The sequence below is a fragment of the Metabacillus rhizosphaerae genome (assembly GCF_037201795.1).
In the GTDB taxonomy this organism is placed as follows: domain Bacteria; phylum Bacillota; class Bacilli; order Bacillales; family Bacillaceae; genus Metabacillus; species Metabacillus rhizosphaerae.
Genome location: NZ_CP147403.1, coordinates 5,542,965 through 5,600,635, shown reverse-complemented (window position 1 = coordinate 5,600,635; position 57,671 = coordinate 5,542,965). Strand labels below are relative to the sequence as shown.

Sequence of the window (57,671 nt, the reverse complement as noted above, 5' to 3'; positions counted from 1 at the left end):
TGCTTGCTGCAGTAGATTTTACTGATCAACAAAACTTGCTTATTATTGCTTGTTCACTTTCTTTAGGACTAGGAGCTACAGTTGTGCCAGACTTGTTTGTTGGTTTACCTCAAGCTATTCGTATTATAGTCAGTGATGGAATTATTACAGGTAGTTTAACAGCTATACTATTAAATTTGTTTTTTGTAATTCGCACAAAGAAAAGTACTGCTACATTTGAAGAAAACAGATCTGCTTCGTGACTAGAAGTGATCAGGGGGAAATTTGGTTCCTTCATAGTCCCACCTTAGATTTATCAGAGGGTAGCAAATTGATTTTATAGCTAGAAAAAATTCATGTTAAATATTTTCAAATGTAATTTATAAAGCTCATTAAAAAGGAGTGAAAAATTGAGGTGGTTACGATAAATAAGCTTAATCAAAGTAAAGAAAATGATTTTGTTGAAATTCTTAAAGATATCTTTGAGCACTCTCCTTGGATTCCCAAAAAAGCATTGCGATACAGTCCTTTTTCTTCATTGGAAGATCTTCACGACAAGATGGTACAAATTGTGATTGATGCACCATATGAGGAAAAGCTAGCACTAATAAAAGCCCACCCTAACTTAGGGACACGGATAGAGATGAGTTCATCCTCTGTCAAAGAGCAAATGGGTGCTGGATTAAATCAGCTTTCACCTGAAGAATATGAGAGTTTTTCCATTATAAATAAACAATATATGGAGAAGTTTAGCTTTCCGTTTATCATGGCTGTGAAAGGTCAGACAAAAGGGGATATATATTCAGCTATGAAACTTAGAGTTAATAATGAAAAAGCAGTCGAGTTTGAAAAGGCGCTATCAGAAGTATATAAAATAGCCCTCTTTCGTTTAAAAGAACTTATTAACAAGTAAAAGGAGATGGGTTTATGAAACAAAAACGAGTATTTTCTTATGGGAAAGGTGATGTGTTTGCATATCGAACATTTTTAACTCCATTAACAGGAGTAAGACAAATTCCTGAATCTGCTTTTTGTGGGAGAAGTAATGTTGTATTTGGTGTAAATGTTAAAGTTGAGATTGCTGGGAATCAGTTACTTACTTCTTTTACAGAAGGTGATAATAGCCTTGTGGTTGCAACAGACTCGATGAAAAACTTTATTCAAAGACATTTAGGGAGCTACGAAGGTTCAACAATTGAAGGATTTTTACACTATGTTGGAGAAGAATTCTTAAAAAAATACGACCATATTGATTCCATTAAACTAATTGGTGACGAAGTTCCATTTGAATCGATAAACAGAGTATCATCTAGTGGATTAACAGAAAGCGATCTCGTATTTAAAAACTCTCGAAATGAAAAAGCGCAAGCATCGGTTGAAATAGTCCGCAATGGTACAGACTTTGAAATTGTAAATCAGAGTAGTGGTTTACTAGATCTGCAATTAATCAAAGTGCGTGGGAATTCATTTGTGGGATTTATCCGAGATGAATATACGACACTCCCAGAAGATAGTAATCGACCACTATTTATCTATTTAAATATCGGTTGGAAATATGAGAATGTTGAAGATTCAACAGGGTTAGATCCAGTTGTCTACGTTTCTGCTGAACAGGTCCGTGATATTGCATCATCTGTTTTCCATGATCTTGAAACACCATCCATCCAATATTTAATTTATTTAATTGGTTGTCGGGTGCTAGAGAGATTCCCGCAATTACAGGAAGTGAATTTCCAATCGCAAAATCATACTTGGGATTCAGTTGTAGAAGATATTCCAAACTCTTCTGGAAAAGTATATACAGAGCCTCGTCCACCATTTGGCTTTCAGCGTTTTTCTGTGACGAAGGAAGACTTAAAGAATAAACAAGAAGTCACAACAACAAATAATCTATCGAAGTAAGGATTTGATACTATGGCAGGTCTTACGACACATATTCTTGATTTAACCCACGGTATCCCGGCAGCGAATGTTACCGTACAATTATCGAGGTTTGAAGGCTCATCCACTTTCATTTTAAAAACAACGACAACAAATGAGGATGGTCGATTAAAAGAGCTGCTTCTATTGGAAGATGAGATCGAAGAGGGAGAATACGAACTTTTATTTAGCATTGGTGACTATTTTCGAACTAAAGGTATGGATTTGTTGGAGCCTGCGTTTTTAGATAAGGTGTCAATTCGGTTCGGTATTGCAGATCGTAGTGCGCACTATCATGTTCCATTACTTGTTTCGCCATGGGGGTATCAAGTTTATAGAGGGAGTTAACTAGAATCTCAACTCATTAATTAAATATCTTTTAAGTTTTTGGATGTGTTTACTGAACTTTTTGTCCGAAAGAGGAGGCGAGACTCAAAGAGGGCTACCCATCCTAACGTAACTCTTATATAGTAGCTTACAACTCATTATAGAGACTATATATTGTGTTGGCGCGGTCTGGCCCTTTATGAGTACAGCCTCACTTATTCGATTGTATTTCCTTACTATTGAAATAGCTGGCTGTTCCCTTGAATTAAAGACTTAATTCTAAAAGCTAAGCGCAATCGTAATGTTTCTTCTGGTTCTTTCAAACTTCTGCCAATAATCTCCTCGCATTTTTCTAAACGATATATCACAGTATTACGGTGTACATAAAGCCGTTTTGCAGTTTCGGACATTTGACAATGTGTTTCTAAATAAACAGCCAATGTTTGAAGTAGTACTTGATGATCTCTTTTTGGTTCATTGGCAAATGCTTGGAAAGTATCAGTATAAAACTTTTTTAATTGATCAAAAGGAACCATACGGAGAATTTCTGGAACCTCCTTAGGTTGGTATATGTCAATAAATTGTTTTTTACCTGACATATTTCCGTAGTAAAGGGCGTCAATTGCTTCTTTGTACGAAACGGGTACATGGATGAGTTGTTCGGCGTAATTACTAATACCAAATGAAAGGTCCTCTTGGAAGTGAGAGTGAATTTTCATTTGTATTTTCTTTAAGAGTGAAAGGAACGGTTGAATAATCTCTTTCCATCCGCCTTTCATTTCCAATAGTAAGAGGTATGATTGATCAATTGTGAAAATGTGTATTTTTTGGTGAAATCGTTGAAGTTCTGACTCAATTGTATCATGAATCAGTTCCTCCTCGGTCTGGTATTGCAGCAATGTAAGATTCTTATCTTCATCATCTATTTTACCAACTGCACAAATATATCGCTGTTCGTTTGCTAGTTTAAACTCCTTAGCCCTGCTGATTACCTCTTCAGTGGTGGTAAATGCACCTTTAATAAAGTTAGTGAAAAACTCATTTTGGATTCGTCTTGTATTTTGCTTTAGTGCATTTTCTTTCATTAATTCAAAAGCAATAACATTTGTTGCTTGTTTAATGGTTAAAATCGTTGAGCGATCAGATAATTGTACAGTTCCTAATACACATAGGTAACTATACTGTTTATGTGTATAAACAGGAAAAAGTGTGATTGTCTCTCGAGTTCCGTTTACGAATGAAAAAGCGGTCATCGTTGTTTTAGGGAAATGAAAATAATGACCTGTGGATATTAACGACTCAAGGTTTTCAGAAAAAGGAAGATTGTGAAACTGTTTTCTTCCGGTTAACTGTAATTGATGATTGAGTAGGACAACAGGTAAGTCTATAAGGGAGGATAAACTATCAAGGATTTTATGTATTCCTTGCCCACTCATAATATGATTTGTAAATTGTTGATGTGTTTGCATGGCATGATGCAGTTCATTCGTGCGAATATCAAGGATGTAACTGAGTGACTTATTTACAATATCACCTAGTGAAGTGTGAATAGGTAATTCTAAAAGTGGGAAGTGGAGTTCATTTGCAAGTGAGATAGCCAATTCTGGTATTTCCTGTAAAAAACGCTTTGTTTTAATTCCTAATCCTGAACATCCTTGCTTGTTCATCTCTCTAATAAGCAGTAAAAGTGAATCGAGATCATCCTTGAAATGAAAGGCTGTTGTAACGAGTAATTCATCCTTTTTTAAAAAGTAAATAATATCAGGAGCGTCCATCATATTTACTGTATTTACTTCGCGTTCAACACCATATTTTCCTGCGATTAAAACTGCGCCATTAAACACGGGAAGTTCTAATAATTCACTTAATCTCATGTTTTCTCCTCCTGCTAATCTGGATGTTTACAAGTTACTTATATTAATAATGAAATTTTTTTAGATACTATAAACAATGAATTTAGTAAATGTTCTACATATATGTGAATGATTTTAAAGGATGTTTATTCTAAAATCAATATATATAACTAATCATGTTATTATTTATAACAATTTATGATAGAAAAAATGAATGGACTAGGGGGGGTTAGGTTGGTAATTAACGAGAAGTCACCTGCCTTATTTGAACAAATTGAAGAGATGGTGGAATGGTTAGGTTCATTCGGAAAAAGCAAAAGTAATGGTGTTACAAGACAATTGTATTCAACTGAGTGGCGATGTGCACAAAAAGCACTTGAGAAACGGATGAACAAAATTGGATTGGATGTCTATTTTGATGATGTCGGAAATCTATTTGGTAGATTACCAGGTAGTCGAGAAAATACAACAACTATTTTAACTGGATCTCATATTGATACTGTCATTGATGGTGGGAAGTATGACGGTGCATATGGTGTTATTGCGGGTATGATAGCTTTGCAGTATTTATATGAAACTTATGGGCTTCCTAAAAAGAATATAGAAGTTGTTTCATTATGTGAAGAAGAGGGAAGTCGCTTCCCGATGACATATTGGGGATCTGGTAGTATCACTGGTGTAAGAACTATTGAAGATGTTCAAAATTTAGTGGATTTACAAAATATTTCTTTTATAAAAGCGATGCAGGATTCAGGGTTTGGTCAAGGTAAGTATCGACAACCTAAGCGGAATGACCTTGACTGCTTTATTGAACTACACATAGAGCAAGGTGAGGTATTAGAAAGAGAAGCAATGCCTATTGGAGTTGTAAGTCATATTGTTGGTCAGAAAAGATATGAAATCACAGTTATTGGGGAGAGCAACCATGCGGGTACGACACCGATGGCTTGGCGTAAAGATGCAATGTATGTGGCATCTGGGCTTATACAATTATTAATTCAGAGAGCAAAAGAAACAAATTCAGATTTAGTAGCAACAGTTGGTCAACTGAATTTAGAGCCGAATATAGCAAATGTTATACCAGGAAAGGCAACATTTACGGTAGATATTCGCCATAGTGATGAGGATGTTATTGACCAATTTTCAAAGAATTTGTTTAAGGAGTTCCAGTCTATTGCTGATAGACATACTACTGATTTAAAAATTAAAAATTGGATGGATGAAAAGCCAACTAAAATGTGCGAGAAGTTGATTGAAATTTCTGAGTTGATATTAACGAAAGATCAAATACCATATAAAAAAATGGCGAGCGGGGCAGGACATGATTCACAAATGTTTAGTCCATTTTGTGCAACTTCTTTATTATTTGTACCAAGTCATAAAGGGATAAGTCATTCGCCGCATGAATTTACTAGAACAGAGGATTTAGAAAAAGGAATTCGACTATTAATAAAGCTTTTATATGAATTAGCTTATTAAAGGAGGAGAAGACAATGTTTGCTTTTAATGAAATAAATACCCCATTACGCACCATAATGACTCCTGGACCTGTTGAAGTGGACCCTAGAGTTTTGCGTGCTATGAGTACGCCGGTACTCGGGCAATTTGATCCAGCTTTTACACAGATAATGAATGAAACAATGGAGATGCTTCGTCAAGTGTTCCAAACAAAAAACAGATGGGCATTTCCAATCGATGGAACATCTCGTGCGGGTATTGAAGCTGTGTTGTGCAGCGTTATTGAACAGGGAGATAGAGTGTTAATCCCGATTTATGGTAGATTTGGACATTTGTTAACTGAAATAGCTGAGCGAAGTGGTGCTGATATTCACATTATGGAATGTGAATGGGGAGATGTTTTCGATCAAGAGGAAATTATAAATGAGATAAAAAGGGTGAAACCAAAAGTAGTAGCAATAGTACATGGTGAAACCTCAACTGGTTGTATGCAGCCTTTAGATAAGATTGGGCCTGCCTGCCGAGCGCTTAATGTGTTATGTATCGTTGATGCAGTTGCAACCATCGGCGGAACAGAAGTAAAAGTAGATGAATGGCAGCTTGATGCAGTAATAGGTGGAACTCAAAAGTGTTTGTCTGTTCCTTCAGGTATGGCACCGATTTCGTATAATGATCGTATCGAACAAGTCATCAATGTAAGGAAAAAAGTAGAAAAGGGGATTGCGACAGAGGATGATTTATTAGATGTCAAGCAGCCAATTCGCAGCAACTATTTTGACTTAAGTCAACTGCAAGATTATTGGGGACCTAGAAGATTGAATCATCATACAGAAGCAACTTCAATGCTTTATGCATTACGAGAAGGAACACGAATTGTTTTACAAGAAGGACTAAAAGAACGATTTGAACGACATCTTCTACATGAAAAAGCACTTGTAGAAGGAATTAAAGCAATGGGTTTGAAGTTATTTAATGATGTTCCCTGGAAGCTGCCTATGGTCACATGCATTAACATTCCTGAAGGTATCGATGGTGAGTCAGTAAGAATGATGTTGCTCAGGCAGTTTGGAATTGAGATTGCTAGTTCATTCGGTCCTCTTCAAGGGAAGATTTGGAGGATCGGGACGATGGGATATAGCTGCCGAAAAGAAAATATCTTGTTTGTTCTGGCTGCTCTTGAGGGTGTCCTTATTCGTCACGGTGCTTCAGTCCAGGTAGGGCAAGGATTACAAGCGGCACTTAATGTATATGAGTTACCTCATTTAATAGTGAAGTAGTGTGAAAATGGATGGTTGCAATAAAAATAAATGTCTGAGTCAAGAGATAACTTAGGAAGATGATTTGAAGTGAAAGCCAATTTCTGTTCATGTGGAGGAACGATGATGATTGATAAATGGAATGCATTCGTAGATAAGGATTTGGTCATTGAACAAACAGCGTCTGGAAAGTTAGACGGTTTAACGTTTGCGGTAAAAGATGTATTTGCGATTGAAGATTATACAAGTGGAGCAGGGAATCCTGATTGGCTTCGAACACATGATCCAGCAAAACAACATGCACCGGCTATAAAACGCCTCCTCAATCATGGGGCAAAGCTTAAGGGGACTACACAGACTGATGAACTTATGTACAGCTTGAATGGTGAGAATTTTCATTATGGTACACCTATGAACCCTGAGGCACCTGGTCATATTCCAGGAGGATCTTCTAGTGGATCGGCCGTTGCCGTTTCTTCTGGGCTCGTAGACTTTTCTCTAGGCACAGATACAGGCGGATCTGTTCGTATCCCTTCATCCTATTGTGGGATCTATGGCTTTCGGCCTACTTACGGTACAGTCCCAATTGAAGGCGTTATTCCTTTAGCGAAAAGCTTTGATACTGTTGGCTGGATGGCTAGGCAACCAAAGTTGTTACTTGATGTCGGTCATATTCTTATAGAGGGTCAAAGTGGGAAGGGGAATTTTAATAAGATTTTCTTAGGGAAAGATGCTTGGGAGTTGTTGGATAAAGAAAACAAAGAGACAATATTAGCTTATATTTCTTCAGTTGAAGAGAGAATGGAAGACGGTGAGTGGATACATATATCAGAAGAGGGTTTAGCAGAATGGGCGAATACGTTTCGTATCATTCAAGGAATTGAGATATGGGAAGAACATGGTGAATGGATTCGTAAGGAGAATCCAAAATTTGGCCCTGGTATTGCAGAAAGATTCCACTGGACAAGTACATTGAAAAAGAGTGAGAACAAATCCCGATATGATTTAAGAGAAAAAATTCGCGAATCGTTATCAAACCTTTTAGGAGAAGAAGGGTTATTAGTCATTCCAACTGCTCCTGGAGCAGCGCCATTGGTTCATTTACATGGAGAAAAAGCAGAGCAATATCGAGCAAAAACCATGCAGCTATCATGTATTGCTGGCTTGGCTGGCTTACCACAGGTTACGCTTCCTCTAACAAAAGTGAATGGGCTGCCGATAGGATTATCTTTTATCGCTAATCACAATCAAGACTTGAAATTATTGAGCTTTGTGAATGAATTTTTTTAGTAAATGAATGTCTGAAAATTCATAAAGAACGCATAGTCTTATTCTACCTACCTTTTACTTCTAGTTAATCTGTTAATCAAGCTCTTAATTACTTGTGAAAAGGCATAAAGTGATATAACGATTAAAATAAGGAGAATTGATATGAAACTAGCAACTGTGTATGCAGAAGGAGAAGAGGTCGCTGCAATTATTTCTGGTGATAAAGTTCTAACAATTAAAACGATAAATGAGATAGCCGGAAAAAGCTGGAGTACAGACCTTTTTAGTATTTTACAAAAGGGGGAATTAGCTGAAATTACTATTTGGTATAAAGAAGAGGGAGGGAATAAATTGGATCAATTCCCTCATTTTTTAGAAGAAATTAAATATGCACCACTCTACCGAAATCCGAGGAAAATCTGGGGAGTCGGTATGAACTATATGGAAAAAGCAATAGAATTGTCAGGGAAGCCGCCGGAAGAAGAACCAGTCATTTTTATGAAGCCAGACACTAGCTTAATTGGTTCAGAGGAATCCATTATGCTACCTTCTCAGTCTAGTGAAGTTACAGCTGAAGCGGAGCTTGCAATCATTATTGGAGAAACCTGCAAAGATGTAAATGTTAAGGATGCCTCTAGAGTTGTCGCTGGCTTTACTACTACTTTAGATATGACTGCAAAGGATATTCATGCTAAAAACCCCCGTTATATGCAGCGATCAAAAAGCTTTGATACGTTTTTCAGCTTTGGTCCATATTTTATAACTGTTGATGAATTTTCTCATATAAAGGATCTTTCTGTAGAAACTGTTTTAAATGGAGAAGTACATCACCGTAATGTCGTTGCGAATATGATGTATCAACCTTGGTGGATTATATCCTTCTTTTCTCATATTATGACTTTACATCCAGGGGATATTATTATGACTGGCACTCCTGGATCTGTAGTGATTCGTGACGGGGATGTGGTTGAATGTCATATTCAAGGATTTAAACCGTTACGAAACCCAGTATCGGGAGTTTCTTAGATAATACATTTATTAATCATAGGAGAGTGAGTATGGAACATTTAGATATCCTGATTAAGAATGGAAAAGCTGTTCTTCCTACAGGTGTAACAGAAACTGATATTGGAATAAAAGATGGAAAAATTGCAATTGTGAAAAAGGGAATAATGAATAAAGCAGCTATAGAATGGGATGCTGAAAATCAATATATTTTTCCGGGAATGATTGATGTACATGTCCACTTTAGTGAACCAGGGAGAGAACACTGGGAAGGGTTCCATACAGGTTCGATGATGATGGTAGCAGGAGGATGCACGACTTATTTTGATATGCCGTTAAATGGAATTCCTTCAACCGTAAATCTAGAGGCATTATCTACAAAAGCGGAGATTGGGAATGAAAAATCCTTTATTGACTTTAGCTTATGGGGCGGTCTTGTTCCGGGAAATGAAAAGGATTTAGAAGCTCTTGCTGAAGCTGGTGTGATAGGCTTTAAGGCGTTTCTTTCTTCAACAGGAAATAAAGAGTTTGAGGCAGTTGATGATCTAACTTTATTGAATGGTATGAAAATCATCGCAAAACTGGGTAAGGTGTTAGCTCTTCATTCAGAAAGTGCTACAATTACGAACTGGTTAAAAGAAGAGAAAGAAAAAGAAGGGAAATTCAGTGCAGATGATTATCTAGAGTCACGTCCGATAATTGCTGAAGTCGAAGCCGTAGAACGTGCCATTTACTATTCAGAACTAACTGGCTGTCCTTTACATTTTGTACACATAAGCTCTGCTAAAGCAATTGAAGTGATTGAGCATGCAAAACAAAAAGGAATGAATATAACGGTTGAGACTTGCCCTCATTATTTATTATATAACCATGAACATTTAAGAGAATTAGGTACGATCGCTAAATGTGCTCCACCTTTACGTGAAAAAGAAGAGCAACAAAATTTAATTTCTCTTTTACTTGAAAATAAATTTGATATGATCTCATCAGATCATTCCCCATGTCCTTATGAATTAAAAGATCCTAATGTTTATAATCTGTTTCAAGCGTGGGGTGGAATAAGTGGCGGACAGTTTACGTTGTTGTCAATGATTGAGCTTGCCTTAAAGTATAAAATACCATTTGAAACAGTAGCAAAATGGACAGCATCAGCATCAGCAGAAAGATTCGGACTTGCGGATCGAAAGGGAAAAATAGCTATAGGCGCAGACGCTGATTTAGCAATTATCACATTAAATGAATCACATACAGTTACGGAAGAAAACTTTTATGCAAAGCATAAACAAAGCTTGTATATAGGACATACTTTCCCATGCCGAATCGAGGGAACTCTTAATAGAGGCAACTTGGTATTTAAAGAGGGAGTAATAGTGGCCCCGATTCCTAATGGCCGTTGGGTAAAGCCATGTGAAAATGCATCAATTAAATCAGTCTAGGCTCTATTGATAGCGAAAAAACCTTTCTTCGAACAGAGAAAGGTTTTTTACTTTTGTAAATTTATTTTCACTAATAAATTTAACTATTTCACATTTTAATAATTTAAAGGAATAAACACCTGAATCTCGAATATAAAAAATGAATAGGCAGTAAAAAAGAGATGGGAGAGTAAAAAATGGAATACAGAGTATTAGGAAAAAGCGGTTTGTTAGTGTCAGAGTTATGTTTAGGGGCAATGACCTTTGGGAAGGAAGTAAATGAAGCAGATTCCACTAAAATGATTCATCGCTTTCTAGACCAGGGCGGGAATTTTATTGATACAGCAGATGTTTATGTAGGTGGGGAATCTGAGCGTATTGTTGGTAAGGCAATTAAAGATCGACGTTCAGAAGTTGTATTAGCAACAAAGGTAAGAATGCGTGTAGGTCCACATCCAAATGATTTTGGTTATTCGCGTCGTCGTATTTTAGAGGGAGTTGACCAGAGTCTAAAGCGTTTAAATACAGATTATATTGATCTATATCAGCTTCATGTTTGGGATAATATTACTCCTATTGAAGAGACAATAAGAACGTTAGATGACCTCGTTAGCTCTGGAAAAGTAAGATACATAGGCTGTTCAAACTTTTTAGCTTGGCAAATGATGAAGGCTTTATCTTATAGTGATTTTCATAACCTTGTCCGATTTATTTCGATTCAGCCGCAATATAGTCTATTAAACCGTGAAATGGATAGAGAAGTACTTCCACTTTGTAAAGAAGAAAACGTTGGTGTGATTCCTTGGGCACCAATTGGTGGAGGCTTTTTAACAGGAAAATATAGTAAAGGTGATGTACCGAAAAGTGGCAGGCTTTCAAATGGTGTTGGGGAATCAAGTTGGGAATATAGATCCAATGAAAAGAACTTTAAAATATTACAAGCTGTACAAGAAGTGACACATGAAATTGATAAGACGCCTGCTCAAGTAGCATTGAACTGGTTATTAAACAAAGAGGAAATTACATCACCTATATTTGGGGCAAGCAGTTTAGAACAATTTGAAGAAAATATGGGAAGTGTAGGTTGGAAGTTAAGTGAAGAACATTGGGATAACCTTGACAAAGTTAGTAAGCTACCTAGTGAATACCCGACAAGATTTCTTGAAAAGTTTCGTAGGTAGTCAGAACTTTACTATTCATAAAATTAGAAAAAAACCGACTCGGATCTATTAATAGATCCGAGTCGGTTTTTTTGTCTATTAAAAGATATAGTGATTTAATACTTGCAGTTTTCTAGCAAGCCCTAGTAAAGGAATGGTGAAGTAAATCTAACATGCTAGATTTTAATCACTAATTTGATGGAATGAAATTATTTCATTTCGAAACAAATAATTTAAATTTAACTACGAAACGAATGGAAAATATTCAAAAGTATTTCGGAATGTCAAAAAACCATGTAAGAATATGTGACAATAACTCCCTTCTCTGAAAAAAATGTTGCTATAATGATCACAATATTCAGATAATAGAAGGGAGTTTTATTAATGAGAAAAACACATCCTGCTTTTGTCATTTTTCTGTTCTTTTTAGGTTGGGTCTTTATGTATGCAGATCGGAATATACTTTCTCCAGTTATGGGGAGCATTGGTGAAGAGTGGGGGTTAGACAATGCTCAGCTAGGTTTAATGTCAACAGTGTTTTTCGCTGCTTATGCTTTTATGCAGATACCAACTGGGTTTTTAGCAGATAAGTTTGGAAGAGTAAAAGTTTTAGTTGTTGGATATCTTTTATTTGGAATTGCAACATATATGAGTGGATTAGCTGCAAGCTTTGGTCTTTTCTTATTGATGCGAGCAATGACTGGTCTTGGTGAAGGTACATATTATGGTTCACAATATGGAATTTCTTCGAGCATCACTCCTAAAAAATATAGAGGGCTAGTCTCGGCTCTTATTAATAGTGGAATGGCGTTCGGTATTTCTCTTGGTTTTATCTCATCTAGTTATTTTACTTACACATTAAATAAAGGATGGCAATTTCCATTTTACGTTTTTGCAGTACCAACTATCATTGTCGCGATTTTAATTGGAATCTTTGTCCAAGATAATCGGGATAAAGAGCCGAAACAAGGAAAGGAAATACAGGAAAAGGGCAGCATCAAACAGCTATTTACCAAGAATCATATTTTAGTTTATATATTAATCTTTTGTTCATTATATGGATTTTTTGGAATGCTGACATGGCTTCCTTACTACTTGCAAACGGCGCGTGGAGTTGAAGCTTCGCAAACTGGAGTCATTGCATCATTAGTACCATGGGCATCCATACCAGGAGCAATTATCTTTGGGTTCTTGTCAGACAAAATAAAAAGCAAAAAGCCACTAATTATCGTATTAGCATTTGCTGGAGCGTTGTGTCAATTTGCCATTCCATATATAGAAAACTATTCTTTACTTCTTGTAGGATTATGCCTTTATGGATTACTGGGGAAATTAGCACTTGATCCAGTATTAATATCATATATGGCTGATATTACACCATCTTCAATGTATTCAAGAGTATATGGTTTTTTTAACTTTAGTGGTATGCTTTCTTCCATTTTTGCACCGTATATTACAGGATATTTTGCTGATCAAACTGGAAGTCTAGAATTCGGTTTTTACCTTTCTGGAGGACTTTTGATCATTGGGGCAATTATGTTTATCTTTACTGACAATAAAGTAAAGGCAACAACCAATTTTAAAACAAACGTAATAAAAAGTAACTTAGTTACGGAGGAGAAAATAGGATGAATAAAGCAATTGTAGGGAGTAAGACAATGGTGGTGAGTCCTCATTATTTAGCATCACAAGCTGGAAATACAATTCTTCAAAAAGGAGGGAATGCCTTTGATGCTGCAGTAGCCGTTAGTGCATGTCTTGCTGTGGTTTATCCACATATGACAGGTCTTGGAGGTGACTCCTTTTGGCTTACTTATAGTGTCAATGATCAAAAGGTGCGTGCTTATAATGGAAGTGGTCGTTCGGGATCAAAAGTAACGCGTGACGTATATAAAGGAAAGAGTTCTATTCCAAATAGAGGGATAGAAAGTATCATAACTGTACCCGGAATGGTAGACAGCTGGGATGCTGTCCTGAAAGAGTATGGAAGATTATCATTAGGGGAAGTACTTGAACCAGCTATAGAGTATGCATTGTCAGGGTTTCCTTTTTCAATGGATCAGCATGAAAATACAGTGAAAAATATAGATATACTGCAAAAAGATATAGATTCAGCTGCAATATTCTTACCCAATGAAACAGTACCTAATATAAATGAAAAATTTGTCCAAAAAGATTTAGGCAACACTTTGAAATGTCTTTCAGTAAATGGAAGAGATAGTTTTTATAAAGGTAAGTTGGGAAAGCGAATTATTTCAAGTTTAAAAGAAAAAGGTGGATTGCTCACCGAGGAGGATTTTGCTGAACATCAGGGTGTATGGATTGAACCGATTTCAACGACATATCGAGGTTATCATATGTATCAGGTTCCACCTAATTCTCAAGGCTTCGTGGGATTAATGGCTCTTAATATATTAGAAAACTTTGATCTTGCATCTTTACAAGAAGGTTCTTATGAATATTATCATTTATTAGTAGAATCATTAAAAAGAAGCTTTCAAGATCGAAATCAATTTTTAACTGATCCGGAGTTCCACTCGATTCCATTACATAAATTACTAAGTAAAGCCTATGCTCAAGAAATGGCTAATTCAATTAAATTTGATAAGGCAAAGGATATTCAGACTCAATCTGTAGGAAGTGATACTGCGCATGCAGCTGTAGTTGATGATGAAGGCAACTCGGTTTCCTTTATTCAAAGTTTATACTTTGAATTTGGATCAGGAGTTGTAGCAGGTGATACAGGGATCATTATGCAAAATAGAGGATCATTCTTTTCTCTTGATTCATCACGAGCTAATTGTCTTGAACCTAAAAAGAGAACCTTTCATACACTAATGCCAGCTATGGCTTTTAAAGATGGACGACCTCGGATTCTTTATGGCACACAGGGTGGTGAAGGGCAACCGCAAACACAAACGGTAATGATTACAAGGATGATTGACTATGGTATGAATCCTCAGCAAGCGATCAGTGAGCCTAGATTCGTCTGGGGAAGAACTTGGGGTGAAGAAACACAAGAACTTAAAATTGAAGGGCGAGTTAGCCTAGAGGTAATCGAGCAACTAATGAAATCTGGACATGGTGTAAATAGAGTAAATGATCTAGATGGTATTATGGGACATGCAAATGCAATTTTAATAGACGATCAGGGCTTTTTACACGGTGGTGTTGATCCCAGAAGTGATGGTGCAGCTGTTGGAAGGTAAAACTATCTGAAGGATATTTTTACACATGATATTTTTGGAAGGCTTTCATCATTTACCTGTTAATATTATACTCATACTATAAATTCTTAAAGGATGGGTCTAATTTGAAAATAGATAATATTGACAGGAAAATACTTGAGCTACTTACTGCTAATGGAAGAATGTCTTACTCTGATATAGGGAAAGAGCTAGATTTATCCAGAGTATCTGTTCGTGAACGTGTTAATCAATTAATAAAAAATGATGTTATTGAGAAGTTTAGTGTTGTTATTAATTCAGAGAAAATGGGGAAGAATGTTTCAGCCTTCTTTGAAGTTGATTGTGAGCCTTCATTCTTAGTAGAAGTTGCCCAAAAGCTTGCTGATAATCCTTGTGTATCAAGTTGTTATCAAATGACAGGCCCGAGCACATTACATATGCATGTTTTAGTTGATGACTTTATTGCATTAGAAAAGTTTATAAATAATGAGTTGTATTCACTTGAAGGAATCACAAGGGTAGAAAGTCATATATTGCTTCGCCGCTTCAAAAGCAGAAGTGGAATGAAATTATAGACATATAGTACTCTCAAGTTACATGACTTATGTAAAGGTTGACTTAAAGCTAAATTCCATTATTTTTCCTGTTTTATATAGGAGAAAGAGAGGGGGGCTTTTGAGTCAATCTTATTTTTTGGCTGTTTTCAGAGAACTTTCGTCTTTACTTCTTATCCAAAAGAGTTCTGTAAAAGCAATAATCTTGTAGAAACAGCCTATTTGTTTATTTCCAAATGAGATTTATTATATTTTTTCTATTTAGTATCTAGAAAATCAATTGTATTTACTATATAATCATAAATAATTAGTTTCGCCTTACTTTGTTAGTTGTTTTTATGAATATTATTAACAATCGGAAATATAATGATCTTAGATGTGAATTTAAAACTAAGTTGAAAAAGAATTAGGGGAATAATAAGTATGTTTTAATCTTACTAGTTATTTACCTGAATTATAGAAAAGAAAAGCAAAGGGGGATAATATGAAGCATCTACAGTTATTTTTAGCCTTTTTTCGTGTAGGAATTTTAGGGTATGGTGGAGGACCATCCTCTATTCCACTTGTACATAAAGAAGTAGTGGATAAATATAAATGGATGAGTGATGATGAGTTTGCAGACGTACTAGCCTTAGGTAATACATTACCAGGTCCAATTGCAACAAAGATGGCTGGTTATATTGGCTACAGAGTAGCGGGAATTGTAGGACTAATTAATGCGACTCTTGCGACTATCGTACCTACAATTATTTTAATGATTTTCTTGTTGACAACAATCTCTTCAGTAAAAGACTATCCTTGGGTTCAGGGAATGACAGCAGCAGTAGTACCGGTAGTAGGCGTCATGTTGGCTACATTAACATGGGACTTTTTTAAAAAATCTCAGAAATCCTTAGGATGGTTAAAGTCTTCTATACTCATTATTTTTAGTTTCTTCTTAATGGAGATCTTTGGATTACATCCAGCCATTTTAATTGGTGGGCTTTTACTCGCAGCTATCATAAAGAAGGATAAAGATCCTAAAAAAGAACGTAAGATTGAAAGGGGTAATGCTTCGTGATTTATTGGGAAATCTTTCTCGCCTTTTTTATCCCTGGAATTCTTGGATATGGTGGTGGACCAGCTTCAATACCATTAGTTGAAAATGAGGTTGTCGATCACTATGGATGGATGAATCTTAATGAGTTTAGTGAAGTGCTTGCCTTAGGAAATGCCCTTCCAGGCCCAATTGCAACAAAGATGGCAGGGTATATTGGCTATCAACAAGGTGGTATCCTTGGAGGAATAGTAGGGATTTTTGCAACTGTAGCTCCGTCACTTATCTTAATGATTTTACTTTTAGGCTTCTTATATAAATTTAAAGATTCACCAAAGGTTAAAAGAATGACCACTTTTATTAGACCGACCATTGCTGTCTTACTTGGGGTCATGGCCTTTAGTTTCTTTTCTACTTCTTACATGGATTCGGGTTTATGGCAATCACTCTTTTTAATTATTATCAGTTTTTTATTATTAGAGAAATGGAAGGTACACCCAGCTCTTGTCATTGTTGGGGCGATGGGGTATGGAGCCATTTTTATTACGTGAAATGAATTCATCATATTAAAAATATATATAGAAAAAATCTAACAAACTCTTAATTAAAAGTCTTTGTTAGATTTTTTTTGTTAAACCTTATTATAACAAAAACATCGCCACTATCGTTGTCACTACCAAACCAATTGAAACAGGTAGAAGATTTTTCCTTGCTAATTCGAATGGGTCGACACCACAAATCGCAGCTGCAGGGATCAATGCCCAAGGAACTAATGTACCTCCACCAACCCAAATAGCGGTAACTTGACCTAACGCTGTGAGGGTAGCGGCACTTACACCGATCGCTGTTGAAAACAATTGTGCAATAGAGCCGGCAAGAGAAATGCCTGAGAAGCCTGAGCCATCGAGTCCTGTTAAAATTCCTACACCTGTTAATGTAACTGCTCCAACCTCTGGAGTTAATGGGACTACATTTGCGAGAGCAACACCTAGATCATTCACAATCCCTTGAGAATTTTGCGGTAAATATTCGCCGATTATTGAGTAAAACCCTGCGTCCCCTAGATAGAAAAACGCGGCAATTGGAATGACTGGCCCAAATACTCTAAAGCCAAATTGAAATCCTTGGATTAGGTAGTTAGTAGATTCTTCAAGCCCTCGCTTTTTGTGTGCTAAACATGTAGTGATTATTAAAATGATTAGTGCAGTTCCTCCAATTAATGCTGTTGCATCCCCACCTTGTAAATTAAGCGTGAACATTATTACCACATCTAATAGAAAAATAAGTGGAATCAACAAAGCGAGGATTTTCTTTGATGTTGTAGATAATAGCTGAAGAGCAGATTCTTGTGTTTGGTAAGTTGGTGAGACACTTGAAAATGGTTTATTAAGCTTAATATCTTTCATTAATATAAAATAAGCAGATATTGTCGTTACAATTCCCATTGTAAGCACAAGGGGAATACTCGCATTAAGAACATCTCCAACTGGAATTCCAGCAGCATCAGCAGTAAGTTTTGGTGCAGCTTGAATAATGAAATCACCTGAAAGAGCGATCCCATGTCCAAACAAGTTCATCGAAATTGCAACACCTAATGCTGGGAGACCAGCTCTAACCGCAACTGGTAATAATACTGCACCAATTAAAGCAACAGCTGGTGATGGCCAAAAGAAAGATGAGATGATCATCATTAACAGTCCTATGGTCCAAAATGCAGTGGTTGGATTTTTAATTACTTTGGAGAAAGGTGCGATCATCACCTCATTAATTCCTGAAATCGTTAATATTTTACTCATTGCGACAATAATTGAAATAACGAGAATGGTTGGTAATAGTTCTGTTATTGCAAAGATAAAGCTATTAAATAAACTGCTAATAGAATCATTTAAAGAAAACGTTGATACTGCCGCAAGTAAAAGAATCCCAACAATACATACAATGGTTGTATCTCGACGAAAGAGCATAAAACCTATGATCGCAATGATAAAAGCTACATAAATCCAATGTATGAGTGTAATATCTACCTCCATTTGTATCACTCCTCAGCAAACGCCTATTGTAGATTTTTAATACTGTATGAATGAGTGAAATAGGATGTGATGTGTTTAGATAAATAATTTTCACTCCTGCATATGGTGAGATTTTGTGGAATTTTAGGGTAATGTTATGTAGAAACAAGTTGTCATTTCCAAGGAAATATTGTCAGATGTGCACAAGATGTCTAATATTAGTAATGTTAATAAAAGGCTGTTTTCGCAAACTTTGTTGCTTTTAAAATAGTATTGGATTGGTTGATTGGCACTCCAGGATGCTCGCTTTCCGTGGGGCGGGCGATGAGCCTCCTCAGCGCGAAGCGCCTGCGGGGTCTCATCTGTCCCGCTACTCCCACAGGAGTCTCGCATATCCGTTCCAATCAACCTAATCAGTTTTGTTCAAAAACAACAATCTTTTAGAAAAGAGCCTAATAAAAGGAACTTTCATGAAAATCTAAGAATCATGCTAAAAATGAAAAAACCTCCGCAAATTATTTGCAGAGGGAATGATAATGATTAGTCAATTTCAACTGAAGTGTACTTTGTGACATAGTGTGGATGTGAAAATGGTTGAGGGATTCCAACACTACTTTTTATACTACCAGTATCAAAGGATTTAGATTTCTGCCAAGCAGTGAAGTAATGTTCGTTTTCCCATAATGTTAAAATGATATAGGTGTCACCTTTAGAAGGACGTAGCACTCTAATAGCGGAGAAGCCAGGTTCTTTTTCGATCAGGCGTGCTCGATCACTAAATCGCTTTTCAAATAGTGGTCTTCCTTCATATGAAACAGGGATATTGTTAAGTGCAGCATATTTTCCATTTGATAGTTTTCCGGTTGAATCTAATACATCATAAGTTTTTGGTTCCTTAAAGATAGACTTTTGCTCAGTTTCGTGAAATAAGACTCCAGTATCAGTGTTTGCCATAAGTCGCAGGTTTTTGTCGATATGTGCTTTAGCAAGTTTAGCTAAATAATCAACAGTCCCATAGGTTATGTAAAGCTTCATCACTCATCACCTCATCATTAAATATGCTTATTGACCCCTTCAGTATACCAACTACTGTTCAACCTTTCCCGATTTTAGTGTTTTTCACACATATACCTGGCTATTATTAACAATACTAAAAGATATAAAGGGGTGATCTGTATGAAAAAGAAACTTTTATTATCTGGACTAACTTTATTACTAACAGTAATCTGCGCTTTCTTAGGTTATTTATTTATTATTTTCATGGGGAATTACGTGCTGGATGAAGAAAAATTAGTGATGGATACAGCTTCAAAACTAACTGACATAGAGGGTAATGAGATTACAAAGCTTTACATAGAGAATCGTGAACTTGTTGATATTTCTGAGATTCCAGACTATGTGCAGCAGGCGTTTATTTCTGTTGAGGACCAACGCTTCTATGAGCATTATGGAATTGATGTTCAAGCCATCGGAAGAGCCCTTTATAAGGATATCCTTGCAGGGGGGAAGGTTGAAGGTGGTAGCACAATTACTCAGCAATTAGCTAAAAATATCTTTTTGACAAATGACAAAACGCTTTTACGTAAAACGAAAGAAGCGATTATCGCGATTAATTTGGAGAAAAGGTATAGTAAATCAAAGTTATTAGAAATGTATTTGAATCAAGTTTACTTTGGACATGGGGCATATGGAATTAAGTCTGCAGCTAAATTGTACTTTAATAAGGATGTGTCAGAGCTAACACTTGAGGAAGGAGCTTTATTAGCAGGTATACCTAAGGCACCTTCAAACTACTCACCAATTGCCAATGTAGATAAAAGTAAGGACCGTAGGAATGTCATTTTAAGTTTAATGGGTGATCAAAAATATATAACATATGAAGAAGTAGTAAGAACACAAGGGAAAACGGTGAAATTGCAAGTAAACAAGAAACAGGAAAGCCCATGGTTAACAACCTATATTGATATGGTTTTTGATGAGGCAAAAGAAAAGTATGCTCTATCTAATGAAGAATTATTAAGGGGAGGATACACCATTACAGTACCTCTTCAAGTAAATATTCAAAAGTCTGCATATGAATTGTTTCAAAAGAAGGAATACTTTCCTGGTACAGATGCTTTTGCACAAGGTGCGTTTATTCTTCTTGATAATAAAACGGGGGGAGTAATAGCTGCAATCGGTGGGCGTGATTATGTTCCAAAAGGATTGAATCGACTAAATGTGACAAGGCAGCCAGGTTCTACATTTAAACCAATTGCTGTTTATGCACCTTCGATCGAAACAAAATTATTTCATCCTTATTCTATGCTTAAGGATGAAAGGCTTAAGTATGGGGATTACGAACCGGAAAATTATGATAATCAGTATGCTGGAAAGGTATCGATGTTTGATGCAATTGTCTCCTCTAAAAATGCAGCTGCTGTATGGACTTTATCTGAATTAGGAATTGGAAAAAGTAAGGAGTATTTAAAAGAGGTTGGGATATCGATTAAAGACGAAGGATTAGCAATTGCGCTAGGTGGGTTATCTGAAGGTGTAACACCAATTCAAATGGCAAATGCTTATCGAACGTTTACATCAAGTGGGAACTTCAGTGAGCATCACATTATTCAAAAAATAACGAATAGAGAAGGAAAGATAATCGCTGAAAACCTTCTGTACTCCCCACAAGTGTACTCCCCACAAACTGCATGGGATATGACAAGAATGCTTCAGCATGTTGTAAGTGATGGTACAGCAAAAAATGGTGTATTTCAAGGTGAAATAGCAGGGAAAACAGGGACAACCTCATATTCTGCAATAGAAGGAGCAGCAAAGGATGCATGGTTTGTTGGGTTTACTGAAAATGTAGTTGGGGCACTCTGGATGGGATACGATAAAACAGATCAAAACCATTATCTGAAAAATGGAAGTTCATATGCTACTAAGTTGTTTAAAGATATCTTAACTGAGGCAAAGTGGGATCAAAACGTAGCATTTAAAGTCCCAGAGGGTGTAAATGACTTAGATAGTCCAATCCGTATTAAAGATATAGAACAGGTTGATGCAAGGTATACGTTTAAGCCACTTGGATTAATTACGTTAACATTAGAATGGGAAGCACAGCGAGATGAACGGGTTGAATATCGAATCTATGAACAAACAGAAAAAGAGCAAAAGCTTGTTGGAAAGGTTACGGGTGAAGGAGTTTTTGAAATTCCTTATGTCAATGTGTTTTCAAACAGTACGTATAAGGTTGCACCATATAATGTCCAAACACATGAAGAAGGGGAGCCTAAACAATTCATTAAACCTAGTTTGTTTACTTCTAATTAATGAGATAAAGTAGGTATTCTTCTGAAGGGGCCATTATCCCTGATATAAGATTTGTTAAGGAAAAAGTTATTTCGACTATTTTTCGACATTTGCTCATCTAAGCTATACAACATTACTTGAAAACGTTATAGTTGAAAGTGTTGAGGAATTAATATAGAATTAGTATTACATTATAATTAGTATTATTTGATAAAGGGGCTTTTCTCCTTTTTTTAAACTATCAAAATTTATATCTTATGGTTGATAGTATAAGTAAAACTAAGGCTTTCGCCATTAGGACTTGGCGATAAGCCAAGTTTTTCTAATAGAAAGGTGGACTTTTTGGATGGCTGAAAAGAAAATCAATGATACGTTTTTAAAAGCGTGTCGTGGGGAAAAAACGGACTATGTTCCGGTTTGGTATATGAGACAAGCAGGGAGATCACAGCCTGAATATCGTGCGATAAAGGAAAAATACAGCCTCTTTGAAATTACACATCAGCCTGAGCTATGTGCGTATGTAACGAGGTTGCCTGTAGAACAGTATGATGTCGATGCTGCGATTCTTTACAAAGATATTATGACTCCACTTCCAGCGATTGGTGTAAATGTAGAAATTAAATCTGGGATCGGACCAGTCATTGATGACCCAATTCGTTCATTAAGTGATGTTGAAAAGTTAGGAGAAATTGATCCTGAGAGCGATGTTCCATATGTACTAGATACGATCAAGCTCTTAACGAAGGAACAGCTTCAAGTACCTTTGATTGGATTTACTGGTGCACCTTTTACAATAGCTAGCTATATGATTGAAGGTGGTCCTTCAAAAAATTACAACAAAACAAAAGCATTTATGTATGCAGAGCCAAAAGCTTGGTTTGCGTTAATGGATAAGCTAGCTGAAATGAGCATTACATATGTAAAAGCACAAATCAATGCAGGAGCAAAAGCAATTCAAATTTTTGATTCATGGGTTGGTGCACTTAATGTAGCAGATTACCGCTATTATATTAAGCCAACGATGGAACGAATTTTTAGTGAGTTAAAAAATGAAAACGTACCGTTAATTATGTTCGGAGTAGGTGCAAGTCATTTAGCAAAAGAATGGCATGATTTACCTTTAGATGTTGTTGGACTTGATTGGAGACTTCCTATCCAAGAAGCACGTACGATGGGTCTAACGAAAACTCTTCAAGGTAATCTTGATCCTGCTATTTTACTTTCTCCATGGGAAGTCATTGAAGAAAGAGCGAAAGAGATTTTAGATCAAGGAATGCAGCAGGATGGATACATCTTTAATCTTGGACATGGTGTTTTTCCACAAGTGAATCCTGAAAATCTTAAGAAATTAACAACTTTTATTCATGACTATTCTAAGAAAGCAAAAGTAAGCATTTAATATTTTTTGTGAAATTAATAACTTAATGATATGAGGAATAAGAAACAAACTAGAGGTGAATCATTTTGAGTAAGAAAAAAATGGGACTATTAGTTATGGCATATGGAACGCCTTATAAAGAGGAAGACATTGAACGTTATTATACACATATACGACATGGTCGCAAACCTGCGCCTGAAATGCTTCAGGACTTAAAAGATCGTTATGAGGCAATAGGTGGAATTTCCCCGCTAGCAAAAATCACAGTTGAACAAGGAGAAAAGCTAGAGCAGCACTTAAACAACATCCAGGATGAGACTGAATTTAAGCTCTATATTGGCTTAAAACATATCGAACCGTTTATCGAAGACGCTGTAAAGCAAATGCATGAAGATGGGATCACTGAAGCAGTGAGCATCGTCTTGGCTCCACATTTTTCAACCTTTAGTGTTAAATCATATAATGGGCGTGCGAAAGAAGAAGCAGATAAGCTGGGTATAACAATTACTTCTGTTGAGAGCTGGTATACAGAGCCGAAATTTATTACCTATTGGGCAGACAGGGTAAAAGAAACATACGAAAGCATGAAGCCTTCTGAAAGAGAAACAGCTGTACTTGTTGTTTCAGCGCATAGTCTTCCAGAAAAAATCATTGCTCATGGTGATCCATATCCACAGCAATTACAAGAAACAGCAGACTTAATCGCAGAAGCGGCAGGAGTAAAAGATTATGTCATTGGCTGGCAAAGTGCTGGTAATACACCAGAGCCATGGTTAGGACCGGACGTTCAAGATTTAACAAGAGATTTATATAAAGATGGTCACAAAACATTTGTGTATATTCCAGTTGGTTTTGTTGCAGATCATCTTGAAGTATTATTTGACAATGATTATGAATGTAAGGTTGTAACAGATGAACTAGGAGCGAGTTATTATCGCCCGGAAATGCCAAATGCAAGACATGAATTTATTTCTTGTCTTGGAACTGTTGTTTTGAAACAGTTGAAGCAGAGTACTATTGTTTAAATAAAACGAATGCCTTGCTAAGTTAGGTTCGTAAATATTTTAAAAGAAAGAGGCTGGGACAAAAGTATTTCAGCCAAAGAAAAACCCGAACTATCATGCGAAATTCTAATTTAGAGTTTCGTAATAGTTTGGGTTTTTTATTTATATCGCTTAATTAAATTAAAAGTTATTCGGCTTTAAGAATGGTCAATTTAGTTATGTCCCAGCCTCTTTCTGTTTATAATTATTTATAGGTGCTGGAGATTATTATATTACAACGGTGAGATTGCTTTATAACATGAACTTTAAGTTAACAGTTTATATCTCAATATATTACCTACATACCCAAAATATATAAAGGGGGCATTCTTTGTAGAAGGGTATAATAAAGTGGCAGAAGTTGACACTAAAATAAATGCTTAATTAATCGAATGTATAAAAGTTTAAAATGCCAATTATTTTTGTTTTATGTACATGAAAAACTAGGAGACAAAAAGACAAAAGAAGAAGAGGAGATACGATGACAAAAGAAATAATTGATACGGGATGGAACTTAGAGAATAGTTATGCTCGTCTTCCGAAACTATTTTTCACTAGCCATAACCCAACCCCTGTGCAGTCACCGAAGTTGATCATTCTTAATGATCAGTTGGCAACATCTCTGGGGTTGAACGTGCAGGCGTTGCGAAGTGAGAATGAAGTAGCGGTGCTTGGTGGAAACCGAATACTAGAAGGTACTTCACCACTTGCTCAAGCTTACGCGGGGCATCAATTCGGGCATTTTAATATGTTGGGAGACGGCCGGGCTCTGCTGCTTGGCGAACAAATCACTCCGCTAGGTGAGCGTGTTGATATTCAACTCAAGGGTTCAGGTAGAACGCCCTATTCCCGCGGGGGTGATGGTCGAGCGACGCTTGGACCAATGCTACGAGAATACATTATCAGCGAAGCAATGCATGCACTCGGTATTCCTACCACCCGTAGTCTAGCAGTGGTAACAACAGGTGATAGAGTAATCCGTGAAAGGGAACTCCCTGGGGCAATTCTGACCCGTGTAGCTTCTAGTCATCTGCGCGTTGGTACTTTTCAATATATTGCACAATGGGGTACAGTCGAGGATCTCCAGATCATGGCTGACTATACACTAAAGCGCCATTTTCCAGATGTTGAAGCTGGTGAGAGTCGATACCTTACGCTGCTTCAAGAAGTAATCAAGCGTCAGGCTGAGTTGATTGCCAAGTGGCAACTAGTTGGCTTTATTCACGGAGTGATGAACACGGACAACATGACTATTAGTGGAGAAACCATTGATTATGGTCCATGCGCTTTCATGGATGCCTATGATCCGGAAACGGTATTCAGTTCCATTGATACTCAAGGTCGTTATGCTTATGGCAATCAGCCTTATATTGCCGGATGGAATCTCGCACGATTTGCTGAAACCTTATTGCCGTTGCTGCATGACGATCAGGAGCAGGCAGTCAAAATAGCCCAGGATGCGATTTCAAATTTTACTAAGTTATATCAAACTTATTGGCTCACTGGAATGAGAGCAAAATTAGGAATATTCAACGAGGATGGGCAGGATGAATCACTTATTGAAGATCTTCTAAGTTTGATGCAGAAATATCGTGCGGACTATACGAATACTTTCCGCGCATTAACTTTTGATCGTCATGAGGAAACAGACATGTTTGGGAGCCAAGAATTTGCTAGGTGGCATGAGCAGTGGCAGGCGCGACTAAGTAGGCAGCAGGAATCGAAGGACTCACAGCAGCAGTTGATGCAAAACAGCAATCCGGCACTAATTCCTCGGAATCACCGAGTAGAAGCTGCACTAGAGGCAGCAGAGAATAAAGGGGACTACAGCGTTATGGAGAAGCTACTTGATGTTCTATCAAGTCCCTATGCGCACTCCCCCGAACAGGCTGAGTACTCCACACTGCCTGCGCAAACAACCACTCCTTACCGAACCTTTTGTGGTACATAATATAAGGGGAGTAGGGATGGCACTTTCTGTTTTTTAATTAGGCTCTTTTCTAAAAGATTGTTGTTTTTTAACAAAACTGATTAGGTTGATTGGTGCGGAAGGTGCGAGACTCCTGTGGGAGTAGCGGGACAGATGAGACCCCGCAGGCGCTTCGCGCTGAGGAGGCTCATCGCCCGCCCCACGGAAAGCGAGCATCCTGTAGCGCCAATCAACCAACCCAATACTATTTTAAAAGCAACAAAGTTTGCGAAAACAGCCTTTAATTATATTAACAGTTAGAAAATGCTACCCATTGGTAGCATTATTTTAATTCGAAGATATTTCCATCAGCAAACTAATTAGCTACAAGCTCTTGAATAACTGTCTCCAACTTAAAAATAAGACTATTGTTAAATTGGAGACAGTTATTGTAAATAAGGTAATATCATGATATATTACTTTTATAAAAAATGACTAAAATGTTCATTTGGTCATTTTGTCTATAGGAGTGAATCATTTGAGTATAAATCGTAAGCAACTTATTCTTGATGCTGCAACTAAATCGTTTACACAATTTGGTTACAAAGCAACAACAATGGATCATGTCTCGAGGCTAGCTAATGTAGGAAAAGGAACTATTTATACTTTTTATAAAAACAAGGAAGAATTATTTTCTGAAATTATTGAAGGACTACTCTTTGATATGAAAGAAGTTGCAGAGAGTGCATTTGATCCACAGTTCCCTTTTTTAGAAAATGTACACCGAGCGTTATATAGTATCTTGGATTTTCGGAAAACGCACCAATTAACAATTAAAATTTTTCAAGAAAGCAATGAGCTAGGAACACCAACGGTTAATGAGGGTGTCCAAAAGGTGGAAGAGATGGTTTTAAACTATATTAAGCAAAAAATTATCGTTGCTATTGAAAATAAGGATATCAAATCATGTGATCCAGAGCTAACAGCATTTATTTTATTAAAGCTTTATGTATCACTTATATTTGATTGGGAAAAACAGCATGAACCACTAGAAAAAGAAAAAATTGCTCAAGTTTTTGAACAGTATTTACTTAAAGGATTGTCGATCTGATAATCCTATATTTTTTGATACTGAATGACTAAATGAATGATTTGGTCATTTTGTAATATAGGAGGTTGTATAAATGTCATTAATTAAACAAGAGTGGAATGCGCTCTTTAAAAATAAAAAGGTTCTTATTGCGGTAATAGGGGTACTATTTATCCCATTAATGTACAGTGGCGGATATCTTAGTGCTTTCTGGGATCCCTATGGAAAGCTTGATCAACTCCCTGTTGCTGTTGTAAATAATGATAAGGGAACAACATATGAAGGGGAAGAGCTTGATGTAGGAGATGAACTTGTAGAGAACTTAAAGGAAAGTGCGAAGTTTGGATGGCGTTTTGTTGATAAGGAGGAAGCGGAAAAGGGTCTTAAAAACCATGATTATTACATGATGATTGAAATACCTGAAAACTTCTCTAGCAATGCGACAACATTACAAGATGAAAATCCACAGCATCTAGAGCTCTCTTTTAAAACGAATAAAGGCTATAACTTTATTTCAGGGCAAATTGGTGAAAGTGCTATTGCAAAAATAAAAGAAGAGGTTGCCACTGCAATAACAAAAACCTATGCTGAAACAATTTTTGACAACATTGAGTTAATGGCAGACGGAATTGGTGAGGCAAGTGATGGTGCCAATCAAATTAACGAAGGTGTCGGAGAGCTAAAAGAAGGCTCCAGCACGCTTGATGAAAGCCTTAATGAATTAGTGACAAAATCTGTTACTTTTAAGGAAGGGCTACAGGAAGCATCAAATGGTTCTTCGAAGCTAGCAAATGGTGTAAGTAGCTTAGATAATGGATTGAGTGGGATGAAACAAGGCCAAGAGAAGTTATATAACGGATCTGTTAAAGCAGAAGCTGGGACATCACAATTAGTAACAGGGTTAAATGATTCTCTATCAGGAATGAAGGAATTACAAGTTGCTCTACCAAACTTAACAAATGGTACGGAAATACTAAAAAGTAGTGCACCTAAACTAGCTGAAGGCACAAAACAGCTGGCAGATGGAAGCAATTCTGCAAGTGTGGGTGCTGCTGCTTTGTCAGAAAATTTATCTCTAGTGACAAATGAAGTAAATGATATGCTCAAAGAATTACAGGGAATGCCCCTCCCAGAAGAAAAGCAACAAGAATTAGTTAAGTTAGCAGAAGCTCTCAATGCTTTAGATCAAGGTGGGAAAGAACTATCTGCAAGCCTAAGTGAATTATCTGCAGGAGCTAATGATCTCAACAAGAATGTGGCTCAGTTACCAACTAGTACTGCAAAGCTTTATGAAGGTACTGCTTCTGTACAGGATGCAATAAATCAATTAACTGAGGGTCAAGAAAAGCTATATAATGGTGCAGTTCAGGTTCAGGAGGGGCAATCACAAATCACAGATGGTCTTAGTGTGTTCGGTGATAAAATTGCTGAAGCAAAAGCAGGAACAACTCAGCTGAAAAATGGTGGGTTAGCGCTAGAAAATGGCATTAGTCAGTTAGCTGATGGTTCTGTTGCCTTAGAAGACGGGTCTGTGAAACTAGCAGATGGTGCTGATCAAATTGATAAAGGCTTAACAGAGCTTTCAGACGGAACAAGTGAGCTTTCAACGAAGCTAGGAGAAGCATCTGAAGATACAAAGGATGCTAAAGGATCTGACGAAATATATGATATGGTCGCTGATCCAGTTAAGTTAAATACAGAAGAATTAACAGAGGTACCCAACTATGGAACTGGTCTTGCACCGTATTTCTTATCGTTAGCATTATTTGTTAGATCACTGCTTTTGACAGTTGTCTTTCCACTACGAAAACCATCAGATGTACCTAAATCAGGATTTTCTTGGTTTATAAGCAAATTTAGTATTTTATTTAGTGTGGCAGTGATCCAAGCAATACTTGCCGATCTTATTCTTTTATACGGATTAGGTATTGAGGTGCAAAGTGTTGGATTATTTATTCTCTTTAGTATGTTGACAAGTTTAACGTTTATCTCAATCGTTCAATTATTGGTAACATCAATGGCTGATCCAGGACGATTTATTGCAATTATTGTGTTAATTCTTCAATTAACAACAAGCGCAGGGACATTTCCTTTAGAGTTACTTCCAAATGTATTTCAGGAAATAAATCATTGGTTACCAATGACGTATTCAGTAGCTGGGTTTAAAGCAATTATTTCTAGTGGTGATTTTGCTTTTATGTGGTCACAGGCTCTTGTTTTAGTCGGATTCTTATTATGTACAATGATAGGAACAATCATTTACTTTACTTTGAAACTTAAAAGAACTGATACAAAACTAACAGCAGAAACTAGATAAACAATACAAGTAGAGGTGGTGAATAATAATGATCATCACCTCTTTTTTAGGATAGAATTAATAGACTATTAGTAGTAAGTTTAAATTGTCATTAAAAAAGGATTGAAAAATAAATGATATTTTCATATACTTTAATATGAAAACGTTTTCAGGTGTCGAACAAGGTGGGCAATATAGAGCCATGGGGAGGGAGAAATTTGTCTACCATAGAAGATGTCGCGAAACTAGCAGGGTTATCAAGGACGACTGTGTCAAGAGTCTTAAATGATCATCCCTATGTTTCAGTTGAGAAAAAGAGGCTTGTTCAGCAGGCGATGGAACATTTGGGGTATGTACCAAACTCTGCTGCAAGAAGCTTAAGGAATCAAAAAACAGGCATTATCGCTGTCTTAATTCCGAAAATATCTACACCGTTTTTCAGTCAACTTCTCGAAAGACTAGAAATGGCTGCTTCTGCAAAAAGCTATCAACTAATCATTTGTCAAACACAATTCTCAAAACAAAAGGAACGAAACTATTTAAATCTCCTTAAAACAAAGCAAGTTGATGGTGTTATCATGACTTCATTTGAAAATGACTGGTCAATTATTGAGTCTTATTTAAATTATGGTCCAATCTTGCTTTGCAATGAGATTGTAGAGAATGCTGAAATTCCAACGGTGTATATGAATCAAGCAAATTGTGGCTATATCGTGGCCAAGCATTTGCTTGAAAGGGGTCATAGACATATTGCTTATTGTTCAAATGGAATTGTAAGTGAAGGAATGAAGGCAAGGGAGCAAGGATTTAAACGCGCGTTAGAAGAGGCAAGTTGCTTCTTTGAAGAGAAATTCTACTTTGAAAATGTTTCTAGTGTTGAGGACGGTAAACGAATTTTTAGAAAGATAGCAAACATGAAGATTATTCCAACAGCAATCTTTACCGGAGGCGATCATGTTGCGGCAGGAATTATTTCTGAAGCTAAAAAACAAGGATGGAGCATTCCAAAGGAACTAGCTGTTGTTGGTTTTGATGACATGGAAATTACAGAGCTTTTGGATCCGATGATTACTACAGTTATACAGCCTGTTGAAGAAATGGCATTAAAATCGATGGAGGTAATTTATGAGAAAATACATAAAAAACAATACCGTTCCTTCGAAAAGTATGAGTTTTTTTCTAAGTTAGCTGTACGTGACTCAACAAGGATGAAAAGAAAGCTAGTTGCGACATTTTAAAAAGAGGTTGACTCAAAAGGGTCTGACCCATCCAAACGTAACTTGTATATAGTAACTTTCAACAAATTGAAAGGCTATATACTATGTTGGAGGGATCAGACCCTTTGTTTTTGAGGCAATCTTTTTTCGTGTGTGCTAACTTTTTTTCTAAATTGTATTAGTACAGATCATCTTTTTAAAGATCTGTTACATGTAGACATTCATTACATGTGTTACCATAGCATTCGTGCTGTTCTTCAATTTCATTTCCACACTCTTTGCATTGTTTTTTCGGTAAGTTTCTGAAAAATTCAGTTAATTTCATGATCATTTGGAATCCCCTCCGTTGTCATTTGTTACCCTTATTGTATTATAACAGCACTAGTTCGTCAATAACTGTTTTGTAACAATTTTTCGAGGAGAAAGGAACTTTTTCGTGTTTAAAAAAGGTATTTTGCACTTTATACAATGTGGAACAATTTTCTGCAATAGCTTGATAATATAAACAGCCAGAAAGAACATTACAATAGTTATTTCTAAGGTCGTTCAAGTGAATTCGTCATAGTCGTTTAGTATAATGGGGATATTGAGGGAAATAGGGAATTTGAAAGGAAGATGAGCACATGAATCTTAAGGTTATAGGCTACTGGGGTGGGTTTCCAGGAGTAAATGAAGCAACCTCAGGATATTTAGTTGAATCAAACGGCTTTCGATTATTAGTTGACTGTGGAAGTGCAGTTTTGTCAAAGCTTCAGGAGACAATTGCAATAGATGATTTAGATGCGGTTATTCTATCTCATTATCACCATGATCATGTTGCAGATATTGGACCATTACAATATGCAAGCTATGTTTCATCATTCATTAAGGGATTCCAAAAAAACATACCAATTTATGCTCATACATTAGAGCGGGAGGAATTTGAGAAGCTTACCTATAAGAATGCAACAACGGGAAAAGAATATGACCCTAATCAGTCATTAACAATTGGGCCATTTACGATAACCTTTTTACGTACAATCCATCCGGCTCCTTGTTTTGCGATGAGGATTACCGATCAGCAATCAACGATTGTGTATACGGCTGATTCAAGCTTTCAAGAAACGTTTATTCCATTTACTAAGGGTGCAGATTTACTGATTGCAGAATCGAGCTTTTATGGAAATCAAGATGGAACAAATGCCGGCCATATGAATAGTAAAGAGGCAGCAACTATTGCAAAAGGTGCTGGAGTAAAGCAATTACTATTAACTCATTTACCTCATTTCGGTGAACACGATCAATTAGTAAAAGAAGCAAAAGAACTGTACACTGGACAGGTTGTACTCGCAAGCTCAGGGTATGAGTGGAGTATAAAGTAATGGAGGAATTTACATGCTTTTTATTGATAATAACGGCATAACAGATCCTAGAATAAATTTAGCAATTGAGGAATATGCGGTTAAATATTTAAATCCAAATGAAACCTATTTATTGTTCTACATAAATGAACCATCCATTATCATTGGAAAAAATCAAAATACGATTGAAGAAATTAATACTACTTACGTTGAAGAACAAAAGATCCATGTTGTAAGAAGGCTTTCAGGTGGTGGTGCTGTATACCATGATAAAGGCAACTTGAATTTTAGTTTTATCACGAAAGATGATGGTGAAAGCTTTCATAACTTCAAAAAATTTACTGAACCAGTGGTCCTGGCACTTGAAAAGCTTGGTGTGAAAGCTGAAATGAGCGGAAGAAACGATATTATTGCAGGGGACGGTCGCAAGATTTCTGGAAATGCGCAATTTTCCACTAGGGGACGAATGTTTTCTCATGGGACGCTATTATTTGATTCAGAAATAGATAGTGTCGTTTCCGCATTGAAAGTAAAGAAAGACAAAATTGAGTCTAAAGGTATTAAATCAATAAGAAGTCGTGTTGCAAATATAGTTGAGTATTTAGATGAGAAAATTACAATTGAACAATTTAGAAAGCTATTACTTCTTAATATATTTGAAGGTGTTGATCAGATACCAACATATGTTTTAACAGAGGAAGATTGGAAGAAAATCAATGAAATTTCTAAAGAACGCTACCAAAACTGGGATTGGAACTATGGGAAATCTCCAAAGTTTAACTATCAACATTCACACCGCTTCCCTGTTGGACAAATTGATGTTCGACTAGAAGTTCAAAAGGGCATAATCGAAAACTGTAAGATTTATGGTGACTTTTTTGGAGTTGGTGATGTGGATGAGGTTGAAAAAACGTTGATGGGGACTCGATACGAAAAGGCAGACCTCGAAAAAGCATTAGATGATTTAGATGTACAGAAATACTTTGGAAATATCGAAAAAGCAGATTTTATAAATCTTATTTATTAAGGTCAGGGCCTACTTTATATAAAGGCTCTGTTAAACTTGGCTGTTGATTATCACTGCAAAAGATGCATTAATTAAGGTATAATATATCCTAGTGAAAAGTAATCTTTAATCTTAGATTCAAAGTAGAAAGAGAGTGTTCATTATGGGCCGTAAGTGGAATAATATTAAGGAAAAAAAAGCGTCAAAAGATGCAAATACAAGTCGTATCTATGCAAAGTTTGGACGAGAAATATATGTAGCTGCGAAACAAGGTGAACCAGATCCGGAATCGAATCAGGCATTGAAAATCGTTCTTGAGCGTGCAAAAACGTATAGTGTACCGAAAACAATTATTGACCGTGCAATTGAAAAGGCAAAAGGCGGATCGGAGGAAAGCTTTGATGAGTTACGTTATGAAGGCTTCGGTCCTAGTGGTTCAATGATTATCGTGGATGCACTAACTAATAACGTGAACCGAACTGCATCAGATGTGCGTGCTGCATTTGGTAAAAATGGTGGAAACATGGGTGTAAGTGGTTCTGTAGCATATATGTTTGATGCTACTGCAGTAATTGGAATTGAAGGGAAAACTGAGGATGAAGTGCTAGAACTATTAATGGAAGCAGATGTTACAGTTTGTGATATTTTAGAAGAAGATGAACAAGTTATCGTCTACGCTGAACCCGACCAGTTCCGTGCGGTGCAAGAAGCATTCAAAAATGTTGGCATTACTGAATTTACAGTAGCTGAATTAACAATGCTTGCACAAAATGACGTATCACTTCCAGAAGATGCTCAAGCACAATTTGAAAAATTAGTAGACGTATTAGAGGATTTAGAAGATGTTCAGCAAGTGTACCACAATGTGGATTTAGGTGAATAAACAAAAGGGTCAGCACTCTCCTTCGTATTGTTTTTCTTAATCAACGGGGTGCTGACCCTTTGCTTTACTATATAACTATGAAAGAAATACTTAACTGACCTTATAGGTGGAATCCTTCTCATAGATTGTATAATCTTTGAACATTCAATATAATAAAGAAAGGATCTTTTTAATAGAAAAATGAATGGCTATTCATTCATTTTAACTAAGGGGTGGGAGAATGAATTTATCTTCACGGCTATCACAAACTGTAAAAGATTTTGGTGACAAACCAGCGTTTATTTTTGAAGGAAAAGAAATGTCCTATCTGCAACTTGAAGAAGCAATAAATCAATTTGCAAGCAGCTTACATGACTTAGGAGTTAAAAAAGGGGATCATGTAACTGTAATATTAGGCAACACTCCGTATTATGTAATCTCTTTGTATGGGGCATTAAGAGCTGGAGCAACAGTCATTCCAATAAACCCAATCTACACAATGGATGAGATTGCTTATATTATTAATAATGGTGATGTGAAAACCGTTGTAACCTTAGATCTTCTTATCCCATTATTTGATAAGCTTGATGCTCAGCTTACAAAGGTTGAGCAGATTATTATTTGTGAAACACCTTCTAGCGAAAGCGAAGGGAAAGTGGATATTACAAAGCTATCAATTTACAGAAAAGTGAAACCGTTTGCAACCATGCTTTCAAGAGGATCTGTTTCTTTTATAGAACCTGAGCTTGATGAAGAAGATATTGCAGTTATTCTCTATACTTCAGGGACAACAGGAAAACCAAAGGGGGCAATGCTGACACATAAAAATTTATATAGTAATGCAATTGATACAGCTAATTATTTAAAAATTTCAAAGGAAGATATAGTTGTCACAACATTACCTATGTTCCATGTTTTCTGCTTAACTGTTTCACTAAATGCACCATTAATGAATGGGGCTACTTTGCTAATTGTCCCAAGATTTAGCCCTGATGCGATTTTTAAATTAACTAAAACACATGGTGCAACAGTGTTTGCTGGTGTTCCAACCATGTATAACTTCTTGCTTCAGCATGAAGATGCAAATCCAGCTGATTTAAGTACACTAAGGCTATGTATTTCTGGTGGAGCTTCTATGCCAATCGCTTTACTTAAGGGCTTTGAACAAAAATTCAAAGTTGTTGTCTCTGAGGGCTATGGATTATCTGAAGCGTCACCTGTCACCTGCTTTAATCCACTAGATCGCCCAAGAAAGCCAGGTTCTATCGGAACAGACATTATGAATGTAAAAAATAAAGTAGTAAATGAACTGGGTGAAGAGTTACCTCCGAACCAAGTTGGTGAATTAATTGTAAAAGGTCCAAATGTAATGAAGGGCTATTATAAAATGCCAGAGGAAACAGCTCATACGATACGTGATGGCTGGCTTTTTACTGGTGATCTTGCGAGAAAAGATGAGGATGGTTATTTTTATATTGTTGACCGCAAGAAGGATATGATTCTTGTAGGTGGTTACAATGTTTATCCACGTGAAGTGGAAGAGGTTCTTTACGATCATGAAGCTGTTGTTGAGGTCGCTGTATTAGGAGTTCCAGACCCGAATTTTGGTGAGGCTGTAAAGTGCTTTGTGGTGATAAGTAATGCTGAAGTGACAGAAAAGATGCTACTTGACTATTGTAAAAAGCATTTAGCGAAGTATAAAGTCCCAAGTTCAATTGAGTTTTTGGAAGAGCTTCCTAAAAATACTACAGGGAAAATTTTACGAAGAGCGCTTAAAGATCAAGTTTTACAGAAATAGTATTTTGATAGAATTATTGCATGGATTAAAAACTAGTAATTAATGAAAATTAATATTTTTAAAAAACACAGATACCCTTATTGTATCTGTGTTTTTTCGCTATTTAGAAGAAAGGAAAATTTGAATTTGCAGAAAAATCAGTATTAAAATATTCAAAAAATATTGAACTATTTTCTTGTTCCTGTATAATTTAATCAATAAAAGCATAAAAGCATAACCGTGAAAAAGTTATTAAAAGGGGGATTAAGTAATGAAAAAGGGTTGGAAATTAGGAGTTGGCATGATGTTAGCTAGTTTTCTAGCAATTTCAGGCTGTGGTAGTAATGAAAATACATCAGATGGTACTGAGGGTTCTAGTTCAGAGGGTGAGAAAACATATACAATCGGAGTAAACCAGATTGTTGAGCATCAATCACTTGATTCTGCATTAGAAGGCTTCAAAGCTGCGTTAGAAGAAAAGGGCATAGATGTAGAATATGATGTTCAAATTGCACAAGGTGATCAAAATAATAGTCAAACAATCGCAAATAATTTTGCTGGAGATAATGTAGATTTAATCTTTGCTAATTCAACGCCAAGTGCCCAAAGTGCATTAAATGCAACTACTGAGATTCCAATTGTCTTTACATCTGTTACAGATCCAATTGGAGCAAGCTTAGTGAAAAGCTTTGATGAGCCTGGCGCAAATATTACTGGTACGACTGATACACATCCGGATGCAATTCCTAATACAGTTAAATTTATAGACGAAAATGTTGAAGGAAATAAAGTAGGGATGATTTATAACTCTGGTGAGCAAAACTCAGTTGCACAAATTGATCTTGTTAAAAAGGCAATGGAAGGAACAGAACTAGAAGTTGTTGAAGCATCTGTTTCAACATCAGCTGAAGTTAAACAAGCAACAGAATCATTAGTTGGTAAAGTTGATTCTTTATATGTAATTACAGATAATACAGTTGTTTCTGCACTTGAAAGTGTTATTGGAGTCGCAAGTGATTCTGATATTCCGTTATTTGTTGGAGAATTAGATTCTGTTAAACGAGGTGGCTTTGCTGCTTACGGTTTTGATTACTATGATATTGGTTTTGAAGCAGGAGAAATGGCTGCTAGCATTTTAACTGGTGAGAAAAAGGCAAGTGAAATTCCAGTTCAATACCCACAAAAGCTTAAATTGCAAATTAATGCAAAAGCAGCTGAAGCCATGGGAATTGAGATTAAGGAAGAATGGAAAGAAGCAGCAGAAATTCTTGAATAAAGGTGAGAAGCTATGTTTACAGCCCTATTTGGATCAGTAGAGTCAGGTTTAATTTATGCGATTATGGCTCTTGGAGTATATTTATCATTTAGAATATTAGACTTCCCAGATTTAACAGTTGACGGTAGCTTTGTAACAGGTGCAGCAGTAAGTGCTGTACTGATTGTTAACGGGGTTAATCCTTTTGTAGCCACATTAATTGCATTACTCGTAGGTTTTTTGGCTGGCTGTATGACAGGGCTACTGCATACAAAAGGAAATATTAACCCACTTTTATCAGGGATCTTAATGATGATTGCCTTGTATTCGATCAATCTTAGAATTATGGGGAAATCAAATGTACCACTATTGCAAGAAGAAACAGTATTTTCTCAGCTTTTAGAGGGCTGGAATAAGCTTGGTATCGATGCTGCCCTCCAACAGATGTTCATTTCAATAGGTCTTGAAGGATTTGTTCCTAAAACATGGTCTGTTGTGATAACTATGTTGATCCTGATTTTCGTTATGAAATATCTATTAGACTATTTCCTAAAAACAGAACTTGGTCTTGCGATTAGAGCTGTTGGGGACAATCAAAATATGATCACAAGCTTTTCAGCGAATACGGATATGCTGAAAATTGTTGGTCTAGGTCTTTCAAACGCACTTGTTGCATTTTCTGGTGCATTTATTGCTCAGTACAATGGATTTAGTGATGTTGGTATGGGGATTGGGATGATTGTAATTGGTTTGGCCTCAGTTATAATCGGTGAAGCATTGGTTGGTACAAAAACGATTGTACGTGCGACGATAGCTGTTATTATCGGAGCAGTTATTTACCGTTTAATCGTGGCAATGGCGTTGCGAATTAACTTTTTTGAAACCGGTGATATGAAGCTAATTACAGCATGTATTGTAATGGGTGCTCTCGTCATTCCACAACTGATTGATAAGCAAAAGGATAAACGTAAAAAAAGCTTACGCAGAAAGAGGGGTGTAGGCATTGCTACAACTAAAGCAAATTTATAAGGTGTTTAATGAAGGCTCTGTTGATGAGAAAGTGGCATTAGGTCATTTGTCATTATCATTAAATGAAGGTGATTTTGTTACAGTTATAGGAAGTAATGGTGCGGGAAAATCAACTTTACTCAATGTTATTGCTGGACGAATAACCCCAGATGATGGAGATGTCCTCATCAAGGATAAGTCAATGATTGATGTTCGTGAGTATAAACGTTCAAGATACATCGGCCGTGTTTTTCAAGATCCAATGGCTGGTACGGCACCTACACTTACAATTGAAGAGAATCTAGCGATTGCTTATTCTCGTGTACACAAACGTACATTAAGGCCTGGTGTTTCATCCAAGCGACGTGTGTTTTTTAAGGAACAGTTAGAACTACTTGGTTTAGGTCTTGAAAATCGATTATCAGCAAAGGTTGGTTTACTGTCTGGTGGGGAGCGGCAAGCTCTTTCATTATTAATGGCGACCTTCACCAAGCCTGATATTTTGCTGTTAGATGAACATACAGCAGCACTTGATCCATCACGAGCTGAGTTGATTACAAACCTAACGAAAAAGCTTGTTGATAATGGAAATCTAACGACATTAATGATTACCCATAATATGCAGCAAGCAGTTGATCTTGGAAATCGACTAATCATGATGGATAAAGGAAATATTGTTTTTGAAGCAGAGGGGAAAGAAAAGCAGGGATTAACAGTTAAATCTCTGTTAGAAGAATTCTCTAAAATTAAGACTGATAGCTCTTTATCTGATAAGGCGTTACTCATATAAAAAAGCCTGCCCCAACATCAGCATCAAAGTGATTGGGGGCAGGCTTTTTTTTCGTTTAGAAAATTAATAAAATTCTAGTACTAAGGATAAGCGCTTTGACATCTAGCTCCAGCGCCCAGCGACTAATGAACTTCACACTCCTTATACGCTAAGTCAACATCGAACGCTCGTGCTCTTCGTGTTTCCTTTGCCACACATTAACGGGCAGTCAATGAAAATAACTGCCCGTAAAGGTCCGATAAGTCTCACTATCCATCAGATAACCCACTGATGGAAGTCTCGCTTTATCTCATACGGAGTGCTCTTTTTTCTATGTCGCTAAACGGGCGCTTGCGCTTTTGTACCTTACCTAAATAAACTAACATCCTTCACACCCAACAAAGCTTCCTCATCAGCGATTATCGTTGCATTTGGATGTTGTTTTAATATAGAGGCTGGAAAGCTTTCAGTTACGTCTCCATTTAGAAGCTTAACCATGGCATCTTGTTTCGCTTTACCGGATGCTAAAAGCAAGATCTCTTTACTTTTATAGATTGATTGAATTCCCATCGTAATAGCTTGTGTTGGAACTTCTTCTATACTTGTAAAGTAACGAGCATTTGCTTCTCTTGTTGATTGAGTTAAGCCCACAACATGTGTTTTTGATTGAAAGGAGGTTCCAGGCTCATTAAATCCTATATGCCCGTTACTACCAATTCCTAATAGCTGTAAATCAATACCGCCATGTTGATGGATCTTGTTTTCATATTCTTCACATTCAGACTGTAAATTAGTGTTCATTCCACTTGGGATATTTATTTGCTGAAGAGAGATATTGATATGCTTAAACAGATTTTCATACATATAGCGATAATAGCTATTTGGATCATCCTTCGATAAACCAATATATTCATCTAAATTAAAGCTAGTGACCTGTGCGTATGAAGTACCGTTTTTCTTATAATCTTCAATTAAGTGTTGATAAACTCCTTGTGGTGTACCTCCAGTCGCTAGACCTAATGTTAATTTGGAAGTATTTTTTAACATATTAATGATATATTGTGCAGCTGCAAGACTCATTTCTTGATAATTTTTAACTTCAATTATTTTCATTAGTGTCAACTCCAGTGTAAAAGATAGGGGACAGTCCCCGGTTAAGGTAAAGTGAAAACATCACATTTGCTTTGAATAGGCGATTTTCCCTTTACACATAGTCATAAAAACATCCATTTGATCATCAAGGACAACGATATCCGCATCTTTACCAATCGATATGCTTCCTTTTCGGTCAAAGACCTTTAAATGCTTTGCAGGATTTTCAGACGCCATTTTAATGGCGCTTTTAATATCACAGCCTGCATATTCCTGTATGTTTTTAAAGGCATCTTTCATTTTCAATACACTGCCGGCTAGAGTGTTTTCATCTAGTAATGCATGGTCATCCTTCACTGTTACCATTTGACCACCTAAATCATATACCCCATTTTTAAGCCATTTTGCTCTCATAGAGTCTGTAATCAAAATCATTCGTTCGTCGGTAATTTGATTAAAGGCAAGGTCAACGATTTCAGGACGAACATGAATCCCATCAACAATTATTTCAACCATTAATTCATTTCTTAAAAATGCAGCACCTACTATTCCAGGATCTCGATGGTGAAGACCTGTCATTTGGTTGAAAAGATGGGTAACATGATTAAGTCCATTTTCGATCGCCTCTAAAACTTGATCATATGTTGCTTGAGAATGTGCGATAGAGCCAATAATTCCTTGATTCTTTAAATGTTGGAGCACCTCACCACCTCCTGGAAGTTCAGGAGCAAGCGTAACAAGCTTAATATGGTTATTAGACAATTCTTTCCATAATTTAAAGGTTTCTAAATTAGGATCTAAAATATGGTGTATTGGTTGTGCACCAGCTTTATCCTTATGAATAAAAGGTCCTTCCAAGTGAATACCTAAAATTTCTGCATTACCTTCTGATTGAAAAGAGTCGATATATTCTCCAGCATTCCTTAGAGCATTCGCAATGGCACTAGGATCTTCAGTCATTGTCGTCGCTAAAAAGCTTGTAGTGCCTTCCCTTGGAAGAGTGGATGACATTATATCAAGAGCCTCTTGCGTAGCATCCATTGTATCAGCACCATTTGCTCCATGAATATGAATATCGATCATTCCGGGTATAATACTAAAACCATCAGGTATGTTAATTATTTGATAATCTGATGAATCTGAAAGATCATTCGTAGGTCCAATTTCTGTAATTCTTCCATCATCTATTTTAATATAGCTATTTTTAATTACTTGATTTTCTGCATAAGTTGTTCCATGTTGAAGCATTACCTTTTTCGAAGATGAATTCATAGCCATGTACTCCTTCTTTTTCTTCTAATTTGATAATTAAAGAATAGCATCAAAATATATAGTTGTCTATACCAATTCAGGAAGTGATACGCAATTTTCATAGAAATAGGACTAAAATCTTATATAAAACAAGAAAATTGGTATAGACATCTATATTATTAAATGTTACTATGATTGTGTTAAACGCTTCCAACTATGAAGGGAGAGATAAGAACACATATTTATTAACAAAGAGTTTAGAGTGATAAATGCTTCATATAGCAGTATTTCCTGCACCAACATTTTTACTACGTTTTAAAATATAAAAAAATTCGATTTATATTTAGTCTCATCTAGATTATGCATAATTGATTGGAGGAAAGGGAAATGATGAAATATTTACAAAAAATTGGTCGCTCATTGATGTTACCAGTAGCAGTATTACCAGCTGCGGCAATTTTGATGGGGATTGGTTATTGGATTGATCCAGCAGGTTGGGGCGCAGGTAGTCCTTTAGCAGCATTCTTAATTAAAGCTGGTTCCTCAGTAATTGACAATATGGCAATCTTATTTGCAGTAGGTGTTGCATTAGGGATGTCTAAGGATAAAGATGGATCAGCAGCATTAAGTGGGTTGGTTGCATTTCTAGTTGTTACAACGCTACTCTCAACAGACTCTGTAGCGATGCTGCAAGGTATTGATGCTGAAAATGTAAATCCTGCTTTTATAAAAATAGAAAATCAGTTTATTGGAATACTATCTGGGATCATCGCTTCTATTATGTACAATCGCTTTAGTCATGTACAATTACCAGCTGCATTGTCCTTCTTTAGTGGTAAACGCCTAGTTCCAATTATGACAGCTATAGCAATGTTACTCGTTTCCGCAGTATTGTTCTTTGCATGGCCAGTGATTTTTACAGGATTAGTTACATTTGGTACATGGATTAGTCAATTGGAGTTTATAGGTGCTGGGTTATATGGATTCTTTAATAGACTATTAATACCAACAGGTTTACATCATGCCCTAAATTCAGTGTTCTGGTTTGATGTTGCAGGAATTAATGACATTGGTAACTTCTGGGCTGGGACTGGAACAAAGGGAATAACAGGAATGTATCAAGCGGGATTCTTCCCTGTGATGATGTTTGGATTGCCTGCAGCAGCCCTAGCTATGTATCATACTGCAAAAACAACTAGAAAAAAACAAGCTGCGTCCTTATTATTAGCTGCTGGTTTTGCTTCATTCTTTACAGGTGTTACTGAACCATTGGAATTTTCCTTCATGTTTCTAGCACCAGCTCTTTATGTAGTTCACGCGGCATTAACAGGTATTTCTTTAGCGGTTGCAGCATTTTTTCATTGGACTGCAGGTTTCAGCTTCAGTGCTGGTCTAGTTGACTTTATTTTAAGTTCAAAACTTCCATTGGCGAACCAACCATTTATGCTATTGCTTCAAGGATTAATTTTTGCAGTAATTTATTATGTATTATTCCGCTTCTTAATTACGAAGTTTAACTTAGCAACTCCTGGTAGAGAGGCAGATACTGATGAAGATCTTGAGGAAGGCGAATCTACAGGCTCAGTAACAACAGAGAATAAATTTGCTGTAATGGCTGAAAAGATTTATGATGGCTTAGGCGGAGATGCAAATGTGACGTCTGTTGACAATTGCGTTACACGCTTAAGAATTGAAGTAAAAGACATGGATGTAGTTGATCAGAATAAGATTAAATCTACAGGTATTCCTGGTATCAACATTGTTGGACCACAAAGCATTCAAGTTATTGTAGGAACACAGGTTCAATTTGTAGCAGATGAAATGGAAAAAATCCGTAAAAGTTAATAGATAAAAAAACATAAAAACTACCTGGTAAGTATATAAATACAGGTAGTTTTTTGTTTACGTTCTAGGAGATAATATTGTATAAAAGTAGGACTATTACTATAATGGCATTAGCGAATATTAGCGAAATTGAAAGGAGATCTATATGTGATTGACAAAAATTCTCCTCTTCCTTTGTACTATCAGTTAGAAGAGCATATAAAACAAACAATTGAATCTGAGGAATTGATGCCCGGTGATTCGTTGCCCTCAGAACGAGAACTTTCGGAAAGCTATCAAATAAGCCGGATGACAGTCCGACAAGCGATTACAAACTTGGTAAATAAGGGATACCTCTTTAGAGAAAAAGGGAAAGGAACCTTTGTTTCAAATCAAAAATTTGAACAAAATTTACAAGGACTAACAAGTTTTACTGAAGATATGAAAGCTCGTAAATTAGTGCCAGGAAATAAATTATTACATTTTGAAATTTTCCCCGCTGATCAAGATATAAAAGAACGCCTTGATCTCGGAGAAGAAGAGCTTATTTATAAAATAAAGAGACTACGTTTAGCCAATGAAGAACCGATTGCTTTAGAGACGAGTTATCTACCAGTTAAATTGATTCCTGGATTAACTCCAGAGATTTTAGAGGAGTCATTATATACGTATATTGAGGATGAACTACATTTAAACATCGGTCATGCAACTCAAACAGTTGAAGCTGCGCTTGTTAATGATGAGGACATTAAACATCTAAAGATTAAAAAGGGTGTTCCAGTTTTACTCATTCAAAGAGAGACATTTTTAGAAAATGGCACACCACTTGAGCTTGTTAGGTCTTCATATCGAGCGGATAAATATAAGTTTAAAATTGACATTGAGCGAAAGTAAAGGAATCTCCACCTACTATATTTACAGGTGGAGCTTTTTATTTTATTCAGGAAACTATAAAATTCTAGTACTTGGATAAGCGCACGACATCCAGCTCCAGCGCCTAGCCCCTCTAGGGTCTAGCTAATTAAGAATTGAAGGCAAAGAACGCATTCTTTTCTATTCTTAATCATCTTATTTGCCTGAGGCTGTCAAGGCGCCCTGAGCTTTTGTTCTTATTCATCAATTCCCATTGTTAATAACTCGATACGTTTACTATACTTTTGAATTAATAAGTGATTATGTTCATCAGCACCAGCGATATTCCCGCTTAAAAAGATAGGTGGTTCAAATCCGTCCTCCACCATCTTTTTAATCGCTTCTGCTAATATCCCATTTAACATAGCAGCCCCGATGACGGTAGAAGATGATGAAAAAGGAACCCCAACTTTCTCATGAGTAAGAATCGCATCTCCCTTTACGGAAAAATTATTAAGGGCGATATCGACAACTTCAGCGAGGAATTTTCCACTTTTATGTCTGGAGGTCTGGTCTTTTGTATAGTTAAAAGAACAAATCCCCACTACAAATGCTCCTTTTTCCTTTGCAAGAAGAGCGACATCAATTGGTACTGGATTTATGCCTGAAGTGGAAATAACAATGACGAGGTCTTTTGGCTTGATATCCTGTTTTTTCATAAATGAAACAGCATAGTTATTTGTTCTTTCCAACTGTGAAGATTTTACTGCACCCTCATGAAGCATTAGCGGTTCAACTAAAATTGGCTTTATCGGGGCAAGTCCACCTGCTCGATAAAACACTTCTTCTGTAAGGATGTGTGAGTGACCACATCCAAATAATTGGATAATTCCACCCTGTTGAATGCTTTCAGCTATTTTAACTGCAACCATCTCCATTGATTTGGCTTCATTCTCCATAACTAGCTGTAATTTTTCCTGTAATTTTGTAAAATATGTTGTTAACATGTTTTCACCTCAAATCAACAAGATTTCTATAATCAATGTACCTTATGTAGGAATGAAATGAAAGTAGTGAAAAAACGCTGTTGTTAGTTATATAATACAAATGTATACTATATTATACATTGTGAGGGAATGGGAGAAATTATGAAATCAATTCAAACGCAAATTGCTGAAAACTTAAAGAATATTCGAAAGCTTAGAGGTTATAGTTATGATCAGCTTGCTCAGGTAACAGGAGTTAGTAAGGGGATGTTATCGCAAATCGAAAAGGGGGAGTCAAGTCCTACTGTAAATACATTATGGAAAATTGCCAACGGCCTTCAAGTTTCGTTTTCATCATTAGTGGAGGAAACAGAACCAACAATATCAGTTGTACGTTTAAATCAGAAGACTGCGGTTTCAGAAAATAATGAGCTATTTCAAGTATATCCTTATTTTCCTTTTGATTCTTCGAAAAAGTTTGAAATTTATTTTATGGAATTTAAGCCAGGCTGTGTCCATACGTCTGAGCGACACCACGGAAGTGTTGAAGAATATGTCCTTGTATGTGAAGGTGAAGCAACAATTTCGATCCATGGTGAGGAGTATGTGTTAAAAAAGGGTGATTCAATGAAGTTTCAGGCAAATCAATCACATACATATGCAAATCATACAGAAGTTACAACAAGCTGTTACTTACTTATTTACTATCCTTAAATAGTGAGTAGATTTTCAATCATAGTTAAGGAGGAAGGAAGTTGGCAACAACAACTCTTGTAAAAAAACAATCTAGTTTTCTCCAAGGAATACAAGGAGGTGCCAGTATAGCAATTGGCTATTTACCTGTGGCCTTAACATTTGGGCTCCTTTCGAAGTCAACTGGGTTATCCCTTTCAGAAACAGTGCTTATGAGTTTAATTGTTTTTGCAGGCGCTTCTCAATATATTTCGTTAAGCTTAATAGCTGTAGGAACTGGTGTTATTGAAATCATCTTTACAACGTTTATTGTGAACATACGTCATTTTTTAATGTCTGCTTCATTAAGTGAAAAGGTTGAAGACGACTCGCTATGGAAAAAGGCACTTTATTCATTTGGTTTAACAGATGAAACCTTTTCAGTTGCATCAACGAGAGAGGGAGCGGTAAATTCAGGCTATTTATTTGGGTTAATGTTTATTTCATACGCTAGTTGGGTTGTGAATTCAGGAATTGGCTTTGTTATTGGTGCCAGTCTCCCAACCACTGTGCAAGAAAGTATGGGAATAGCGTTATACGCAATGTTTATTGGATTATTAATTCCATCGTTGAAAAAACATCGAAAGGTGCTTTTTTTAGCAGTATTGGCCGCAATAATTAATTCACTTTGCTATATAACAGGGATGATCTCAACTGGTTGGTCGATTGTTTTATCAACATTGGTGTCTGCAGTCATTGTTGAACTTATCTATTCGAAATTTACAAAAGAGGTGGATCAGCATGGATAAAACCATTTTGTTTATGATAATTGGAATGGGACTTGTTACATATATACCGCGGATGATTCCACTTGTTGCACTAAGTCAATTAAAATTGCCGGTCTTTGTACAGAATGTATTAAAGAATGTTCCTTTTGCCACTTTAGGAGCATTGATCGTACCAGGTGTTTTTCTTATTAGTGAGGATCTTATGTTTGGTATAATCGGAGCTATTGCCGCAACCTTAATTGCATTTACCGGAGCAAATGTTATTGTCGTTGTAATGGGGGCAATTGGTACGCTTGTTCTATATAGTATGTTGTAGGTGTTAGAATTAAACAGTGTGAGTCTATTTAATGGTGATAAGAAAAGCCTTTCCTTTTCATGTTCTATTTAAAAGGGCTCGAAACTACACTAGAAGTAAGAGCTTGTTCAAGGAGGGATGGCTAGTTGAGGAAATGGTTAACAGGATCAATTTTTCTTTATTTTTTATATGGTTTATTAGTATATTGGTATCTATTCATTTTTTCGGGGACAGGTGTTCCTGCTCCATATGAGGGCTCTTCTGCAGATCCATCCACTTTTATGTCCGGTAGGGAACTGCTGCTATCTCAGGAATATTCAACAATAAAAAATTTCCTTTATTTTGTAACAGTACCATTTGAATGGTTTTTACTATTTGTCATTCTTATCACTGGGATTTCACGAAAAATGCAAGAATGGTCTAATGTGACGTCAAGGTTTTTTAGCTTGCAATCAGCTGTCTACTTTTTTTGGTTATCGCTATTAATATCTGTCATTTCTTTTCCAGTAGAGTTGCTAGGATTTCGAATTTCGAAATCGTATAATATCACAACACAAACATTTTCTGCGTGGATGAAGGATGAATTAATTGATTTTTGGGTGAATTATGCCTTGATGACAGTAATAGTCATTGTACTGTATTGGCTTATCAAGAGGTTTGAAAAAAGATGGTGGCTGTACGCATGGTTACTGTCAATCCCATTTTCAATGTTTTTAATGTTTGTTCAACCAGTTTTGATTGACCCTTTATATAATGATTTTTATCCGTTACAAAACAAGGAATTGGAAGAAAAAATTTTAGCCATCGCTAATGAGGCAGATATACCTGCTGAACATGTATATGAAGTGAATATGTCTGAAAAGACAAATGCACTAAATGCGTACGTAACCGGAATAGGATCAAATTCTAGAATTGTTCTTTGGGATACTACGTTAAATAGACTCAGTGAAGAGGAAATTTTGTTTATCATGGCCCATGAAATGGGGCATTACGTGATGAATCATATTTATGTCGGGATCGCAGGCTATTTATTCTTAAGCCTATTCGGATTATTCATCATTCATCTTTTAATGAAACTCATGATTAAGCAATTTGGATCTTTGCTGAAAATTAATTCAATTAGAGAGTTAACTGCATTTCCATTATTTTTAATCTTGCTAGGGGTGCTGACATTTGCCTCTAGTCCATTAGCAAATACTGTTGCACGCTATCAAGAAAAGTCTGCTGATATGTATGCAATTGAAATGACAAATAACAACGAAGCGGCAATAAGCTCGTTCCAAGAGTTATCAAGAGCTGGGTTAAGTGAGGTAAATCCACCTGCTTTAGTAAAAATATTTCGCTATACTCATCCTACAATGTTTGAGCGAATTCTTTACTTGGAAGAGCATGGGGAAAAAGAATCGGGTAGTGAATAAATGTTCTAATTAAAAGTATGAGGGAATTGCAAGTAAATATTTTTATAACTAGTCATTACTTTATTAGTATTCATATTTTTAAAAGGACCCTGCATAGTATTCGCAGAGTCCTTTTTATATGGACTAAAAAGGCTTTAGCACCATTAGTATAATTAAGACGATGGCAGCTAAATGAGTAAAACCATTGTAAGGAGCCATTTGCTTACTAATCTGAAAATATGAATCTGGCAATTTATCTTCTTTAATACTATTTAATATTTTCTCTAGTTCAGCTAGTTTCTTTGGAAGAATGACAGCAACTACAGGTTGAACCATTATAAATATAACAATAGAAACAATATACCATATTTGGGTAAATAGACTTGGGTTCAGTGCACCCAAAATTAGACCTGTAACTAAAAGAGTAATACTGCCAATCTTAACGATCTTTTCAATTCCCGCATTTACCTTGAAAGCGAATTTAGCTTGGGTTACTGTTTCAGGCTTTTTCATTAAGACTGGCAATGCAAATGCTGCGCCTAATCCACATACTGCTGAAATGATATGTATTAGTACAATAAAACCATAAATACTTATAATACTTTCCTCCTATAAATTTATGAGTTAATAGTAACAGATGTTACTAAATGAAGGTAACCCTTTTATTAAATAAATCTATATTTTTTGATTTTTATAGTATGTTGTCTTATGCCTCATAAGAGCTGTCTAACACCGTTGTAAAGCTTGTCAAAACTTTTTTTGAAATTTATTAAAGAAAATTGTTCCATTTTTAATCACTCTGTTATATATTAGTTTTAGCAATAACAAACTGTATTATAACAATAAAAGTGGGGTGTTCTTTCAAACATGGCAACACAAATGACAGGTTGTAAAATAGTTGGGGAAATGAAGCGTGAATTTCAACAAGTGTTAACACCAGAAGCGTTGCAATTTATTGAAAAGCTTGAAAGAAATTTTGGCACACGTAGGCGAGAATTGTTACAGAAAAGGGTGGAAAGACAGCAGGAGATCGATTTAGGTAAGTTACCTGGTTTTTTACCTGAAACAGAACACATACGTAATGGAGATTGGACAGTAGCTCCAATTCCTGAAGATCTTCAAGATCGTCGTGTTGAAATCACCGGCCCAGTTGATCGAAAAATGGTGATCAATGCACTAAACTCAGGTGCAAAAGTGTTTATGGCTGATTTCGAGGATGCGACTTCACCAAGTTGGCACAATATAATAGGTGGTCAAGTTAACCTGAGAGATGCTGTTCGCAAAACGATTTCATATCAAAATGAAAGTGGTAAAGCGTATCAGCTAAATGAAGAAATTGCTATCTTAAAGGTAAGACCAAGAGGCTGGCATCTTGAAGAAAAACATATTGAGCTAGATGGAAAAAGAATGTCTGCCAGTTTAGTAGACTTTGGATTATTCTTTTTTCACAATGCCAAGGAGCTGATTAAACGAGGAAGCGGACCATACTTTTATTTACCTAAGATGGAAAGTTATCTTGAAGCAAGACTTTGGAATGAGGTATTTTGCTTTGCACAAGACGAATTAAATATTACACAAGGGACGGTTAAAGCAACTGTTCTAATTGAAACAATAATGGCAGCATTTGAAATGGATGAAATTTTATATGAATTAAAAGAGCATTCTGCAGGCTTAAACTGTGGGCGTTGGGATTATATTTTCAGTTATTTAAAGAAGCTTAGAAACTGTGAATCTGTCATTCTACCTGATCGCGCACAGGTCACGATGACTGTTGGGTTTATGAGATCTTATTCATTGCTTGCAATCAAAACTTGTCACAAGCGAAATGCTCATGCAATGGGAGGAATGGCTGCGCAAATTCCTGTCAAAAACAATCCTGAAAAAAATGAAAGAGCATACGAGAAGGTGCGAGCTGATAAAGAAAGAGAAGCAACAGAAGGTCATGACGGTACATGGGTTGCACATCCTGCACTCATAAAGGTAGCAATGGATGTTTTTGATGGGCATATGAAAACACCTAATCAACTTTATCGCAAACGGAAAGATGTTGAAGTTACAGCTGAAGATTTATTAGAAGTACCAGACGGGACAATTACAGAGGAGGGAGTAAGAACAAATATCGATGTTGGCATCCGTTATCTTGCATCATGGCTAAGTGGCCGGGGCGCTGCACCAATCCATAACTTAATGGAGGATGCTGCAACAGCGGAAATATCAAGAGCACAGTTATGGCAATGGATTCGCCATCCACGTGGCATACTTGAGGATGGTCGTAAGCTCACATTTGGACTTTATGACCAAATGAGAGAGGAAGAGGTTAGAAATATACGTGAAGCAGTTGGTGAAGTAGCCTTTCAAAAGGGGAATTTTGAAAAGGCAATTGAAGTATTTGATGAGCTAGTAAAGCGTAATGAATTTATTGATTTCTTAACAATTCCGAGCTATGAAAAGCTTTGACTATTTTAGGAATAATGGGAGCGGTTTATCTTAGGTTCGAACAATTATAATATCCGACTTTTCGCATTGATAAAGTGCATTTAAAATTGTAAACATGGGGGAATGGGAAATGAACGGTCAAAGAATTAAAGCATTACAGGAAAGCTGGGAGCTAGATAAGCGTTGGGAAGGGATTACTCGTCCATATTCTTCAGAAGAGGTAATCAGATTGAGGGGTTCAATCGATATAGAATATACGTTAGCAAGAAGAGGGGCTGAAAAGCTTTGGAACAGTCTTCAAACAGAGGATTACATCCATGCACTAGGTGCCTTAACTGGAAATCAAGCTATGCAACAAATTAAAGCTGGCTTAAAGGCCATTTACTTAAGTGGCTGGCAGGTTGCTGCAGATGCAAACCTTTCAGGAACTATGTACCCTGACCAAAGCTTATACCCTGCAAACAGTGTTCCTAATGTTGTTAAACGAATTAATCAAGCGCTTCAACGAGCAGATCAAATTCAACATCTTGAAGGGGAGGAAATTATTGATTGGTTTGCACCGATTATTGCAGATGCAGAAGCGGGCTTTGGTGGGCAGTTAAATGTATTCGAACTGATGAAATCAATGATTGAATCAGGAGCGTCGGGGGTTCATTTTGAAGATCAATTATCCTCTGAGAAAAAATGTGGCCACCTAGGTGGGAAAGTTTTATTACCAACACAAACAGCTGTAAAAAATCTTATCTCAGCACGTTTAGCAGCAGATGTAATGGGAACACCAACGATCATTATTGCTCGTACAGATGCTGATGCAGCTGATTTGATTACAAGTGATGTTGATCCTGCTGATCATGAATTTTTAACAGGTGAACGAACTGTAGAAGGATTCTTCCGTACAAAAGCTGGCATTGACCAAGCGATTAGCAGAGGACTATCCTACGCACCATATGCTGATTTAATTTGGTGTGAAACATCAGAACCAAATCTTGAGCAAGCGCAAAAATTTGCAGATGCAATTCATGAAAGCTTCCCTGGAAAATTATTAGCCTATAACTGCTCACCATCATTTAACTGGAAGAAGAAACTAGACGATGAAATAATTGCTAAGTTCCAAAAAGAAATTGCTAAAATGGGTTATAAGTTTCAATTTGTAACACTTGCAGGATTCCATGCACTTAATCACAGTATGTTTGAGCTTGCACGTGGCTACCGCGACCATGGTATGGCAGCCTATTCTGAGCTTCAACAACGAGAATTTGCAAGTGAGGTTTATGGATACACGGCAACTAGACATCAACGTGAGGTTGGTACCGGATATTTTGATGAAGTGGCGCAAACAATCTCTGGGGGAACCTCCTCGACCACTGCTTTAAAAGGATCTACTGAGGCGGCTCAGTTTACCGAGGCTTAATAGTATTCAAAAAATAGAAGCTTGGATGACTGTAATCCAAGCTTCTATTCATTTATTTTGGACATATTAACTTCGAAGTAATTATTAATATGTAGCATGAGCCCCTAAAATCTAAGGACTCATGTCATATAATATATTAAGCTGCACATGCAAAAATATGACCAATTTTGTTGGTGTCAATTACCAGTTCCTGTTAGTATTGGTCCCGGTGTTCACTTTATGATTGTTATCGGTTAAAGAAGGATCTCGATCTTTATAATTATTGTAGTCATTTTCACGTACGCTACTACCTTCAATTGGTGTTGTATCCAGCTCTGGAGGAATGTTTTGCTCTCTGTCAATGAAATCATCTTTCTTATCAACAAGAACTAAGATCTTACCATCTTTTACAGATTCATCGTAATGCTTTGCTTCATCTTCTGGAATGCCCATTCCTATGAGCGCTCCTGATAATCCACCTACTCCTGCACCTGCTGCAGCACCAGTCAATGCAGCTACAATTGGTCCTGCTGCTATAATCGGTCCAATGCCTGGGATAGCTAATGCCCCTACTCCAGCTAATAATCCAGTTACCCCACCGAGTGTACCACCCGCTGCAGCACCTGTAGCAGCCCCTTTGCCTGCTTTTGTACCGGTTTCTTCTGAGATATAATCTACATCTTCACGATTTCTACTGATTACGGAGATGTCTTCGGTGTTATATCCTTGATTTTTAAGATCCTCTACAGCTAGAATAGCTTCCTGTTCTGTATCATAAATACCTACAATCTTTTTCTTATGGTTGTCCACTTTTTAACTCCTCCTCATCTTATTCGTATTGATGTTTCTATTAATTAAGTACCCGAAGTGCAGATCTATAAACTAATATTTTTGTTATTTTAGTAGTAGAATAAAAATTCTGCACGTTTGTTATCGAAAGACAAATAGCTTTAATGTTTAAGAAAAGAGTTAAATAAATGAAAAAAATAAAGACCGCCAATTGGCAGTCTCTATCCTAACAAACGTAAAACCTTGTATTCTTTTGATAATGTCATAAATAATGTTTTGTTCTTTGTGTCAAGTGCATCATTAATACGTTCTGCTAGCAAATCTCTTTTCCTGTTAAACAACGCTTCGTCTAGAACCATTTGAATATACATGTCTAATACAGGATGCTCGGATGGAACGTTTTTTGTGTTACGGGACTTCATGATCTCAGTGTAAGACGACTTTTTATTTTTCATTTAAGATCACCCCTGATGCCTTTTTTATATTGTATGGAATTAACAACTGAAAATCAACCGAATAGTTAAAATTTTTAAAAAATTTAACAGGAATATTTTTAGTAAGTATGAAATACAACAAGTTGGAAAAGCTATGGTAAAAGGGTGTGATTTAAATGAATAAAGACAAAGAACTAGAGCTATTACCAACTGCTTTAAATCCTCTTGTTGGAATCGACAGCTACAATGAAAAAATTGAGACTGAGACAATAACTGAACAAATGAACGAGGAGTGACTTCTTTACAGAAATGTTAAGGAAGTCACTTTTTTTGTGTATTTTTTGTAAATTTATAGAAATTCATTTTTGTACATGCTAGATTTGGTATGGGATATATTACCTAATAATTAGAAGAGGTGACTGATGATGATTGCAACGAAAAAGACTGTAGAGGATTACATTATCAATCGTTTTACAATGGCTATTTTACCTGATTCAAACAAGATGAGTACTAGAATCCTTGAGTATGAGGAAGAGTTTGTTGTCGAAAAACGTCCAATGGAAGTAATTGATCAAAGCTGTCGATATTTCGGAAGCAGTTACTCTGGAAGAAAGGATGGGACCAAAAACCTAATGGGAATTACCCATAAATCACCTATCGTTATTGACCCAGCAAATTCGATTTACTTTTTCCCGACTACATCCTCAACGAGACCACAATGTGCATGGCTTTCACATTATTTTATAAAAAATAGCGCAAAAGTAGAACATGATAATACGATTGTAACCTTTTCAAATGATAAACAAATCACTCTACCAATGTCTATTGGATCATTTAAAAACCAATACTATCGCACAGCACAGCTTCGCACAATGATATCATCACGAATTGAATTAGAGCAACGAAAATTGAACATGTTTCTCATTCCAAAAGATGAGAAAGAGAAGAATGCTATTTATGAACAGATGATAAGGGAATTGGATCGTTTCTCTTGGTGAAATTGAATGATTATTAATTCAGAACAAAGGCTATCCAGTTGTTGGATAGCCTTTGTCTCGTATTAGAATTAATAATTTTTTTTACTCAGTTTCGGTGTCTAGCTCCAGCGCCTAGCCCCTCGAGGTCATAAGCCACAAATGAATTGAAGACAAAGAACGTCTTCTATTCATTTGCGTCTTATGCTTGTCGGGGCTGAACAAGGCGCTTACGCTTTTCTTATTACCTAGCATTGACTTTGTTCAAAAATTGCAGTGTGCGCGGGTTTTGTGTGTTACCGAACACTTTATCAGGAGTGCCCTTTTCGACGACAACTCCATTGTCCATAAAAATGACTTGATCAGCTACATCTCGTGCGAATTGCATTTCATGAGTGACAACGACCATCGTCATCCCTTCTTCTGATAACTCCTTCATTACCTTAAGGACTTCTCCAACTAGCTCTGGGTCGAGAGCGGATGTAGGTTCGTCGAAGAGTAGCACATTTGGATCCATTGCCATGGCTCTAGCAATACCAACACGTTGTTGCTGTCCTCCCGATAATTGGTGTGGATACATATCAGATCGGTCTTTGAGCCCAACTTTCTCTAAAAGTTGAAGTGATTTTTTTCGAGCCTCGTCTTTTGATCTTTTTAATACTGTGATTTGCCCTTCCATGACATTTTCCAGAGCCGTAAAATGCGGAAAGAGGTTATAATTTTGAAAGACCATGCCAGTTTGTTTTCGAAAGGAAGTAATCTGTGAAGAGGAAAGTCGCTTCTTTTCGTTAAACTCGATTTCTTTTTCTCCTAAGGATATTGAGCCTTTTTCAGGCAGTTCAAGGAGGTTTAAGCACCGAAGGAAAGTTGTTTTTCCAGAGCCTGATGGGCCGATAATAACTGCTGTGTTACCTTTTTCTACTGTTAAATCTATTCCTTTTAACACTTCTAAATCATTGAATTTTTTGAAAAGATTTTGTATGTGAATCATTGTAAACCTCCATTACTTAGCAACTGTTCGATCATAGCGATGTTCAAGTTTTGATTGCGCATATGAGAGAACCGTACTGAACATTAAATAAATAAAGGCTACTTCTATATAAAGCCATAACGGTTCATACGTTACAGCTGCAATTTGCTGGCCTTTTTGAAAAAGCTCTGTAACAGTAATTGTTGCTGCAAGTGATGTATCCTTCACAAGACTAATAAAGGAATTCCCAAGTGGTGGTATGCTTACCCGGACAGCTTGTGGAAGGATGACTCTTCTCATTGCTTGTGACTTTGTCATTCCAATTGAGAAGGCTGCTTCCCATTGGCCTTTTTGAATTGAAAGAATGGCTGCTCGGATAATTTCAGAGCTGTAAGCACCCTTATTTAAAGTAAAGCCAATGACAGCAGCAGGAAAAGGATCTAGTGTTATTCCAAGACTCGGCAATCCGTAAAACAGAATAAATAATTGAACTAGCAAAGGCGTTCCCCTAAATATCCATACATATAATTTTGCTAGAACCACCAAAGGCTTAAATCCTGAAAGACGAGCAAGAGCTGTTAGAAATGCCAGTATAAGACCTAATACAAATGCAATTAATGTTAATGGAATGGTAAAATATAAACCGGCCTTTAAAATAGGAAAAAAGGAATCACTGAGGATTCCTATAATTCTTTCTGTTCGTTCATCTGCAAACATTACACATCAATTCCTTTACTTAGATACATCAGTTCCGAACCATTTTTCGGAAATCTTTAAGTACGTACCATCTTCTTTCATATCTGCAAGTGCCCCATTGACTGCCTCAACTAATTCATCACTACCTTTGCGGAAAAGGAAAGCATTACTAGTTGCATCTGGCTCCTCATATACTGTTTTAATAGGAAGATCAGGTCGTTGCTTTTTTAAATCAAGGTAAGAAAGGCTGTCATTAATTGTTCCATCAATACGCTTTGAAACAATTAGATCGATTGCTTGGTTAAAGCCATCTACAACTGTATTTGTTGCACCATGTTCTTCTGCAATTTTTCGGTAGTTGCTATCAAGAGATTGTCCAACTTTTTTCCCGTTTAAATCCTCTAAGCTTTTAATCTCGTTGTTTTCTTCATGAACAACTAGTACTGCTTTTGACACAATATATGGCTCAGACATATCATATTTTTCTAAACGTTCCGGACGAATGGCTACCTGGTTAGCAACAAGGTCATAACGTTTAGCATCAAGACCAGCAATCATCCCGTCCCATTTTGTTTCAATAAAAGTAGGTTTTATCTCAAGTCGCTTGAATACTTCTTCAGCTATTTCGATATCAAAGCCGGTTAATTTATCTGATTTGTCATGGAATGTAAATGGTGCATATGTTCCCTCTGTTCCGATTGTAATCTCACCTTTTTCCTTTATTTGATCGTAAAGGGAAGCGGTATCCCCAGTGGTATTCTCATCTTTTTGAGCACCACATGCGGATAGAACGAGAACAAATAGAATTGTCAGGAATGAAATGTATGTTTTTTTCATGCTGTTATCCCCCAGTAAGTTTATAGGTTTTATTAAAAATAACTTTTCTAGAATAATCAACAAAAGGAGCGTTGTCAATTAAGTTGTTTCTCATAGTTGAAAATCAAAATGCCTTAATACATTAGAAAGATAATAATGAAACAAAATATGTAAGTGATTCGTATAAATATTAAATTAGAATGCTTTTTTATTTTTTGCAGAATGTTAAAGATTATGCAGGGTTAGAAAAAGATACGAAGGGAGAAGGCAAATCATGTCTTTTCATAAACGGAGAGAGAAATATAAACAGAAAAGAAAGATAAAAAAGAAGGATGGGAGGTTTACGTTTACTGATTTTCTCACAGAAGCGTTATTTTACTTTCCTGAAATTATTTTGTTTCCGTTTAGGCTGCTTTGGTACTCCATCAGGTTCATTATAAGAGTTTTTGATTGGACATAAGAAAGTAAGGGGGAAACACCTGCTAAAATATAGTGAGGTGTCTCTTTTATTTCCATTGCATAGACAAGTAGCAATTAAATAATCAATTTCTTCTTTTAAATCCCTAATAAAGTGGGAATGGATGAAGTAGGGCTATTTTTGTGGCTTAAATAAATATATTTCTATTAGTTCACATACTTTGTTACGTATTCTTGGATTAAAATAATTGTGTTTTTCTTCATAGCCATTGTAGAGGAAGGAATAAAGTGTAAAAGCCTCATCTCGTTCAACTTCATGTACTTTTATATTTCGTCTATGAAGCTCTTGTCTAATTACAGCCAAATCTTTTTGTGCAAGTTTTAGTGATTCTTCAACCAGTGCTAAATAAGGCCGATGTAGTTTGAATGGACTTTTTTCGATCACTGTTAGGTCACGGTTTAAGATCGAAACAACCATCGGTATATAGATGGATTGTTCAATTGTAGCTCGAATGTCTTTCGGTATTCTGGTCACAGAAATGCTCCTTTCTCAAACAGAACATTTGTTCGTAATTATCATACACGATTAAATTAAACTTCGCAAGTGTACCTTGATCTTTCAAGTTTTGACATAAATGTGTAAAATAGATACCAAAGGATTTATCAGAGGAGTATAATATGAGCCCGGAGACACTACAGGATTTTTTTTCTTTAAAACAATTAATGGAGCTATTTGAAACGTATCGGTCGTTCGGTCCGTTTTTTGCGATATTATTACCAATGTTAGAGGCTTTTTTTCCGTTTTTACCGCTTGTTGTATTCATTGTTGCAAACGTTAATTCGTTTGGTCTTTGGATGGGATTTTTTTTATCTTGGATTGGAGCTTGTTCTGGTGCTATTATAGTATTTATTATGATGA

General features: G+C 36.4%; 51 protein-coding genes and 1 pseudogene (2 of these 52 cut by a window edge). 38 read left to right on the top strand and 14 right to left on the bottom strand.

Annotation, left to right across the window (positions count from 1 at the left end):
* The 3 genes and pseudogenes from WCV66_RS26470 to uraH form a co-directional block, all read left to right on the top strand.
* Positions 1-242, top strand: partial view of a nucleobase:cation symporter-2 family protein gene (locus tag WCV66_RS26470; RefSeq protein ID WP_413789700.1) — the 3' portion only. Its footprint begins 1,009 nt before the window's first position; 242 of the gene's 1,251 nt are visible here — the last part of the coding sequence; its start codon lies beyond the left edge, outside the window; its stop codon occupies positions 240-242.
* Positions 243-394: 152 nt separating this feature from the next.
* Positions 395-1,881 (top strand): annotated as a pseudogene (gene pucL / locus WCV66_RS26460) (factor-independent urate hydroxylase).
* 12 nt (positions 1,882-1,893) lie between these two features.
* On the top strand, positions 1,894-2,247 hold the full coding sequence (uraH, locus tag WCV66_RS26455; protein WP_338787480.1) for a hydroxyisourate hydrolase: 354 nt from the start codon (positions 1,894-1,896) through the stop codon (positions 2,245-2,247).
* 215 nt (positions 2,248-2,462) lie between these two features.
* Here the strand turns inward: uraH and WCV66_RS26450 are convergent, their stop codons facing one another.
* The gene (locus tag WCV66_RS26450) at positions 2,463-4,100 is read right to left on the bottom strand and encodes a PucR family transcriptional regulator (protein WP_338787479.1); all 1,638 of its coding nucleotides are present in this window, start codon (positions 4,098-4,100) and stop codon (positions 2,463-2,465) included.
* Between the two features lie 213 nt (positions 4,101-4,313).
* Between WCV66_RS26450 and allC the strand changes: the two genes are divergently transcribed.
* From allC to WCV66_RS26395, 11 genes are all read left to right on the top strand, one after another.
* Positions 4,314-5,558 (top strand): allantoate deiminase, encoded by a 1,245-nt coding sequence (gene allC, locus WCV66_RS26445; protein ID WP_338787478.1) that lies wholly within the window; start codon positions 4,314-4,316, stop codon positions 5,556-5,558.
* Between the two features lie 14 nt (positions 5,559-5,572).
* A complete protein-coding gene (locus WCV66_RS26440; RefSeq protein ID WP_185653987.1) occupies positions 5,573-6,814 on the top strand; it encodes a pyridoxal-phosphate-dependent aminotransferase family protein in 1,242 nt (413 codons plus the stop codon).
* 105 nt (positions 6,815-6,919) lie between these two features.
* Positions 6,920-8,083, top strand: coding sequence for an amidase (locus tag WCV66_RS26435; protein WP_338787476.1), 1,164 nt, complete (start codon positions 6,920-6,922; stop codon positions 8,081-8,083).
* Between the two features lie 141 nt (positions 8,084-8,224).
* Positions 8,225-9,088: a fumarylacetoacetate hydrolase family protein gene (locus WCV66_RS26430; RefSeq protein ID WP_338787475.1), complete on the top strand. Its 864-nt coding sequence runs from the start codon at positions 8,225-8,227 to the stop codon at positions 9,086-9,088.
* A 32-nt stretch (positions 9,089-9,120) separates the two neighbouring features.
* Positions 9,121-10,503 (top strand): allantoinase, encoded by a 1,383-nt coding sequence (locus WCV66_RS26425; RefSeq protein WP_338787474.1) that lies wholly within the window; start codon positions 9,121-9,123, stop codon positions 10,501-10,503.
* 176 nt (positions 10,504-10,679) lie between these two features.
* Positions 10,680-11,663, top strand: coding sequence for an aldo/keto reductase (locus WCV66_RS26420; protein ID WP_338787473.1), 984 nt, complete (start codon positions 10,680-10,682; stop codon positions 11,661-11,663).
* A 363-nt stretch (positions 11,664-12,026) separates the two neighbouring features.
* Entirely contained in the window at positions 12,027-13,274 is a 1,248-nt protein-coding gene (locus WCV66_RS26415; protein WP_066336758.1) for an MFS transporter, read from the top strand.
* On the top strand, positions 13,271-14,851 hold the full coding sequence (gene ggt / locus WCV66_RS26410) for a gamma-glutamyltransferase (protein ID WP_338787472.1): 1,581 nt from the start codon (positions 13,271-13,273) through the stop codon (positions 14,849-14,851). Before WCV66_RS26415 ends, ggt begins: the two co-directional genes overlap by 4 nt.
* 104 nt (positions 14,852-14,955) lie before the next feature.
* Positions 14,956-15,405 carry an Lrp/AsnC family transcriptional regulator gene (locus tag WCV66_RS26405; protein WP_066336748.1) on the top strand — a complete coding sequence of 150 codons (450 nt, stop codon included), beginning with the start codon at positions 14,956-14,958 and terminating at the stop codon, positions 15,403-15,405.
* Between the two features lie 463 nt (positions 15,406-15,868).
* A complete protein-coding gene (locus tag WCV66_RS26400; RefSeq protein ID WP_066336746.1) occupies positions 15,869-16,444 on the top strand; it encodes a chromate transporter in 576 nt (191 codons plus the stop codon).
* The gene (locus WCV66_RS26395; protein WP_066336737.1) at positions 16,441-16,971 is read left to right on the top strand and encodes a chromate transporter; all 531 of its coding nucleotides are present in this window, start codon (positions 16,441-16,443) and stop codon (positions 16,969-16,971) included. Before WCV66_RS26400 ends, WCV66_RS26395 begins: the two co-directional genes overlap by 4 nt.
* 90 nt (positions 16,972-17,061) lie before the next feature.
* Here WCV66_RS26395 and WCV66_RS26390 read toward each other — a convergent pair whose 3' ends face one another.
* Positions 17,062-18,450: a hypothetical protein gene (locus WCV66_RS26390; RefSeq protein WP_338787471.1), complete on the bottom strand. Its 1,389-nt coding sequence runs from the start codon at positions 18,448-18,450 to the stop codon at positions 17,062-17,064.
* Positions 18,451-18,969: 519 nt separating this feature from the next.
* Positions 18,970-19,464 carry an antibiotic biosynthesis monooxygenase gene (locus WCV66_RS26385; RefSeq protein WP_338787470.1) on the bottom strand — a complete coding sequence of 165 codons (495 nt, stop codon included), beginning with the start codon at positions 19,462-19,464 and terminating at the stop codon, positions 18,970-18,972.
* A 141-nt stretch (positions 19,465-19,605) separates the two neighbouring features.
* On the opposite strand from WCV66_RS26385, the gene WCV66_RS26380 reads away from it, so the two are divergent.
* The 7 genes from WCV66_RS26380 to WCV66_RS26350 all read left to right on the top strand — a co-directional run bounded on the left by WCV66_RS26380 (position 19,606) and on the right by WCV66_RS26350 (position 30,677).
* Positions 19,606-21,744: a PBP1A family penicillin-binding protein gene (locus WCV66_RS26380; RefSeq protein WP_338787469.1), complete on the top strand. Its 2,139-nt coding sequence runs from the start codon at positions 19,606-19,608 to the stop codon at positions 21,742-21,744.
* Between the two features lie 325 nt (positions 21,745-22,069).
* Entirely contained in the window at positions 22,070-23,122 is a 1,053-nt protein-coding gene (gene hemE / locus WCV66_RS26375; protein ID WP_338787468.1) for a uroporphyrinogen decarboxylase, read from the top strand.
* A 65-nt stretch (positions 23,123-23,187) separates the two neighbouring features.
* A complete protein-coding gene (hemH, locus tag WCV66_RS26370) occupies positions 23,188-24,126 on the top strand; it encodes a ferrochelatase (protein WP_338787467.1) in 939 nt (312 codons plus the stop codon).
* Positions 24,127-24,625: 499 nt separating this feature from the next.
* Positions 24,626-26,095, top strand: a complete 1,470-nt coding sequence (locus WCV66_RS26365) for a protein adenylyltransferase SelO (protein WP_338787466.1) — start codon at positions 24,626-24,628, stop codon at positions 26,093-26,095.
* A gap of 496 nt (positions 26,096-26,591) precedes the next feature.
* Positions 26,592-27,164, top strand: coding sequence for a TetR/AcrR family transcriptional regulator (locus tag WCV66_RS26360; RefSeq protein ID WP_338787465.1), 573 nt, complete (start codon positions 26,592-26,594; stop codon positions 27,162-27,164).
* A 73-nt stretch (positions 27,165-27,237) separates the two neighbouring features.
* Complete coding sequence (locus WCV66_RS26355) at positions 27,238-29,460, top strand: YhgE/Pip domain-containing protein (RefSeq protein ID WP_338787464.1); 2,223 nt, start codon at positions 27,238-27,240, stop codon at positions 29,458-29,460.
* Between the two features lie 197 nt (positions 29,461-29,657).
* Positions 29,658-30,677 carry a LacI family DNA-binding transcriptional regulator gene (locus tag WCV66_RS26350; RefSeq protein WP_338787463.1) on the top strand — a complete coding sequence of 340 codons (1,020 nt, stop codon included), beginning with the start codon at positions 29,658-29,660 and terminating at the stop codon, positions 30,675-30,677.
* Between the two features lie 175 nt (positions 30,678-30,852).
* Here the strand turns inward: WCV66_RS26350 and yhfH are convergent, their stop codons facing one another.
* Positions 30,853-30,987: a protein YhfH gene (yhfH, locus tag WCV66_RS26345; protein ID WP_066336679.1), complete on the bottom strand. Its 135-nt coding sequence runs from the start codon at positions 30,985-30,987 to the stop codon at positions 30,853-30,855.
* Positions 30,988-31,279: 292 nt separating this feature from the next.
* Here yhfH and WCV66_RS26340 point away from each other — a divergent pair, with 292 nt between their 5' ends.
* From WCV66_RS26340 to WCV66_RS26310, 7 genes are all read left to right on the top strand, one after another.
* A complete protein-coding gene (locus tag WCV66_RS26340) occupies positions 31,280-32,017 on the top strand; it encodes an MBL fold metallo-hydrolase (protein ID WP_338787462.1) in 738 nt (245 codons plus the stop codon).
* Between the two features lie 13 nt (positions 32,018-32,030).
* Entirely contained in the window at positions 32,031-33,023 is a 993-nt protein-coding gene (locus WCV66_RS26335; protein WP_338787461.1) for a lipoate--protein ligase, read from the top strand.
* Between the two features lie 142 nt (positions 33,024-33,165).
* Positions 33,166-33,885: a YebC/PmpR family DNA-binding transcriptional regulator gene (locus WCV66_RS26330; protein WP_338787459.1), complete on the top strand. Its 720-nt coding sequence runs from the start codon at positions 33,166-33,168 to the stop codon at positions 33,883-33,885.
* A gap of 220 nt (positions 33,886-34,105) precedes the next feature.
* Positions 34,106-35,662, top strand: coding sequence for a fatty acid--CoA ligase family protein (locus WCV66_RS26325; protein ID WP_338787458.1), 1,557 nt, complete (start codon positions 34,106-34,108; stop codon positions 35,660-35,662).
* Positions 35,663-35,912: 250 nt separating this feature from the next.
* Positions 35,913-36,917, top strand: a complete 1,005-nt coding sequence (locus WCV66_RS26320; protein WP_338787457.1) for an ABC transporter substrate-binding protein — start codon at positions 35,913-35,915, stop codon at positions 36,915-36,917.
* Positions 36,918-36,929: 12 nt separating this feature from the next.
* A complete protein-coding gene (locus WCV66_RS26315) occupies positions 36,930-37,925 on the top strand; it encodes an ABC transporter permease subunit (RefSeq protein WP_338787456.1) in 996 nt (331 codons plus the stop codon).
* On the top strand, positions 37,900-38,694 hold the full coding sequence (locus WCV66_RS26310; RefSeq protein WP_066336636.1) for an ABC transporter ATP-binding protein: 795 nt from the start codon (positions 37,900-37,902) through the stop codon (positions 38,692-38,694). Before WCV66_RS26315 ends, WCV66_RS26310 begins: the two co-directional genes overlap by 26 nt.
* Before the next feature lie 345 nt (positions 38,695-39,039).
* Here WCV66_RS26310 and nagB read toward each other — a convergent pair whose 3' ends face one another.
* A complete protein-coding gene (nagB, locus tag WCV66_RS26305; RefSeq protein ID WP_338787455.1) occupies positions 39,040-39,786 on the bottom strand; it encodes a glucosamine-6-phosphate deaminase in 747 nt (248 codons plus the stop codon).
* A 60-nt stretch (positions 39,787-39,846) separates the two neighbouring features.
* Positions 39,847-41,037 (bottom strand): N-acetylglucosamine-6-phosphate deacetylase, encoded by a 1,191-nt coding sequence (gene nagA, locus WCV66_RS26300; RefSeq protein ID WP_338787454.1) that lies wholly within the window; start codon positions 41,035-41,037, stop codon positions 39,847-39,849.
* A 366-nt stretch (positions 41,038-41,403) separates the two neighbouring features.
* Between nagA and nagE the strand changes: the two genes are divergently transcribed.
* Together nagE and WCV66_RS26290 are read left to right on the top strand one after the other, a co-directional pair.
* Entirely contained in the window at positions 41,404-42,861 is a 1,458-nt protein-coding gene (gene nagE / locus WCV66_RS26295; protein ID WP_338787453.1) for an N-acetylglucosamine-specific PTS transporter subunit IIBC, read from the top strand.
* A 147-nt stretch (positions 42,862-43,008) separates the two neighbouring features.
* Entirely contained in the window at positions 43,009-43,734 is a 726-nt protein-coding gene (locus tag WCV66_RS26290) for a GntR family transcriptional regulator (RefSeq protein ID WP_066336619.1), read from the top strand.
* Between the two features lie 215 nt (positions 43,735-43,949).
* Here WCV66_RS26290 and WCV66_RS26285 read toward each other — a convergent pair whose 3' ends face one another.
* A complete protein-coding gene (locus WCV66_RS26285) occupies positions 43,950-44,699 on the bottom strand; it encodes an SIS domain-containing protein (RefSeq protein WP_338787452.1) in 750 nt (249 codons plus the stop codon).
* Between the two features lie 141 nt (positions 44,700-44,840).
* Between WCV66_RS26285 and WCV66_RS26280 the strand changes: the two genes are divergently transcribed.
* From WCV66_RS26280 to WCV66_RS26265, 4 genes are all read left to right on the top strand, one after another.
* Complete coding sequence (locus tag WCV66_RS26280; RefSeq protein ID WP_066336612.1) at positions 44,841-45,392, top strand: helix-turn-helix domain-containing protein; 552 nt, start codon at positions 44,841-44,843, stop codon at positions 45,390-45,392.
* 41 nt (positions 45,393-45,433) lie between these two features.
* Complete coding sequence (locus WCV66_RS26275) at positions 45,434-46,159, top strand: AzlC family ABC transporter permease (protein ID WP_066336604.1); 726 nt, start codon at positions 45,434-45,436, stop codon at positions 46,157-46,159.
* Positions 46,152-46,454, top strand: a complete 303-nt coding sequence (locus WCV66_RS26270; RefSeq protein ID WP_066336602.1) for an AzlD domain-containing protein — start codon at positions 46,152-46,154, stop codon at positions 46,452-46,454. The genes WCV66_RS26275 and WCV66_RS26270 overlap by 8 nt, the downstream gene beginning before the upstream one ends.
* A gap of 125 nt (positions 46,455-46,579) precedes the next feature.
* On the top strand, positions 46,580-47,851 hold the full coding sequence (locus tag WCV66_RS26265) for a M48 family metallopeptidase (protein ID WP_338787451.1): 1,272 nt from the start codon (positions 46,580-46,582) through the stop codon (positions 47,849-47,851).
* Between the two features lie 123 nt (positions 47,852-47,974).
* Here the strand turns inward: WCV66_RS26265 and WCV66_RS26260 are convergent, their stop codons facing one another.
* Complete coding sequence (locus WCV66_RS26260) at positions 47,975-48,355, bottom strand: DUF2269 family protein (RefSeq protein WP_413789623.1); 381 nt, start codon at positions 48,353-48,355, stop codon at positions 47,975-47,977.
* 342 nt (positions 48,356-48,697) lie between these two features.
* Here WCV66_RS26260 and aceB point away from each other — a divergent pair, with 342 nt between their 5' ends.
* Positions 48,698-50,287, top strand: coding sequence for a malate synthase A (gene aceB, locus WCV66_RS26255; RefSeq protein ID WP_338787449.1), 1,590 nt, complete (start codon positions 48,698-48,700; stop codon positions 50,285-50,287).
* Between the two features lie 109 nt (positions 50,288-50,396).
* Entirely contained in the window at positions 50,397-51,677 is a 1,281-nt protein-coding gene (gene aceA, locus WCV66_RS26250) for an isocitrate lyase (protein ID WP_338787448.1), read from the top strand.
* Positions 51,678-51,857: 180 nt separating this feature from the next.
* Here aceA and WCV66_RS26245 read toward each other — a convergent pair whose 3' ends face one another.
* Together WCV66_RS26245 and WCV66_RS26240 are read right to left on the bottom strand one after the other, a co-directional pair.
* Positions 51,858-52,466: a general stress protein gene (locus WCV66_RS26245; protein ID WP_083964720.1), complete on the bottom strand. Its 609-nt coding sequence runs from the start codon at positions 52,464-52,466 to the stop codon at positions 51,858-51,860.
* Positions 52,467-52,666: 200 nt separating this feature from the next.
* Positions 52,667-52,900, bottom strand: coding sequence for an IDEAL domain-containing protein (locus WCV66_RS26240; protein ID WP_338787447.1), 234 nt, complete (start codon positions 52,898-52,900; stop codon positions 52,667-52,669).
* A gap of 401 nt (positions 52,901-53,301) precedes the next feature.
* On the opposite strand from WCV66_RS26240, the gene WCV66_RS26235 reads away from it, so the two are divergent.
* Complete coding sequence (locus WCV66_RS26235) at positions 53,302-53,877, top strand: competence protein ComK (protein WP_066336569.1); 576 nt, start codon at positions 53,302-53,304, stop codon at positions 53,875-53,877.
* 220 nt (positions 53,878-54,097) lie between these two features.
* On the opposite strand, the gene WCV66_RS26230 is transcribed toward WCV66_RS26235, so the two are convergent.
* The 4 genes from WCV66_RS26230 to WCV66_RS26215 all read right to left on the bottom strand — a co-directional run bounded on the left by WCV66_RS26230 (position 54,098) and on the right by WCV66_RS26215 (position 57,287).
* Entirely contained in the window at positions 54,098-54,844 is a 747-nt protein-coding gene (locus WCV66_RS26230) for an amino acid ABC transporter ATP-binding protein (RefSeq protein ID WP_066336566.1), read from the bottom strand.
* A gap of 12 nt (positions 54,845-54,856) precedes the next feature.
* The gene (locus tag WCV66_RS26225) at positions 54,857-55,540 is read right to left on the bottom strand and encodes an amino acid ABC transporter permease (RefSeq protein ID WP_066336563.1); all 684 of its coding nucleotides are present in this window, start codon (positions 55,538-55,540) and stop codon (positions 54,857-54,859) included.
* A 15-nt stretch (positions 55,541-55,555) separates the two neighbouring features.
* The gene (locus WCV66_RS26220) at positions 55,556-56,356 is read right to left on the bottom strand and encodes an amino acid ABC transporter substrate-binding protein (protein ID WP_338787446.1); all 801 of its coding nucleotides are present in this window, start codon (positions 56,354-56,356) and stop codon (positions 55,556-55,558) included.
* Positions 56,357-56,927: 571 nt separating this feature from the next.
* The gene (locus tag WCV66_RS26215) at positions 56,928-57,287 is read right to left on the bottom strand and encodes a hypothetical protein (RefSeq protein ID WP_066336549.1); all 360 of its coding nucleotides are present in this window, start codon (positions 57,285-57,287) and stop codon (positions 56,928-56,930) included.
* 143 nt (positions 57,288-57,430) lie between these two features.
* Here WCV66_RS26215 and WCV66_RS26210 point away from each other — a divergent pair, with 143 nt between their 5' ends.
* Positions 57,431-57,671: the 5' end (the start) of a TVP38/TMEM64 family protein gene (locus tag WCV66_RS26210; protein ID WP_185653990.1), read on the top strand. It continues 377 nt past the right edge of the window; the window shows 241 of its 618 coding nt (coding positions 1-241); it begins with the start codon at positions 57,431-57,433; its stop codon lies beyond the right edge, outside the window.

What these genes read in the sequence shown, in the direction of transcription:
- WCV66_RS26235 (WP_066336569.1), top strand. Translation starts at nt 53,302, where the DNA reads ATGATGATTGCAACGAAAAAGACTGTAGAGGATTACATTATCAATCGT.
- WCV66_RS26380 (WP_338787469.1), top strand. Translation starts at nt 19,606, where the DNA reads ATGAAAAAGAAACTTTTATTATCTGGACTAACTTTATTACTAACAGTA.
- WCV66_RS26335 (WP_338787461.1), top strand. Translation starts at nt 32,031, where the DNA reads ATGCTTTTTATTGATAATAACGGCATAACAGATCCTAGAATAAATTTA.
- WCV66_RS26225 (WP_066336563.1), bottom strand. Translation starts at nt 55,540, where the DNA reads ATGTTTGCAGATGAACGAACAGAAAGAATTATAGGAATCCTCAGTGAT.
- WCV66_RS26240 (WP_338787447.1), bottom strand. Translation starts at nt 52,900, where the DNA reads ATGAAAAATAAAAAGTCGTCTTACACTGAGATCATGAAGTCCCGTAAC.
- aceA (WP_338787448.1), top strand. Translation starts at nt 50,397, where the DNA reads ATGAACGGTCAAAGAATTAAAGCATTACAGGAAAGCTGGGAGCTAGAT.
- WCV66_RS26285 (WP_338787452.1), bottom strand. Translation starts at nt 44,699, where the DNA reads ATGTTAACAACATATTTTACAAAATTACAGGAAAAATTACAGCTAGTT.
- nagA (WP_338787454.1), bottom strand. Translation starts at nt 41,037, where the DNA reads ATGAATTCATCTTCGAAAAAGGTAATGCTTCAACATGGAACAACTTAT.
- WCV66_RS26435 (WP_338787476.1), top strand. Translation starts at nt 6,920, where the DNA reads ATGATTGATAAATGGAATGCATTCGTAGATAAGGATTTGGTCATTGAA.
- WCV66_RS26390 (WP_338787471.1), bottom strand. Translation starts at nt 18,450, where the DNA reads ATGGAGGTAGATATTACACTCATACATTGGATTTATGTAGCTTTTATC.
- WCV66_RS26400 (WP_066336746.1), top strand. Translation starts at nt 15,869, where the DNA reads ATGAAGCATCTACAGTTATTTTTAGCCTTTTTTCGTGTAGGAATTTTA.
- WCV66_RS26270 (WP_066336602.1), top strand. Translation starts at nt 46,152, where the DNA reads ATGGATAAAACCATTTTGTTTATGATAATTGGAATGGGACTTGTTACA.
- WCV66_RS26320 (WP_338787457.1), top strand. Translation starts at nt 35,913, where the DNA reads ATGAAAAAGGGTTGGAAATTAGGAGTTGGCATGATGTTAGCTAGTTTT.
- yhfH (WP_066336679.1), bottom strand. Translation starts at nt 30,987, where the DNA reads ATGATCATGAAATTAACTGAATTTTTCAGAAACTTACCGAAAAAACAA.
- WCV66_RS26325 (WP_338787458.1), top strand. Translation starts at nt 34,106, where the DNA reads ATGAATTTATCTTCACGGCTATCACAAACTGTAAAAGATTTTGGTGAC.
- WCV66_RS26355 (WP_338787464.1), top strand. Translation starts at nt 27,238, where the DNA reads ATGTCATTAATTAAACAAGAGTGGAATGCGCTCTTTAAAAATAAAAAG.
- WCV66_RS26415 (WP_066336758.1), top strand. Translation starts at nt 12,027, where the DNA reads ATGAGAAAAACACATCCTGCTTTTGTCATTTTTCTGTTCTTTTTAGGT.
- WCV66_RS26230 (WP_066336566.1), bottom strand. Translation starts at nt 54,844, where the DNA reads ATGATTCACATACAAAATCTTTTCAAAAAATTCAATGATTTAGAAGTG.
- WCV66_RS26420 (WP_338787473.1), top strand. Translation starts at nt 10,680, where the DNA reads ATGGAATACAGAGTATTAGGAAAAAGCGGTTTGTTAGTGTCAGAGTTA.
- WCV66_RS26315 (WP_338787456.1), top strand. Translation starts at nt 36,930, where the DNA reads ATGTTTACAGCCCTATTTGGATCAGTAGAGTCAGGTTTAATTTATGCG.
- WCV66_RS26440 (WP_185653987.1), top strand. Translation starts at nt 5,573, where the DNA reads ATGTTTGCTTTTAATGAAATAAATACCCCATTACGCACCATAATGACT.
- WCV66_RS26330 (WP_338787459.1), top strand. Translation starts at nt 33,166, where the DNA reads ATGGGCCGTAAGTGGAATAATATTAAGGAAAAAAAAGCGTCAAAAGAT.
- WCV66_RS26365 (WP_338787466.1), top strand. Translation starts at nt 24,626, where the DNA reads ATGACAAAAGAAATAATTGATACGGGATGGAACTTAGAGAATAGTTAT.
- WCV66_RS26280 (WP_066336612.1), top strand. Translation starts at nt 44,841, where the DNA reads ATGAAATCAATTCAAACGCAAATTGCTGAAAACTTAAAGAATATTCGA.
- WCV66_RS26220 (WP_338787446.1), bottom strand. Translation starts at nt 56,356, where the DNA reads ATGAAAAAAACATACATTTCATTCCTGACAATTCTATTTGTTCTCGTT.
- nagE (WP_338787453.1), top strand. Translation starts at nt 41,404, where the DNA reads ATGATGAAATATTTACAAAAAATTGGTCGCTCATTGATGTTACCAGTA.
- hemE (WP_338787468.1), top strand. Translation starts at nt 22,070, where the DNA reads ATGGCTGAAAAGAAAATCAATGATACGTTTTTAAAAGCGTGTCGTGGG.
- ggt (WP_338787472.1), top strand. Translation starts at nt 13,271, where the DNA reads ATGAATAAAGCAATTGTAGGGAGTAAGACAATGGTGGTGAGTCCTCAT.
- WCV66_RS26430 (WP_338787475.1), top strand. Translation starts at nt 8,225, where the DNA reads ATGAAACTAGCAACTGTGTATGCAGAAGGAGAAGAGGTCGCTGCAATT.
- aceB (WP_338787449.1), top strand. Translation starts at nt 48,698, where the DNA reads ATGGCAACACAAATGACAGGTTGTAAAATAGTTGGGGAAATGAAGCGT.
- WCV66_RS26385 (WP_338787470.1), bottom strand. Translation starts at nt 19,464, where the DNA reads ATGAAGCTTTACATAACCTATGGGACTGTTGATTATTTAGCTAAACTT.
- uraH (WP_338787480.1), top strand. Translation starts at nt 1,894, where the DNA reads ATGGCAGGTCTTACGACACATATTCTTGATTTAACCCACGGTATCCCG.
- WCV66_RS26425 (WP_338787474.1), top strand. Translation starts at nt 9,121, where the DNA reads ATGGAACATTTAGATATCCTGATTAAGAATGGAAAAGCTGTTCTTCCT.
- nagB (WP_338787455.1), bottom strand. Translation starts at nt 39,786, where the DNA reads ATGAAAATAATTGAAGTTAAAAATTATCAAGAAATGAGTCTTGCAGCT.
- WCV66_RS26340 (WP_338787462.1), top strand. Translation starts at nt 31,280, where the DNA reads ATGAATCTTAAGGTTATAGGCTACTGGGGTGGGTTTCCAGGAGTAAAT.
- WCV66_RS26450 (WP_338787479.1), bottom strand. Translation starts at nt 4,100, where the DNA reads ATGAGATTAAGTGAATTATTAGAACTTCCCGTGTTTAATGGCGCAGTT.